This is a genomic window from Pseudomonas sp. AC016, assembly GCF_979253365.1.
Genome location: NZ_CEEDCC010000001.1, coordinates 4,927,710 through 4,984,612, shown reverse-complemented (window position 1 = coordinate 4,984,612; position 56,903 = coordinate 4,927,710). Strand labels below are relative to the sequence as shown.

Annotated in this window: 50 protein-coding genes, 2 tRNA genes and 3 pseudogenes (1 of these 55 only partly in view); 30 read left to right on the top strand and 25 right to left on the bottom strand. The window is 59.3% G+C overall.

Features of this window, described 5'->3' with window-relative positions; translation table 11 throughout:
- The 7 genes from AC0IXS_RS22570 to AC0IXS_RS22540 all read left to right on the top strand — a co-directional run.
- A protein-coding gene (locus AC0IXS_RS22570; protein WP_057407738.1) for an ABC transporter ATP-binding protein crosses the window boundary here: on the top strand, window positions 1-101 show its 3' portion. It extends 568 nt beyond the left edge of the window; 101 of the gene's 669 nt are visible here — the last part of the coding sequence; its start codon lies off the left edge, out of view; its stop codon occupies window positions 99-101.
- A gap of 1 nt (window position 102) precedes the next feature.
- Complete coding sequence (locus AC0IXS_RS22565; RefSeq protein WP_122667592.1) at window positions 103-2,571, top strand: ABC transporter permease; 2,469 nt, start codon at window positions 103-105, stop codon at window positions 2,569-2,571.
- The gene (locus AC0IXS_RS22560) at window positions 2,561-3,637 is read left to right on the top strand and encodes a lipocalin-like domain-containing protein (protein ID WP_122667593.1); all 1,077 of its coding nucleotides are present in this window, start codon (window positions 2,561-2,563) and stop codon (window positions 3,635-3,637) included. The genes AC0IXS_RS22565 and AC0IXS_RS22560 overlap by 11 nt, the downstream gene beginning before the upstream one ends.
- Window positions 3,638-3,804: 167 nt before the next feature.
- Window positions 3,805-5,577 carry an N-acetylglutaminylglutamine amidotransferase gene (locus AC0IXS_RS22555; RefSeq protein ID WP_004879425.1) on the top strand — a complete coding sequence of 591 codons (1,773 nt, stop codon included), beginning with the start codon at window positions 3,805-3,807 and terminating at the stop codon, window positions 5,575-5,577.
- A 4-nt stretch (window positions 5,578-5,581) separates the two neighbouring features.
- Entirely contained in the window at window positions 5,582-7,330 is a 1,749-nt protein-coding gene (gene ngg / locus AC0IXS_RS22550) for an N-acetylglutaminylglutamine synthetase (protein ID WP_057407744.1), read from the top strand.
- Between the two features lie 83 nt (window positions 7,331-7,413).
- Entirely contained in the window at window positions 7,414-8,607 is a 1,194-nt protein-coding gene (locus tag AC0IXS_RS22545; protein ID WP_057407747.1) for an osmoprotectant NAGGN system M42 family peptidase, read from the top strand.
- Between the two features lie 530 nt (window positions 8,608-9,137).
- Window positions 9,138-9,365, top strand: coding sequence for a YheU family protein (locus AC0IXS_RS22540; RefSeq protein WP_004879420.1), 228 nt, complete (start codon window positions 9,138-9,140; stop codon window positions 9,363-9,365).
- 3 nt (window positions 9,366-9,368) lie between these two features.
- Here AC0IXS_RS22540 and csrA read toward each other — a convergent pair whose 3' ends face one another.
- From csrA to AC0IXS_RS22525, 3 genes are all read right to left on the bottom strand, one after another.
- Window positions 9,369-9,566 (bottom strand): carbon storage regulator CsrA, encoded by a 198-nt coding sequence (gene csrA / locus AC0IXS_RS22535; RefSeq protein ID WP_004879419.1) that lies wholly within the window; start codon window positions 9,564-9,566, stop codon window positions 9,369-9,371.
- 173 nt (window positions 9,567-9,739) lie between these two features.
- Window positions 9,740-10,552 carry an SDR family oxidoreductase gene (locus AC0IXS_RS22530; protein WP_471825717.1) on the bottom strand — a complete coding sequence of 271 codons (813 nt, stop codon included), beginning with the start codon at window positions 10,550-10,552 and terminating at the stop codon, window positions 9,740-9,742.
- A 103-nt stretch (window positions 10,553-10,655) separates the two neighbouring features.
- The gene (locus AC0IXS_RS22525) at window positions 10,656-11,033 is read right to left on the bottom strand and encodes a DUF2784 domain-containing protein (RefSeq protein ID WP_057407752.1); all 378 of its coding nucleotides are present in this window, start codon (window positions 11,031-11,033) and stop codon (window positions 10,656-10,658) included.
- A gap of 290 nt (window positions 11,034-11,323) precedes the next feature.
- Between AC0IXS_RS22525 and AC0IXS_RS22520 the strand changes: the two genes are divergently transcribed.
- Window positions 11,324-11,482, top strand: a complete 159-nt coding sequence (locus tag AC0IXS_RS22520) for a DUF3309 family protein (RefSeq protein WP_004879412.1) — start codon at window positions 11,324-11,326, stop codon at window positions 11,480-11,482.
- A gap of 93 nt (window positions 11,483-11,575) precedes the next feature.
- Here the strand turns inward: AC0IXS_RS22520 and AC0IXS_RS22515 are convergent, their stop codons facing one another.
- The 3 genes from AC0IXS_RS22515 to AC0IXS_RS22505 form a co-directional block, all read right to left on the bottom strand.
- Complete coding sequence (locus tag AC0IXS_RS22515) at window positions 11,576-13,234, bottom strand: cation acetate symporter (RefSeq protein ID WP_057407754.1); 1,659 nt, start codon at window positions 13,232-13,234, stop codon at window positions 11,576-11,578.
- Complete coding sequence (locus tag AC0IXS_RS22510) at window positions 13,231-13,542, bottom strand: DUF485 domain-containing protein (protein WP_004879410.1); 312 nt, start codon at window positions 13,540-13,542, stop codon at window positions 13,231-13,233. Before AC0IXS_RS22510 ends, AC0IXS_RS22515 begins: the two co-directional genes overlap by 4 nt.
- 234 nt (window positions 13,543-13,776) lie before the next feature.
- Window positions 13,777-14,631 carry a glycine betaine ABC transporter substrate-binding protein gene (locus AC0IXS_RS22505; protein ID WP_025992967.1) on the bottom strand — a complete coding sequence of 285 codons (855 nt, stop codon included), beginning with the start codon at window positions 14,629-14,631 and terminating at the stop codon, window positions 13,777-13,779.
- A gap of 1,119 nt (window positions 14,632-15,750) precedes the next feature.
- Here AC0IXS_RS22505 and AC0IXS_RS22500 point away from each other — a divergent pair.
- From AC0IXS_RS22500 to AC0IXS_RS22490, 3 genes are all read left to right on the top strand, one after another.
- Window positions 15,751-17,049 carry a hypothetical protein gene (locus AC0IXS_RS22500; RefSeq protein ID WP_004879401.1) on the top strand — a complete coding sequence of 433 codons (1,299 nt, stop codon included), beginning with the start codon at window positions 15,751-15,753 and terminating at the stop codon, window positions 17,047-17,049.
- Window positions 17,042-17,854, top strand: coding sequence for an MlaA family lipoprotein (locus AC0IXS_RS22495; RefSeq protein WP_004879399.1), 813 nt, complete (start codon window positions 17,042-17,044; stop codon window positions 17,852-17,854). Before AC0IXS_RS22500 ends, AC0IXS_RS22495 begins: the two co-directional genes overlap by 8 nt.
- Before the next feature lie 197 nt (window positions 17,855-18,051).
- Window positions 18,052-18,906: a pirin family protein gene (locus AC0IXS_RS22490; RefSeq protein WP_122689706.1), complete on the top strand. Its 855-nt coding sequence runs from the start codon at window positions 18,052-18,054 to the stop codon at window positions 18,904-18,906.
- Window positions 18,907-18,919: 13 nt separating this feature from the next.
- Here AC0IXS_RS22490 and AC0IXS_RS22485 read toward each other — a convergent pair whose 3' ends face one another.
- A complete protein-coding gene (locus AC0IXS_RS22485; RefSeq protein WP_025995130.1) occupies window positions 18,920-20,104 on the bottom strand; it encodes a patatin-like phospholipase family protein in 1,185 nt (394 codons plus the stop codon).
- Between the two features lie 32 nt (window positions 20,105-20,136).
- A complete protein-coding gene (locus AC0IXS_RS22480) occupies window positions 20,137-21,069 on the bottom strand; it encodes a lipid A biosynthesis lauroyl acyltransferase (RefSeq protein WP_025995131.1) in 933 nt (310 codons plus the stop codon).
- A 120-nt stretch (window positions 21,070-21,189) separates the two neighbouring features.
- Between AC0IXS_RS22480 and minC the strand changes: the two genes are divergently transcribed.
- The 5 genes from minC (at window position 21,190) to AC0IXS_RS22455 (ending at window position 25,410) form a co-directional block, all read left to right on the top strand.
- Window positions 21,190-21,930 (top strand): septum site-determining protein MinC, encoded by a 741-nt coding sequence (minC, locus tag AC0IXS_RS22475; RefSeq protein ID WP_004879392.1) that lies wholly within the window; start codon window positions 21,190-21,192, stop codon window positions 21,928-21,930.
- 231 nt (window positions 21,931-22,161) lie between these two features.
- Window positions 22,162-22,974 carry a septum site-determining protein MinD gene (gene minD, locus AC0IXS_RS22470; RefSeq protein WP_004879391.1) on the top strand — a complete coding sequence of 271 codons (813 nt, stop codon included), beginning with the start codon at window positions 22,162-22,164 and terminating at the stop codon, window positions 22,972-22,974.
- Window positions 22,974-23,228, top strand: a complete 255-nt coding sequence (gene minE / locus AC0IXS_RS22465) for a cell division topological specificity factor MinE (RefSeq protein WP_004879390.1) — start codon at window positions 22,974-22,976, stop codon at window positions 23,226-23,228. Before minD ends, minE begins: the two co-directional genes overlap by 1 nt.
- Window positions 23,229-23,318: 90 nt before the next feature.
- Window positions 23,319-23,954, top strand: coding sequence for an RluA family pseudouridine synthase (locus tag AC0IXS_RS22460; RefSeq protein ID WP_122667595.1), 636 nt, complete (start codon window positions 23,319-23,321; stop codon window positions 23,952-23,954).
- 166 nt (window positions 23,955-24,120) lie between these two features.
- Window positions 24,121-25,410 (top strand): M18 family aminopeptidase, encoded by a 1,290-nt coding sequence (locus AC0IXS_RS22455; protein WP_025995133.1) that lies wholly within the window; start codon window positions 24,121-24,123, stop codon window positions 25,408-25,410.
- Between the two features lie 55 nt (window positions 25,411-25,465).
- Here AC0IXS_RS22455 and AC0IXS_RS22450 read toward each other — a convergent pair whose 3' ends face one another.
- The gene (locus AC0IXS_RS22450; RefSeq protein WP_122574789.1) at window positions 25,466-26,185 is read right to left on the bottom strand and encodes a UTRA domain-containing protein; all 720 of its coding nucleotides are present in this window, start codon (window positions 26,183-26,185) and stop codon (window positions 25,466-25,468) included.
- Between the two features lie 356 nt (window positions 26,186-26,541).
- Here AC0IXS_RS22450 and AC0IXS_RS22445 point away from each other — a divergent pair, with 356 nt between their 5' ends.
- From AC0IXS_RS22445 to AC0IXS_RS22420, 6 genes are all read left to right on the top strand, one after another.
- The gene (locus AC0IXS_RS22445; protein ID WP_057407760.1) at window positions 26,542-27,609 is read left to right on the top strand and encodes an ABC transporter substrate-binding protein; all 1,068 of its coding nucleotides are present in this window, start codon (window positions 26,542-26,544) and stop codon (window positions 27,607-27,609) included.
- 99 nt (window positions 27,610-27,708) lie between these two features.
- Window positions 27,709-28,515, top strand: coding sequence for an alkaline phosphatase family protein (locus AC0IXS_RS22440; RefSeq protein ID WP_122667596.1), 807 nt, complete (start codon window positions 27,709-27,711; stop codon window positions 28,513-28,515).
- Window positions 28,512-29,354 (top strand): ABC transporter permease, encoded by an 843-nt coding sequence (locus AC0IXS_RS22435; RefSeq protein WP_025995137.1) that lies wholly within the window; start codon window positions 28,512-28,514, stop codon window positions 29,352-29,354. Before AC0IXS_RS22440 ends, AC0IXS_RS22435 begins: the two co-directional genes overlap by 4 nt.
- Entirely contained in the window at window positions 29,341-30,138 is a 798-nt protein-coding gene (locus tag AC0IXS_RS22430; RefSeq protein WP_025995138.1) for an ABC transporter permease, read from the top strand. Before AC0IXS_RS22435 ends, AC0IXS_RS22430 begins: the two co-directional genes overlap by 14 nt.
- A 1-nt stretch (window position 30,139) precedes the next feature.
- Window positions 30,140-31,129 (top strand): ABC transporter ATP-binding protein, encoded by a 990-nt coding sequence (locus tag AC0IXS_RS22425; RefSeq protein WP_004879378.1) that lies wholly within the window; start codon window positions 30,140-30,142, stop codon window positions 31,127-31,129.
- A gap of 27 nt (window positions 31,130-31,156) precedes the next feature.
- Window positions 31,157-31,810, top strand: coding sequence for an HAD family hydrolase (locus AC0IXS_RS22420; RefSeq protein ID WP_004879375.1), 654 nt, complete (start codon window positions 31,157-31,159; stop codon window positions 31,808-31,810).
- Between the two features lie 366 nt (window positions 31,811-32,176).
- Here the strand turns inward: AC0IXS_RS22420 and AC0IXS_RS22415 are convergent, their stop codons facing one another.
- The gene (locus tag AC0IXS_RS22415) at window positions 32,177-33,139 is read right to left on the bottom strand and encodes an NAD(P)H-quinone oxidoreductase (protein ID WP_122667598.1); all 963 of its coding nucleotides are present in this window, start codon (window positions 33,137-33,139) and stop codon (window positions 32,177-32,179) included.
- A 137-nt stretch (window positions 33,140-33,276) separates the two neighbouring features.
- On the opposite strand from AC0IXS_RS22415, the gene AC0IXS_RS22410 reads away from it, so the two are divergent.
- Window positions 33,277-35,358: a carboxy terminal-processing peptidase gene (locus AC0IXS_RS22410; RefSeq protein WP_174518359.1), complete on the top strand. Its 2,082-nt coding sequence runs from the start codon at window positions 33,277-33,279 to the stop codon at window positions 35,356-35,358.
- Window positions 35,359-35,479: 121 nt separating this feature from the next.
- Complete coding sequence (locus AC0IXS_RS22405) at window positions 35,480-37,252, top strand: bifunctional diguanylate cyclase/phosphodiesterase (protein WP_057407768.1); 1,773 nt, start codon at window positions 35,480-35,482, stop codon at window positions 37,250-37,252.
- Between the two features lie 82 nt (window positions 37,253-37,334).
- On the opposite strand, the gene AC0IXS_RS22400 is transcribed toward AC0IXS_RS22405, so the two are convergent.
- The 4 genes from AC0IXS_RS22400 to AC0IXS_RS22385 form a co-directional block, all read right to left on the bottom strand.
- Window positions 37,335-37,718, bottom strand: coding sequence for a hypothetical protein (locus AC0IXS_RS22400; RefSeq protein ID WP_029241945.1), 384 nt, complete (start codon window positions 37,716-37,718; stop codon window positions 37,335-37,337).
- Window positions 37,715-38,050 (bottom strand): helix-turn-helix domain-containing protein, encoded by a 336-nt coding sequence (locus AC0IXS_RS22395; protein ID WP_057407770.1) that lies wholly within the window; start codon window positions 38,048-38,050, stop codon window positions 37,715-37,717. Before AC0IXS_RS22395 ends, AC0IXS_RS22400 begins: the two co-directional genes overlap by 4 nt.
- 94 nt (window positions 38,051-38,144) lie before the next feature.
- On the bottom strand, window positions 38,145-38,597 hold the full coding sequence (locus tag AC0IXS_RS22390) for a YkvA family protein (RefSeq protein WP_004879364.1): 453 nt from the start codon (window positions 38,595-38,597) through the stop codon (window positions 38,145-38,147).
- 365 nt (window positions 38,598-38,962) lie between these two features.
- Complete coding sequence (locus AC0IXS_RS22385) at window positions 38,963-39,730, bottom strand: FKBP-type peptidyl-prolyl cis-trans isomerase (protein ID WP_004879361.1); 768 nt, start codon at window positions 39,728-39,730, stop codon at window positions 38,963-38,965.
- Window positions 39,731-40,397: 667 nt separating this feature from the next.
- Between AC0IXS_RS22385 and AC0IXS_RS22380 the strand changes: the two are divergent.
- Window positions 40,398-40,934 (top strand): annotated as a pseudogene (locus AC0IXS_RS22380) (hypothetical protein).
- 66 nt (window positions 40,935-41,000) lie between these two features.
- On the opposite strand, the gene AC0IXS_RS22375 reads toward AC0IXS_RS22380, so the two are convergent.
- Both AC0IXS_RS22375 and AC0IXS_RS22370 read right to left on the bottom strand, forming a co-directional pair.
- Window positions 41,001-42,191 (bottom strand): CaiB/BaiF CoA transferase family protein, encoded by a 1,191-nt coding sequence (locus tag AC0IXS_RS22375; RefSeq protein ID WP_057407773.1) that lies wholly within the window; start codon window positions 42,189-42,191, stop codon window positions 41,001-41,003.
- Window positions 42,192-42,311: 120 nt separating this feature from the next.
- Window positions 42,312-42,668 carry a hypothetical protein gene (locus tag AC0IXS_RS22370; protein WP_413817170.1) on the bottom strand — a complete coding sequence of 119 codons (357 nt, stop codon included), beginning with the start codon at window positions 42,666-42,668 and terminating at the stop codon, window positions 42,312-42,314.
- A gap of 494 nt (window positions 42,669-43,162) precedes the next feature.
- Here AC0IXS_RS22370 and AC0IXS_RS22365 point away from each other — a divergent pair, with 494 nt between their 5' ends.
- Complete coding sequence (locus tag AC0IXS_RS22365) at window positions 43,163-43,978, top strand: DUF1868 domain-containing protein (RefSeq protein ID WP_122667602.1); 816 nt, start codon at window positions 43,163-43,165, stop codon at window positions 43,976-43,978.
- Window positions 43,979-44,167: 189 nt separating this feature from the next.
- Here AC0IXS_RS22365 and AC0IXS_RS22360 read toward each other — a convergent pair.
- Both AC0IXS_RS22360 and AC0IXS_RS22355 read right to left on the bottom strand, forming a co-directional pair.
- Window positions 44,168-44,244, bottom strand: a tRNA-Asp gene (locus AC0IXS_RS22360).
- 21 nt (window positions 44,245-44,265) lie between these two features.
- Window positions 44,266-44,341, bottom strand: a tRNA-Val gene (locus AC0IXS_RS22355).
- A 171-nt stretch (window positions 44,342-44,512) separates the two neighbouring features.
- Here AC0IXS_RS22355 and rdgC point away from each other — a divergent pair.
- Window positions 44,513-45,433, top strand: coding sequence for a recombination-associated protein RdgC (gene rdgC, locus AC0IXS_RS22350; RefSeq protein ID WP_004879325.1), 921 nt, complete (start codon window positions 44,513-44,515; stop codon window positions 45,431-45,433).
- Between the two features lie 84 nt (window positions 45,434-45,517).
- A complete protein-coding gene (locus AC0IXS_RS22345) occupies window positions 45,518-46,492 on the top strand; it encodes a bile acid:sodium symporter family protein (RefSeq protein ID WP_471825703.1) in 975 nt (324 codons plus the stop codon).
- Between the two features lie 181 nt (window positions 46,493-46,673).
- Here AC0IXS_RS22345 and AC0IXS_RS22340 read toward each other — a convergent pair whose 3' ends face one another.
- Complete coding sequence (locus tag AC0IXS_RS22340) at window positions 46,674-48,548, bottom strand: MFS transporter (RefSeq protein WP_471825701.1); 1,875 nt, start codon at window positions 48,546-48,548, stop codon at window positions 46,674-46,676.
- A gap of 222 nt (window positions 48,549-48,770) precedes the next feature.
- Here AC0IXS_RS22340 and AC0IXS_RS22335 point away from each other — a divergent pair, with 222 nt between their 5' ends.
- Entirely contained in the window at window positions 48,771-52,244 is a 3,474-nt protein-coding gene (locus tag AC0IXS_RS22335; protein WP_471825699.1) for a hybrid sensor histidine kinase/response regulator, read from the top strand.
- Between the two features lie 268 nt (window positions 52,245-52,512).
- Here the strand turns inward: AC0IXS_RS22335 and AC0IXS_RS22330 are convergent.
- From AC0IXS_RS22330 to cysK, 4 genes and pseudogenes are all read right to left on the bottom strand, one after another.
- A pseudogene (locus AC0IXS_RS22330) lies at window positions 52,513-52,655 on the bottom strand (isocitrate dehydrogenase kinase/phosphatase-domain containing protein); the annotation flags it as partial.
- Window positions 52,637-52,798: pseudogene (locus tag AC0IXS_RS22325) on the bottom strand (isocitrate dehydrogenase kinase/phosphatase AceK regulatory subunit); the annotation flags it as partial. The pseudogenes AC0IXS_RS22330 and AC0IXS_RS22325, both read right to left, overlap by 19 nt.
- A gap of 77 nt (window positions 52,799-52,875) precedes the next feature.
- Window positions 52,876-53,814 carry an aspartyl/asparaginyl beta-hydroxylase domain-containing protein gene (locus tag AC0IXS_RS22320; RefSeq protein ID WP_004879311.1) on the bottom strand — a complete coding sequence of 313 codons (939 nt, stop codon included), beginning with the start codon at window positions 53,812-53,814 and terminating at the stop codon, window positions 52,876-52,878.
- Window positions 53,815-53,980: 166 nt separating this feature from the next.
- Entirely contained in the window at window positions 53,981-54,955 is a 975-nt protein-coding gene (gene cysK, locus AC0IXS_RS22315; RefSeq protein ID WP_122667606.1) for a cysteine synthase A, read from the bottom strand.
- Between the two features lie 126 nt (window positions 54,956-55,081).
- Between cysK and AC0IXS_RS22310 the strand changes: the two genes are divergently transcribed.
- Window positions 55,082-56,152, top strand: coding sequence for an AsmA family protein (locus tag AC0IXS_RS22310; RefSeq protein WP_471825696.1), 1,071 nt, complete (start codon window positions 55,082-55,084; stop codon window positions 56,150-56,152).
- On the opposite strand, the gene AC0IXS_RS22305 is transcribed toward AC0IXS_RS22310, so the two are convergent.
- Together AC0IXS_RS22305 and AC0IXS_RS22300 are read right to left on the bottom strand one after the other, a co-directional pair.
- A complete protein-coding gene (locus AC0IXS_RS22305) occupies window positions 56,149-56,634 on the bottom strand; it encodes a DUF2442 domain-containing protein (RefSeq protein WP_471825694.1) in 486 nt (161 codons plus the stop codon). The genes AC0IXS_RS22310 and AC0IXS_RS22305 overlap by 4 nt on opposite strands.
- Window positions 56,631-56,861, bottom strand: a complete 231-nt coding sequence (locus AC0IXS_RS22300; protein ID WP_080665171.1) for a DUF4160 domain-containing protein — start codon at window positions 56,859-56,861, stop codon at window positions 56,631-56,633. The genes AC0IXS_RS22305 and AC0IXS_RS22300 overlap by 4 nt, the downstream gene beginning before the upstream one ends.
- Between the last annotated feature and the right edge of the window lie 42 nt (window positions 56,862-56,903).

Here is a 56,903-nt window from a genome sequence, read left to right as displayed (position 1 = left end):
CCACCCTCCTGATGGTCACTCACAGCCCGCGCATCGCAGCACGACTGGCGCGCACACAGGTGCTGCATCTGGGCCGCCTGGCGAACGAAGGCGAGCGCTGACATGCGGGTGTTTTACTGGACGTTGCGCGCCCTGCTCAGCCACTGGCGACGCCACCCCGTGCAGTTCTTCAGCGTGCTGACCGGGCTGTGGCTGGCGACGGCACTGTTGACCGGCGTCCAGGCATTGAACAGTCAGGCGCGGGAAAGCTATCAGCAGGCCAGCCAGTTGATTGGCGGCCAACCGCAGTCCTACATCGAAGCGGCCGACGGCAAGGTGTTCCCACAGGACCTGTTCATTCAATTGCGTCGTGCAGGCTGGCCGGTGTCGCCCATGGTGCAGGGCCGGATCACGCTCAAAGGGCACGAAGACCAACGGCTTCAACTGATGGGCATCGAGCCTGTGACCTTGCCCAAAGGATCCTCACTGGCGGGGCAAAAGCTTGATGCGCAACAGGTCGTGGACTTCCTTGCGCCGCCGGGGACGACCTGGATCTCGCCGCAGACCCTGCAGGCACTGAACCTCAAGGAAGGCCAGCAACCTGTGGCGGAAAACGGCGAATCGCTGCCGCCTCTGCGCGTGACGCCGGACATGGCCCCCGGCCTGCTGCTCACCGACATCGGTTTTGCCCAGCCGCTGCTCGGTGCCAACGGCCAACTGTCTCGGCTGCTATTGCCCGAGGGATTCTCAGCGCCCATGCCTGATCCGCTGGCAGGCAAACTGGTGATGAGGAAAGCGGGCGAAGAAAACAATCTTGAGCGCCTGACCGAAAGCTTTCACCTGAACCTGAATGCACTGGGTGTGCTTTCATTCATTGTCGGTTTGTTCATCGTACACGCGGCGATCGGTCTGGCGCTCGAGCAACGCCGCGGCCTGCTGCGCAACCTGAGAGCCTGCGGTGTTACCGCCCGAATGCTGATTGCAACGCTGGGCATGGAGCTCGGTGCTCTGGCGCTGCTCGGCGGGTTATTCGGGGTAATCAGCGGCTACCTGCTGGCAAGCCTGCTGCTGCCGGACGTCGCTGCCAGCCTGCGAGGGCTTTACGGCGCCGAAGTCGCCGGGCAACTGAATCTGAGCGCAGGGTGGTGGTTCAGCGGCATCGGCGTCAGCCTGCTCGGCGCGCTGCTGGCGGGTGCCAACAGCCTGCTGCGCGCCGCTCGCATGCCTTTGCTGGCACTGGCCGACGCACAGGCGTGGCAGCAGGCTCACGCTCGCTGGCTGCGGCGCCAGGGCTGGGTCGCAGTACTCTGCGCAGTCGTCGCACTGGCTGCCCTGTTGCTGGGCCATTCGTTGTTACTGGGATTCGTGCTGGTGAGTTCGATACTGCTCGGCGCTGCGCTCGGTCTGCCTGTACTGCTGGATGCAGTGCTCGGCACGCTGCTCAAACGCAGCCGTTCGGTCACAGGCCAATGGTTCCTGGCCGATTGCAGACAGCAGTTGCCTGCACTAAGCCTGGCGCTGATGGCACTGCTGCTGGCGATGGCCGCCAATATCGGCGCGGGCAGCATGACCTCGGGCTTTCGTGAAACCTTCAACAGTTGGCTGGAGCAGCGCCTGACCGCTGAACTGTACGTCAGCCCGCAGAACCCTGCTCAGGCCGAGCCGCTCCAGACCTGGCTGAACCAGCAACCGGAGATCAAGGCCGTGCTGCCGAACTGGCAGGTGCCGGTACAGATACAAGGCTGGCCCGCCGATCTGTTTGGCGTGATTGATCACACAACTTATCGCCAGCATTGGGAGTTGCTCGAAGCCTCGAACGACGCCTGGGACCAGTTGGCCAGTCAGGACACCATCATGCTCAGCGAGCAGATGGCACGTCGTCTCAAGCTGGGGCTGGGCGACACGTTGAACATTCCTTTGCCCACAGGCCAATGGTCGGCACGTATCGTGGGTATCTATGCCGATTACGGCAACCCCAAGGGCCACTTGCTGGTCAACGCCAGGCACCTGCTCGCTCACTGGCCGAACCTGACGCCCGTGCGCTTCAATCTGCGAATCGATCAGCCCGCCATCGCACCGTTGATCACTGCGCTAAGGGAGCAATTTGTGCTGGATGACAGCCACATCATCGACCAGAGCCAGCTGAAAAGCTGGTCCAGTCAGGTATTCGAGCGCACGTTCGCAGCCACCGCTGCACTCAATAGCCTGACCCTGGGCGTGGCCGGGATAGCGCTGTTCATCAGCCTGCTCACCCAAAGCCAGAGTCGCCTCGGTCAGCTCGCGCCACTGTGGGCGATGGGTGTGACACGACGCAAACTGATGCTGCTCAACCTTGGCCAGACGTGGATGCTGGCGGTACTGACTCTGCTGCTGGCTCTGCCATTGGGCATAGCGCTGGCCTGGTGCCTGAATGCGGTCATCAATGTGCAAGCATTCGGCTGGCGATTGCCGCTTCGGGTCTTCCCGCTGCAATTGCTGCAACTGATGTTGCTTGCGATGGTGGCGACGTTGCTGGCTTCGGCCTGGCCTTTGTTCAAGCTGTACAGAAGTCGTCCAAGCGATCTGTTGAGGACGTTTGCCCATGAACGCTAGATGGCTGCTCCTCATGCTGGCTCTGTTGCTGAGCGCCTGCGACGACAAGCCGATGCCGGACAACGGTTTCGCCGGGCTGGGCAACACCGCGGACGCGTACAGCCAGGTCACACCGGGCCGGGTGTTTTCGTTCCCGCAGGATCATGGACAGCACCCCGGTTTCCGCCTCGAATGGTGGTACATCACTGCCACCCTCAAGGACGACAAGGGCGAGCAGTTCGGCGTGCAGTGGACGCTGTTTCGCAACGCCATACGGCCAGGCACTCAGACCGGCAGCGGCTGGAACGACGGCACGGTCTGGCTGGGGCACGCTGCGGCCACATCGGCGACCCGGCATTACGTGGCAGAGCGCTACGCCCGTGGCGGTGTCGATCAGGCCAATGTCACCACAGCGCCGTTCTCTGCGTGGATCGACGACTGGTCGATGAGCAGCGACTCGCACACTGACGACCCGCTGGCAAGCGTCCAACTGAAGGCCAGCGGCAAGGATTTCCGCTATCACCTGAATCTCACGACGGCCCAGCCAGTGGTGCTGCAAGGCAAGGAAGGCTACAGCCGGAAATCCGATGCAGGACAGGCGTCGTATTACTACAGCCAACCGTTTTTCGATGCCAAGGGCAGCGTCGAGATCGAAGGCAAAACCTATCAGGTCACCGGCAACGCATGGCTGGACCGGGAATGGAGCAGCCAGCCGCTCACTGCCGATCAGACTGGCTGGGACTGGTTCTCCCTGCAGTTGGCAGATGGCGACCGGTTGATGCTCTACAGGATTCGCCATAACAACGCTACGCCCTATGTGACAGGCAACTGGATCGGCGTCGATGGCACCACCCGGTTACTGAGCGCTGACGAAATCAGCATTGAACCCCTCAAGACCACAACCATCGACGACCATCAGGTGCCCACAGTCTGGTCGGTCAAGGTCCCCGGCAAGCATCTGGACATCACCACCGAAGCGCTCAATCCCAAGGCCTGGATGGGCATGAGCATTCCCTACTGGGAGGGGCCTGTGAGGTTCCATGGCAGCCAGAGCGGTGTGGGCTATCTGGAGATGACGGGGCATTGATTCCGGTCACCGGCCAGTCCAACCCATACGCCTGATACCGGAACCACGTCCAGAGAGCCCTGATCTTTATAACTTTTTGTTCTAAAACTACCGCCTTTGCCTCGGGTCAGTTTCTGGGTGGCTGGACTTTCTCAGCCACCTCCCCAACGGAAACCCGGTAAGGACTTATGTGCGGATTAGCAGGTGAACTACGTTTCGACCATCAACCAGCGGACCTTGCCGCTGTTGAACGCATTACCCATGAGCTGGCGCCTCGCGGCCCGGATGCGTGGGGTTTTCACAGCCAGGGGCCGATTGCCCTTGGTCATCGCCGACTGAAAATCATGGACCTGTCCGATGGGTCGGCGCAGCCGATGATCGACAGCCACCTTGGCCTGTCCATGGCCTTCAACGGTGCGATCTACAACTTCCCGGAACTGCGTGCCGAGCTGGAAGCGCTGGGCTATCAGTTCCATTCCGGTGGCGATACCGAAGTGCTGCTCAAGGGCTATCACGCGTGGGGCGCAGACATGCTGCCCAAGCTCAACGGCATGTTCGCGTTCGCTATCTGGGAGCGTGACAGCAAGCGCCTGTTCATCGCCCGCGACCGTCTGGGCGTCAAGCCGCTGTACCTGTCGAAGACCGACAAGCGTCTGCGTTTCGCCTCGTCGCTGCCTGCGCTGCTCAAGGGCGGCGATATCAGCCCGATGCTCGATCCGGTCGCGCTCAACCATTACCTGAACTTCCACGCCGTGGTCCCTGCGCCACGCACGCTGTTGGCAGGTGTCGAGAAACTGCCACCGGCCAGCTGGATGCGCATCGACGCCAGCGGTCAGGTCGAGCAGAAAGTCTGGTGGACGCTGCCGTACGGTCCTCATGAGGACGAGAAAAACCTCACCCTGGAAGACTGGCGCGACCGCGTGCTCGACAGCACCCGCGAAGCCGTGGCGATTCGTCAACGGGCTGCGGTGGATGTCGGTGTGCTGCTGTCGGGCGGTGTCGATTCCAGCATGCTGGTCGGTCTGCTGCGCGAAGTGGGCGTCGAAGACCTGTCGACCTTCTCCATCGGTTTCCAGGATGCGGGTGGCGAGCGCGGCGACGAGTTCCAGTATTCGGACCTCATCGCCAAGCACTACGGCACCCGTCACCATCAGCTGCGCATCCAGGAAAGCGAGATCATCGAGCAACTGCCCGCCGCCTTCCGTGCGATGAGCGAGCCGATGGTCAGCCACGACTGCATCGCGTTCTACCTGCTGTCGCGTGAAGTGGCCAAGCATTGCAAGGTCGTTCAGAGCGGCCAGGGTGCTGACGAGCTGTTCGCCGGTTACCACTGGTATCCACAGGTTGACGGTGCGAGCGACCCGGTGGCCGCCTATCGCGACGCCTTTGTCGACCGCAGCTACGCAGAATATGCAGAAACCGTGCAGCCGAAGTGGCTGACCGCCAACGACGCAGCCGGTGATTTTGTCCGTGACCACTTTGCCCAGCCGGGCGCGAGCGCCGCTGTCGACAAGGCCCTGCGTCTGGACAGCACCGTGATGCTGGTGGATGACCCGGTCAAACGTGTCGACAACATGACCATGGCCTGGGGCCTGGAAGCGCGTACGCCGTTTCTGGACTACCGTCTGGTCGAACTGTCCGCCCGCATTCCTGGCAAGTTCAAGCTGCCGGACGGCGGCAAGCATGTGCTGAAAGAAGCGGCGCGCATGGTCATTCCATCCGAAGTGATCGATCGCAAGAAAGGCTATTTTCCGGTGCCCGGCCTCAAGCACTTGCAGGGCGATACCTTGAACTGGGTGCGCGAGTTGCTGACCGATTCCAGTCAGGACCGTGGTCTGTTCAATCCGGCCATGATCGACAAATTGCTGACCAACCCGGAAGGTCAACTCACCCCGCTGCGTGGCTCCAAGCTGTGGCAGTTGGCAGCGCTGAACCTGTGGCTCAGCGAACAAGGACTGTGATCCCATGAAACAGAATGCGACGACTTACAGCCAACGCCTGTTGCGCCGACAGTCGCCCTCGTACGAACGTCTGCAGGCACGGTTTGCCGAAGATGGCAGTCTGCTGGAGGCCGAGCCTCTGGCGCTGCACTGCGGCTGGGGCCGCCTGCTGATCGGCCACACCTACCCTGATCCGGCTGCGCTGGCTCAGGAGTTGCTGAACGAGAAACCGGGTGAGCGTGATATTGCGCTCTACGTGGCTGCGCCCCAACAGGTGCTGGCCCAGTCTCCGCAACAGCTGTTTCTTGATCCGTCGGACACGCTGCGTCTGTGGTTCAGTGACTACCGCCCGGCGCAACGTGTGTTTCGCGGCTATCGCATTCGTCGCGCGCAGAGCGAGTCGGACTGGCAGGCCATCAATAACCTGTATCTGGCACGCGGCATGTTGCCGATCGATCATTCGCTGCTGACGCCGCGTCATCAGGGCGGTCCTGTGTATTGGATCGCCGAGGATGAAAGCACCAACACCGTGATCGGCAGTGTGATGGGACTCAACCATCAGAAAGCCTTCAATGATCCGGAAAAAGGCAGCAGCTTGTGGTGCCTCGCGGTCGACCCTCAGTGCACGCGCCCGGGTGTGGGTGAGGTGCTGGTCCGACATCTGGTCGAGCACTTCATGAGCCGTGGCCTGAGCTACCTCGACCTGTCGGTCCTGCATGACAACGAACAGGCCAAGGCGCTGTACGCCAAACTGAATTTTCGCAACCTGCAAACCTTCGCAATCAAGCGCAAGAACGGCATCAACGAGTCGCTGTTCCTCGGTCCTGGCCCGCAGGCGGAGTTCAACCCTTACGCGCGAATCATTGTCGAAGAAGCTCATCGGCGCGGGATCGACGTTCAGGTCGATGATGCGGACGCGGGACTTTTCACCCTCAGCTACGGCGGGCGTCGCATTCGCTGCCGCGAGTCGCTGAGCGATCTGACCAGCGCCGTGAGCATGACCCTGTGCCAGGACAAAAGCCTGACGCACCGCGCTCTGAAGGCAGCCGGTCTGCGCCTCCCCGCTCAGCAACGCGCTGGGAGCGAAGAACAGAATCGCGCTTTTCTTGAAGAGCACGGTCAGATTGTGGTCAAGCCGCTGGACGGCGAGCAGGGCCAAGGCGTCGCAGTTGACCTGCGCACGCCGGAAGATGTACAGAACGCCATCGGGCAGGCGAAGCAGTTCGATAGCCGCGTGATTCTGGAAAGCTTTCACGAAGGTCTGGACCTGCGCATCGTGGTGATCGGTTTCGAAGTGGTTGCCGCAGCGATACGCCGCCCCGCCGAGATCATTGGCGATGGCCGCCATACCATCAAGCAGTTGATCGAAGCCCAGAGTCGTCGTCGCGAGGCTGCGACCGATGGCGAGAGCCGCATCCCCATGGATGGCGAGACCGAGCGCACTGTGCGTGAGGCCGGCCACGACTACTCCACAGTTCTGCCGATGGACGAGCGCCTGGCTGTGCGCCGCACCGCCAACCTGCACACCGGCGGCTGCCTGGAAGACGTCACGGCCATTCTGCATCCCGTACTGGTCGATGCCGCTGTACGGGCTGCCCGCGCACTGGACATCCCGGTGGTCGGCCTGGACCTGATGGTTCCGGCTGCCGACCAGCCGGAGTATGTGTTCATCGAAGCCAATGAACGCGTCGGACTCGCTAACCACGAGCCTCAACCGACCGCTGAACGCTTCGTCGACCTGCTGTTTCCGCACAGCCTGCCTGCGCACAACTAGACAGCTACAAGCGCTGGACCGAAGCGGCGACTGTATTGCCGCTTCGGCCCGCTGCTTTCCGATTGACCCAATAGGAGCCTTCCATGACCCCTGCAAATATCCCCGATCCGGATCTGAAGTACCTGCAGAAAGTGCTGTTGGAAATGCTCGCGATTCCAAGCCCGACCGGCTTCACCGATACCATCGTGCGCTACGTCGCCGAACGTCTCGAAGAAATAGGCATTCCGTTCGAACTGACGCGCCGCGGCACCATTCGCGCGACGCTCAAGGGCAAACAGAATTCACCCGACCGTGCCGTCTCCGCGCACCTGGACACCATCGGTGCCAGCGTCCGCGAGGTCAAGGACAACGGCCGTCTGGCTCTCGCCGCCGTCGGCTGCTGGTCGAGCCGCTTTGCCGAAGGCAGCCGGGTGAGTGTGTTCACCGACACCGGCATCATTCGTGGCAGCGTATTGCCCCTGATGGCTTCGGGACACGCATTCAATACCGCAGTCGATGAAATGCCGATCAGCTGGGACCACGTCGAACTGCGTCTGGACGCCTACTGCACCACCCGCGCCGACTGTGAGTCACTGGGGATCGGTATCGGCGACTTCGTGGCCTTCGATCCGTTGCCGGAGTTCACCGAAAGCGGCCACATCAGCGCCCGTCACCTTGACGACAAGGCCGGTGTTGCTGCCCTCTTGGCCGCGCTGAAATCCATAGTCGACAGTGGCGCGGAGCCGCTGATCGACTGTCACCCACTGTTCACTATCACCGAAGAAACCGGTACGGGTGCCGCAGGCGTGTTGCCGTGGGACGTGAGTGAATTCGTCGGCATCGACATCGCACCAGTCGCGCCGGGCCAGCACTCCAGCGAGCATGCGGTGAGCGTGGCGATGCAGGATTCGGGCGGCCCCTACGACTATCACCTGTCCCGCCACCTGCTGCGTCTGGGCGTGGACAATGAACTGCCGGTGCGCCGCGACCTGTTCCGTTATTACTACAGTGATGCGCACTCGGCCGTCACCTCGGGCCACGACATCCGCACTGCCCTGCTGGCATTCGGCTGCGACGCAACCCATGGCTATGAGCGTACGCACATCGACAGCCTTGCGGCCCTGAGCAAACTGCTGGGTGCCTACATGCTCAGCCCGCCGGTCTTTGCCAGCGATGCCAAACCGGCCCAGGCGTCGCTGGATCAGTTCAGCCATCAGATCGAGCACGACGCGCAGATGGAATCCGACACACGGGTGCCGCCAGTGGACAGCCTGATCGGGCAGAATCGCGAGGAATAAACGCCTTCAGATCGTAGCTATGGTTTTCGCTGCACACTGATAGCGGTACACACGTCATCTGGCTCTCCAGTGAGACAGCGGCACTGTCGTGCTTTTTTCGCGCGATAGTGCGGACACCGCCGATTGCGACGTGGGTGAAGGCTGAGTCCTGGCGCTGATTCGGGGGGCAATCGGCATGGATGCCGATTGAGCTGCACTGGGCCATGGATGGCCCATTTGCAGCGACCCTCGAATCAGTGTCAGGACGAAGGAACCCCGGCGAAGCCGGGGCCGGAACCGGAGCGAAGGACTTTGGCTACTTTGGTCCCTCAAAGTAGCGCGCCGTAAGGGCGCAAAGGTGACCTGAGCCATGCGCTCGGCTAACCGAATCCACAGTCTGTGCCATTTGTGACGCGGAGCGTCACGGGAGGCATGCCCACGCGGAGCGATGGGCACGATCAGTGTCGAGGCAGACCTTGCTGACAGCCATATGAATTGCGACACCTGCCATCACCGCACTATCATCGTCGGCTATCGACCCGAGAACCGCCATGCTCATCCCCTACGACCAGCTTGAACCCGATACCCTCACCCGCCTGATCGAAGACTTCGTCACCCGCGAAGGCACTGACAATGGCGACGAAACGCCATTGCAGACCCGTGTGCTGCGGGTGCGGCACGCGCTGACCAAGGGACAGGCAGTGATTTTCTTCGACCTGGAAAGCCAGCAGTGTCAGTTGATGCTCAAGCACGACGTGCCCAAGGAATTCTTCGACTGAGTATCAGGCAGCGGGCGATCCCGGCTGCTGCTCTGCCAGCTTGTTGGCAATGCGACGAAACACCTCGGCGCGGTGGATCTTGATGTCCTTGGGTGCGTCGATACCCAGGCGGACCTGATTGCCATTCACACCCAGGATCTGCACGGTGATGTCATCACCGATCGAAAAGGTCTCGCCAATTTCCCGCGTCAGTACCAGCATTTTTCGACTCTCGTGTTGTTACAAAAGAGTCAGGGTGCAGGGCAGAATCGAGGGCTTCAATACGATGATGGCAAATCAGTAACGTCCTTCACGTGCGCCGGAGCGCACTGAAGGAAACGTCCTACCTACGGGTCAAAAAAGCTGAAAAATTCACGCTGAACAGGCAGACACCGTCAATTTGTCTGCCGTGCCTTGGCGCGCATCTTGCCGCACATGATCGTCATTTCCTCATACATGGCCTCGGGGTGTTTGCGCTTGAGCTCCCACGCCATGCGCCCTTCTTCGTGAGGCAGGATCATGAACTCGCCTTTGCCGACCTGCTCGAAGATGTGGTTGGCGATGTCGCTGGCCGTGATCGGGGATTTTTCCAGCAGCCTGCCGATCTGCGCCTTCATCGACGGTGTAGGTCCGCGAAAGGAATCCAGCAGGTTGGTCTGGAAGAACGATGGGCAGACGACATGCACACCGACCTCCTGATCATGCAGTTCAACCAGCAGACTTTCCGACAGGGCAACCACGCCCGCCTTGGCCACGTTGTAGTTGCTCATGGCCGGCGCCTGCATCAGCGCAGCCATCGAGGCGATGTTGATGATCTTGCCCTTGCTTGCCTGCAGCATCGGCAGGAACGCCTTGCAGCCCTTGACCACGCCCATGAGATTGATCGCGATTTGCCATTCCCAGTCTTCCAGCGACAGCTCGTTGAAGAAACCGCCCGAGGCGACACCTGCATTGTTGACGATGATGTCGATACCACCGAAACGCTCTTCGCACGCCTGGGCGAAAGCGGTCAACTGGCTGTAGTCGCGCACATCGCAGCGCTGAACGAAACCGTCACCGCCTGCCTCGCGTACCAGGCTCAGGGTTTCCTGCAAACCGGCGTCATTGACGTCCGACAGCGCCAGACGCCAGCCTTCGCGCGCCCAGCGCAGTGCAATTTCACGGCCCAGACCCGAACCGGCGCCAGTAATCATGATGCGGTTTTGCATAGCGGAATGCCTTGTGATGTGCAGGAATAGACGGAGTGTAATCACTGCCGGAGCCGGACAACCCCAACATCAGAACGCTGAATACCCGGAGCAAACCTGTGTGTTATCCGCGCCTGAACCTGCGCACGCCACGAACGAGCAATGCCCCGTATACCGATGCATTGATCAGCAGAACGATACCGCCCAGCCAGAGCTGAATCTGTGGCGTCAGCCCTGCGGGATAGATCAGCGGGATCAGGTAATGCTCGATGAAACCGCCGTCGTAACCCTGCTCGCCCGCTCTGCTGCGCAAGGCATTTTCCAGCGGCGTCAACGGGCAGTACAAATGCAGGAGTTCGACTGCTGCTCCCCAGGCCATGGCGGGAAGGTGCAGCAACGCTGCCCACGGCCAACGCAGAACCAGCAAGCCGCCCAGCAGCACGAACAAAATGAACAGCAGGTGAAACGTGACAACTGCATCTGCAGCCAGGCGGAAGATCATCGGTACACCTTTGAAGTAGTGAATCGAGCGGGCGGATTTATAAACCGCACGTTAGTTCAATCTTTTAACGCCCTTTATTAATCTGTTTTGCACTATCAAATCCAAAAATAATCTACGCAACTCATTGTTTTTTATTATTTTTAAAAATTGTAAGATTTTATTCAACGACGATAGAACCTTTCATGAACGGCCAGAGTCGGATGTTTCAAGCAGCTAAAACTCAAGGCTTCAGAGCCAAGAGCTTTTAACTGCAGGAACTCTAACCGGAATTACAAGAAGGAACTCACGTCATGGGCATCGGCACTATTCTTATCATCGTTCTGATTCTGCTGCTGGTCGGCGGTCTGCCGGTCTTCCCGCACTCGCGCAGCTGGGGCTACGGTCCATCGGGCGTGATCGGTACGATCCTGGTCATTCTGCTGATTCTGGTATTGCTCGGCAGAATATAACGTTCCTGCCAAAGCCCCGCCCTCACCCGCGGGGCTTTTTATTGCACAAAAAAAAAGCAGCCCGAGGGCTGCTTTTTTCATGAAGCGTACTGCTTAGTGTGACACCGCACCGCTGGCACCCAAGCCAGTCTGCGAACGTACGAACTGCGGGAAGAACAAGGCGCGCTCGCCCTCTGCCGCTTTCGACTTGTCGGTGATGGAGAAGAACCAGATGCCCACGAATGCGATGGCGATGGAGAACAGCGCCGGGTATTCGTAAGGGAAGATGGCTTTCGGGTTGTGCAGGATCTGCACCCAGATGGTAGGACCCAGCACCATCAGCACGACCGCACTGATCAGACCCATCCAGCCGCCGATCATGGCGCCACGGGTGGTCAGGTTTTTCCAGTACATGGAAAGCAGCAGGATCGGGAAGTTGCAGCTTGCCGCTACCGAGAACGCCAGACCCACCATGAACGCGATGTTCTGGCTTTCGAAGGCGATACCCAACAGGATGGCCACGACCGCCAGCGCAATGGTGGTGATCTTAGAGATGCGAATCTCGTCCTTCTCGTTGGCCTTGCCAGCCTTGATCACACTGGCGTACAGGTCATGAGACACCGCCGATGCACCGGCAAGGGTCAGACCGGCAACCACGGCCAGGATGGTGGCGAACGCAACCGCCGAGATGAAGCCCAGGAACAGACTGCCGCCCACTGCGTCGGCCAGATGTACCGCCGCCATGTTGTTACCGCCCAACAGAGCACCTGCCGCGTCCTTGAACACCGGGTTGGTGCTGACCAGCAGGATCGCGCCGAAACCGATGATGAAGGTCAGGATGTAGAAGTAGCCGATGAAACCGGTGGCGTAGAGCACCGACTTGCGGGCTTCCTTGGCATCGCTCACGGTGAAGAAGCGCATCAGGATGTGAGGCAGACCCGCAGTACCGAACATCAGGGCCAGACCCAGCGAGAACGCCGAGACCGGATCCTTCACCAGACCGCCAGGGCTCATGATCGCTTCACCTTTGGGGTGAACCTTGATGGCCTCGGAGAACAGCATGTTGAAGTCGAAGTTGACGTGCTTCATCACCATCAGCGCCATGAACGAGGCACCGGATAGCAGCATCACCGCCTTGATGATCTGTACCCAGGTGGTGGCCAGCATGCCGCCAAACAGTACGTACAGGCACATCAGGATACCGACCAGCACCACGGCCACGGTGTAATCCAGACCGAACAGCAGTTGGATCAGCTTGCCGGCACCGACCATCTGGGCAATCAGGTAGAACGCAACCACGACCAGCGAACCGCAGGCCGACAGGGTACGAATCTCTTTCTGCTTGAGGCGGTAGGACGCAACGTCGGCGAAGGTGTATTTGCCCAGGTTACGCAGGCGCTCGGCGATCAGGAACAGAATGATCGGCCAGCCCACCAGGAAGCCGATCGAGTAGATCAGGCCGTCGTAGCCGGAGGTGTACACCAGTGCGGAAATACCCAGGAAGGACGCCGCCGACATGTAGTCGCCCGCGATGGCCAGACCGTTCTGAAAACCGGTGATCTTGCCGCCCGCCGAGTAGTAGTCCGACGCTGTCTTGTTTTTCTTCGAGGCCCAGTAGGTGATGTAGAGCGTAAAGCCCACGAATGCCAGGAACATCACGATCGCCGAGACGTTCAGGGGTTGTTTCTGTACCGCCCCGGTGAGGGCATCCGCCGCCATGAGGGCCGGCGCACAGATGGACAGGCCGATGGCCAGGGATAGACGACGGATCATTGCTGAGCCTCCTTGAGAATCGCATTGTTCAGGTCGTCGAATTCACCGTTGGCACGGCGCACGTAGATGGCCGTCAGGACGAATGCCGAGACAATCAGTCCAACCCCGATCGGCATTCCCCAGGTAATAGAAGAGGTCGCGCTCAGTTTGGCACCCAGGATATGTGGCCCGTACGCAATCATCAGGATGAATGCGGCATAGAGCCCAAGCATGATCGCCGAGAGAATCCAGGCGAAACGCTCTCTCTTGGAAACCAGCTCCTTGAATCGCGGGCTGTTTTGAATCGAGAGGTAAATGCTGTCGTTCATTGTTTTTGTCCTCGCAGCACAGATGAGATGTCACGTATTCCACTTTAGTCAGGTCCGGCGCGCACTCCAGACGACCTTAGTATTAGAACGACATTAGTCGTAGATTCGTGATGCTGCTCCCATTCCGCAGGCAAACACGCTCAAGGCGCTTGAAAACTTTATCGCGGGCAAACAAAAGGCCGTCTGACGAGAACGCCAGACGGCCTTGAAAGCATTGAAACAGAGGCTTTGAGGTTATTTACCTGTCCAGGCGGCAACACGATCCGGGTGTTTGGCGACCCAGTCCTTGGCAGCCGCTTCAGGCTTGGCGCCGTCCTGGATGGCCAGCATCACCTCGCCAATTTCGTCTTTCGACGCCCACTGGAATTTTTTCAGAAAGGCCACAGCATCCGGTGCCTTTTTCTCAAGGCCCAGGCTTGCGACGTTGTCGACGGTTTCAGCCGCACCGTAAACGCCCTTCGGGTCTTCCAGGAATCGCAGTTTCCATTTGGCGAACATCCAGTGCGGCACCCAGCCGGTCACGGCAATCGATTCCTTGCGCTCTTCGGCCCGGGTCAACGCGGAAATCATGCCCGCGCCGGAACTGGCCTGCAGCTTGTAACCGTCCAGCCCGTAGTCCTTGATGGCCTGATCGGTCTTGATCATCACGCCCGACCCTGCATCGATACCGGTAATCTTCTTCTTGAAGGACTCATCGGTCTTGAGGTCTTCAATGCTCTTGGCCTTCACGTATTCCGGCACGATCAGGCCGATCTTGGCGTCCTTGAAGTTGGGGCCGTAGTTAACGACCTGATCCTTGTACTTGGCGTAATACTCGCCATGGGTACTCGGCAGCCAGGCGGACAGGATCATGTCGAGCTTGTCGGTGGCCACCGCCTGCCACATGATCCCAGCCGCAACGGACTGCAGTTTGACGTCATAACCAAGCTTCTGCTTGAGCACTTCGGATGCCACGAAGGTGGTGGCTACGCTGTCGGACCAGCCTTCTACATAGCCAATGGTCAGCGTCTTGGTTTCAGCAATGGCCAGCGTGGAGCTGACAGCAAGTACCAGTGCGGCACCCGCCCCCAGGATTTTTCGCATCTTCATCGTCACTTCCCCGGAAGTCCTGCGCCGACGGCTGTCGGACAGGGTTAACGTTGTTTTTCATGACCGCATGCCCACCCGAATCCGGAGCGAGCTGCGACCTGCACGTCTTGATCGCTCCTGCGCGCAACGCACGCACCGTAACGCACACTGATCATCGGCCTGCGCCGCGATCCGGCATGCTCTGCCTGCGACACCGGGACAACGGGAAACGACATCACACAGCCATCAGCGACACCACGTTCCGAAAAACGTCTTGACGAGGTTCACACCGGCATAGAAACAGGATGTGTTACCGAAGACTCACTTCCGAAAGCCTTTTCGGGTAACACGGAAACATTACCGCAAAAAGACAGGGCTTCGATTTGCACCTATTTTCAGCAAGTCATTGTTTTTTAATGACTTTAAAAAGTTGGCATGGCAACTGCTATCTCTCAGGCACAACAAAAACAAGAAATGTGCAGCAAACCAATAAAAACAAGACGTAACGGCTCTGACATAACAAGAACAACACGGACAGAGACGCAGCTAACAGATTTTTTTGGAGTGGATCAGCTTTACAGGGACTTCGCCTCGCGAGGCCCCGCAATCGGACAGAGAACAATAAAACTACCCTCAGGTAGCTCCAGAACCGGTTGGACCCCGATGTTGTGCAGACAAAGGGTTGAAGCGAGTCAGCGCTCAAAAAAATACGTTTGCTCTTGACCCCGCATGGGGGTCGCACTGAAACGCGGTAAAGGTCAGGTCACCAAAAACAACAACAGACCGCCTATAACAATAAGAAGAGCACGTGAAACACATTAGAAGGAGAGCCCCGGCTCTCCTTTGTGCTGTCTGGCATTCGGGATTTATTTTCCAGATCGTCGAATCTTTGCCCGTAACGGCCCTCAAACCCCCTCTGACAGGTCAGTCTGCCTCCTGAAACAGGGTGTCGGCATGCCGGACGTGAACCAAATTCGACTTGTTCGAAAAAAAAGCACAGATCTGCATTGCAAAATCCACAGACCGTGTATTGTTCCGTCAGGTTTACAAGGTTCGCACTCGCAATGCGGCACTTTGGCATTACGCCAGTTGTCATAGCCTGCGTACCTCATCAGCACTTCTTTCCCAAGGGATTTAGTCATGCTCCGTTTTCTGCGCTTCGCTACCGTTATTGGTGGCCTGTGTTTAAGTGCGTCCGCTCTGGCGACGAATGTCGACCCCGCCACTTATGGCTACCCGCTGACTAATCCGTTCGAAGCGACCATTGCTACAACACCTCCCGACCTGCGTCCCGACCTGCCCGATGACGAAGACATCGATCAGGATGTGTACACGCTCAATCTGCACCCTGAGCGAGAATTCACCCTGCCCGATAACTTCTGGGCGGTAAAAAAGCTTCACTATCGACTGGCCAAACAGGACCACGCTGCACCGCTGATCTTCCTGATCGCCGGCACCGGCGCGCCTTACAACAGCACCATCAATGAATTCCTGAAGAAACTGTATTACGGTGCGGGCTATCACGTCGTTCAGTTGTCGTCGCCCACCAGCTACGACTTCATGAGTTCGGCTTCTCGTTTCGCAACGCCTGGCATCTCCAAGGATGACGCCGAAGACCTGTATCGCGTGATGCAGGCCATTCGTGCACAACAGGCGCAACTTCCAGTGACAGACTATTACCTGACCGGCTACAGCCTCGGGGCACTGAACGCCGCGTTCGTCAGCCAACTGGATGAAACCCGTCGCAGCTTCAACTTCAAGAAAGTGCTGTTGCTCAATCCGCCGGTCAACCTTTACACCTCGATCACCAACCTCGACAAAATGGTCCAGACCAACGTCAAGGGCATCAACAACACCACCACGTTCTACGAACTGGTACTGGCCAAGTTGACGCGTTACTTCCGCCAGAAGGGTTACATCGACCTGAACGACGCCCTGCTGTTCGACTTCCAGCAGTCCAAGCAGCACCTGACCAACGAACAGATGGCGATGCTGATCGGTACCTCGTTCCGCTTCTCCTCGGCTGACATCGCGTTCACGTCCGACCTGATCAACCGTCGCGGTCTGATCACCCCGCCGAAATTCCCGATCACCGAAGGCACCAGCCTGACGCCGTTTCTCAAGCGTGCCCTGCAATGCGACTTCGACTGCTACCTGACCGAACAGGTCATCCCGATGTGGCGTGCCCGCACCGACGGCGGCAGCCTGCTGCAACTGGTCGATCAGGTCAGCCTGTATGCACTGAAGGATTACCTGCACAACAGCAGCAAGATTTCGGTCATGCACAACGCAGACGACGTGATTCTGGGTTCGGGTGATCTGGGCTTCCTGCGCAAGACTTTCGGCGATCGCCTGACCGTTTATCCTTACGGCGGCCATTGCGGCAACATCAATTACCGCGTCAACAGCGACGCCATGCTGGAGTTCTTCCGTGGCTAAACGTCTTTTACTCCTTGCCGCCCTGCTCTGTGCCGGTACGGTTCACGCCGCTGACGCGGTCACCAGCAACAAGGCCGAGCACCCGGCGACCGTCCTGCGCCAGGTAGATGCGGATGGTTTCACCCAGCCGCTCAAGTCCCTGCAGTTCAACCCGGGCCTCGACCAGCGCGAGTTCGAGCGCGCCTCCATCAACGCCCTGGAAGTCTATGATCCGCTGGAGTCCTGGAACCGCCGGGTCTATCACTTCAACTACCGTTTCGACGAGTGGGTATTCCTGCCGGTCGTGAACGGCTATCGCTACATTACGCCTGGCTTTGTGCGCAGCGGTGTGAGCAACTTCTTCAGCAACCTGGGCGACGTACCCAACCTGCTGAACAGCCTGTTCCAGTTCAAGGGCCAGCGCTCGCTGGAAACCACCGGACGCCTGCTGCTCAACACCACTATCGGTGTCGCCGGCCTGTGGGACCCGGCCACCATGATGGGCCTGCCACGTCAGAGCGAAGACTTCGGTCAGACGCTGGGCTTCTACGGCGTGCCGGCAGGCCCGTATCTGGTGCTACCACTGTTTGGTCCGTCCAACCTGCGTGATACCGGCGGGCTGGTGTTCGACTTCGCCGCCGAAATGCAGATCAACTTCCTCAACGTGGCCGACGTCAGCAATGACCATCCGGAAATCACGCTGTTGCGAGCTATCGACAGGCGTTATGTGACCAGCTTCCGTTACGGCCAGCTGAACTCGCCGTTTGAATACGAGAAGGTGCGCTACGTCTACACCGAGTCGCGCAAGTTGCAGATTGCCGAATAAGCGAAACCTGTAGAAAAACGGCCAGCCCGAATGATCGGGCTGGCCGTTTTTGTTTAAGACGTGTCTCGCATAGACCTGCACCCGGAGCACTCGAAACATCGATAAATTCGATTGATACACCCCACTATTCAAATCCATCCATCGAGTGAACAGGCATACCATGCCGTCATTGTTACCTTACAAGAGTGCCTTTTTTCATGACTCAGTTTCGTAAAGTACTGGCGATCCAGGCAGGCCAGCCGACGTCGGATGGTGCCGGTGTGCGCCTGACCCGGGTATTTGGTGGTCAGGGTGTGGAGCAGTTCGATCCTTTTCTGATGCTCGACGAGTTTGGTTCGGACAAGCCCGATGACTACATCGCAGGCTTCCCGCCACATCCGCATCGCGGCTTTGAAACCGTGACCTATATGCTCGAAGGCCGCATGCGCCACGAAGACCACATGGGTAACGTTGGGCTTCTGCAAGGCGGTGGCGTGCAGTGGATGACCGCAGCACGCGGGATCATTCACAGCGAGATGCCAGAGCAGGAAGAAGGCGTGATGCGCGGTTTCCAGCTATGGCTGAACCTTCCTGGCAAGAACAAACTGGCCGATGCCAGCTATCAGGACATTCAGCCGGAAAACATTCCGCGACTGACCACGCAGGAAGGCGTCGAGGTGGTGCTGATCGCCGGTCAGTTCGATGACGGCCGCGTTCAAAAAGCCGGTGCCGTAAAGCGTCCTGATACCGAGCCGTTGTATTTCGATTTCCACATGCCGACGGACAGCCACATCAGCCCGCGGATCCCGCAAGGCCATCGTGCGCTGCTGTATGTGTACGAAGGCAGCATCGAGGTCGAAGGCTGCGCACAATCCATCGGCGCCAGCCGCATGGTGCGGCTGGGCGATGAAGGTGAGCTGCGTATCAAGAGCGCCGACGGCGCACGGGTTCTGCTGATTGCCGGCAAACCCCTGCGTGAGCCGATCGTGCAGTACGGGCCGTTCGTGATGAACACCCGTGAGGAAATCGAACAGGCACTGCGCGACTTCCGGGATGACCGTCTGACGGCGTGAGTTACATGCGGTTTCACGGCAATCGCAGAAACCGCTTCAACTCCGCCCCTTGGGCAATCGCATCATGCCGTCCCAGTTCGATCAGTTCGCTGCAATAACCCGATTCGAACAGCAGATAGCTCAAGACGCTGGCACCACTGGTCTTGGTTGCACCCGGTCCGCGCAGGAACGTGCGCAAGGCAGGTGGCAATTCGCGTCGGTGACGGGCTGCGATTTCATCCAGCGGCCGGCTCGGGGAAATCACCAGTACCTCGACCGGGGCGAGTCCTGGCTGACTCCGGGCCTCCTCGTCCTTGATCAGTGAACTGGCCATGTTCAACCGTTCGAGCAGTTCGATATCGCTTTCCAGGTTGTCGATGAAGGTGCTGTTGAGCATGTGGCCGCTGATCTGCGCCATGCTGGGTTGCGCGCCACTGGTGGGGCGCGGAGCCAGCTTTTTAGCGTGCACGCCATGTGGGTTGCCACTGACACCGACCACCAGCACGCGATTGGCACCCAAGTGCAGTGCTGGGCTGATGGGTGCCGACTGACGCACGGCACCATCACCGAAATATTCATCCTCAAGCTTGATCGGCGCGAACAGCAGTGGAATGGCCGAGCTGGCCAGCAGGTGTTCGATCGTCAACTGAGTGGGCTTGCCAACCCGCCGGTGACGCAGCCAGGGCTCGATAGTGCCGCGCCCCTGATAGAACGTGACCGCCTGACCGGACTCGTAACCAAATGCAGTGACCGCTACCGCACGCAGATGATGCGCTTCAATGGCAGCCTCGATTCCGCCAAGGTCCAGCCGTTCGGTCAACAAATCACGCAAAGGTGAGCTGTTGAGCAGCGCGACGGGAATGTTGCGGCCGAGCCCGGTCATGCTGCGCCCGAAGAATCGCCCGGCCTGACGAATCACCCCCGGCCAGTCGCTGCGCAACACCTGATGGCTGCGAAACGACTGCCAGAACTCGGTTAGCTGATGGATGGCGATACGAAAGTGCAATGCGCCGCTTGCCAGCTTTACGGCATTGATCGCGCCGGCCGACGTGCCGACGATGACGGGAAAGGGATTGGGTGAACCGGGAGGCAGCAGGTCGGCAATGCCCGCCAGTACCCCCACCTGATACGCGGCACGTGCGCCGCCGCCTGAAAGAATGAGCCCGGTGACAGGCTCGACATCGTGTGCAGCAGGTGTCGCTACGGCGGATTCTGGCATCTACAACTGACCTCGGTGATCAACGACGCTTTTTATTTATGCTTCCTGTATAGCTTCGGTTCACCGGCTGGTCGACTCTTGAAACGTCGATGGGCCCAAAGATATTGCGATGGGCATTCAGTGATAGCACTTTCTACCCATTGATTGATGCGCAGGCAATCGGCTTCGTCGCTCTCGCCGGGAAAATCCTGCATCGGCGGATGGATCACCAGCCGATAGCCACTGCCGTCCGCCAGACGCTGCTGAGTGAACGGTACGACCTTGGCGCGACCCAGCTTGGCGAACTTGCTCGTCGCCGTCACAGTCGCGGCCTGGATGCCGAACAGCGGCACGAATACGCTCTGCTTGGCGCCGTAATCCTGATCCGGTGCGTACCAGATCGCCCGGCCCGCGCGCAGCAGCTTGAGCATGCCGCGCACGTCTTCACGCTCGACCGCCAGCGAATCCAGATTGTGGCGCTCACGCCCGCGACGCTGGACGAAGTCGAACAACGGGTTGCGGTGCTCGCGGTACATGCCGTCGATGGTGTGTTGCTGACCGAGCAGCGCCGCGCCGATTTCCAGCGTCGTGAAATGCAGGGCCATCAGAATCACGCCCTCGCCCTTCTGTTGCGCGTTCTGCAGGTGCTCCAGCCCTTCGACATGGGCCAGTCTGGCCAGTCGCTGTTTCGACCACCACCAGCTCATGGCCATTTCGAAGAAGGCGATGCCGGTGGAGGCAAAGTTTTCCTTGAGCAGGCGCTTGCGTTCGGCGGCGGACATCTGAGGAAAACACAGCTCAAGATTACGCGAGGCAATATATTTTCGATCAGTGGCGACCCGGTACATGACCGCCCCAAGCAGCCGACCGATGACCAGCAGCACGCGAAACGGCAACTGCACGATCAGCCACAGAAGCCCCAGCCCCAGCCATAGCGGCCAGAAACGAGGGTGAAGGAAACGGGCGTTAAAGCGCGGGCGATCCATTTGGGCTTCCGTCAGAACAAAGGCCGCGCATTCTACATCGGTTCGACCGGCTTGCGGCCTGCGGGCGTTCTCGTTATAAGTCTCGGCACTTTTAGCGACAAGCTGTTGTGTAAGCCGACCATGAGCCAGATTGAATCGCAAAACCCGGAACCTGTATTTCAGCTCAAGGGCAGCATGCTTGCCATCACGGTGATGGAGCTGGCCCGAACCAATCTTGAAGCGCTTGACCGGCAACTGGCGGCCAAGGTCGCGCAGGCGCCCAACTTCTTCAGCAACACGCCGCTGATCCTGGCTCTGGACAAACTTGCGCCCAACGAGGGCTCGGTGGACCTGCCGGGGCTGGTGCGCATCTGTCGCCAGCATGGCTTGCGTACCCTGGCGATCCGCGCCAACCGCATCGAAGACATCGCCGCCGCCATCGCAGTCGATCTGCCGGTGCTGCCGCCGTCCGGCGCCCGTGAGCGCGTGCTGGACCCTGTCGAAGCCGAAGCGCCAAAAAAGATTCCGGAAAAACCGCCTGAACCGACCATCAAGCCAACCCGCGTAATCACGGCGCCGGTACGTGGTGGCCAGCAGATTTATGCCCAGGGTGGCGATCTGGTAGTGGTTGCTCCGGTCAGTCCCGGTGCGGAACTTCTGGCCGATGGAAACATCCATGTGTACGGCCCAATGCGCGGTAGAGCGCTGGCAGGTATCAAGGGCGATACCAAGGCACGGATTTTCTGCCAGCAGTTGAGCGCTGAACTCATTTCAATCGCCGGGCAGTACAAGGTGTCTGAAGATCTGCGCAGGGACCCGCTTTGGGGCTCGCCGGTCCAGGTCAGCCTGTCCGGTGATGTGTTGAACATCATTCGGCTTTAACGGATACTGCCGCAATTTTCAAAGTATCCCTGATTCGTCGCGAAAACGTAGTAAAGGTTGTAGGAAATCCTGGGGAGCACTGCTCTTCAGCCGGTAAATGAGTCGAAAGTTGCAGCGTCCAGCTCTCTTTCCAGGACCAGGCCATACGATTTCCTTGATTCTTCGACTGACGCCGCGGCAAGGGATGCTCTTCAGGGACCAAAAGTCCTTTTCCTCTAGGGGTGATTCACCTTGGCCAAGATTCTCGTTGTTACATCCGGCAAGGGTGGTGTGGGCAAGACCACCACCAGCGCCGCTATCGGTACAGGCCTCGCCATGCGCGGCCACAAGACTGTCATCGTCGACTTCGACGTCGGCCTGCGTAACCTCGACCTGATCATGGGTTGCGAACGTCGTGTCGTTTACGACTTCGTCAATGTGGTCAACGGCGAGGCCAATCTGCAGCAGGCGCTGATCAAGGACAAGAAGATCGAAGGTCTGTTCGTACTTGCAGCCAGCCAGACCCGTGACAAGGAAGCACTGACCAAGGAAGGCGTCGAAAGAGTCCTGATGGAACTCAAGGAGTCGTTCGAATACATCGTCTGCGATTCTCCGGCAGGTATCGAAACCGGCGCTCACCTGGCGATGTACTTCGCCGACGAAGCGATCGTCGTGACCAACCCTGAAGTGTCGTCGGTCCGTGACTCCGATCGCATGCTGGGCCTGCTGGCCAGCAAATCCCGCCGCGCCGAGAACGGCGAAGACCCGATCAAGGAACACCTGCTGTTGACTCGCTACAACCCTGAGCGCGTCAGCAAAGGCGAGATGCTCGGTGTTGAAGACGTCAAGGAAATCCTTGCTGTCACGCTGCTGGGCGTCATTCCCGAGTCGCAAGCGGTACTCAAGGCCTCCAACCAGGGCGTGCCCGTTATCCTCGACGACCAGAGCGACGCAGGTCAGGCGTACAGTGACGCCGTTGACCGCCTGCTGGGCAAGACGGTGGACCACCGGTTCCTGGATATGAAGAAGAAAGGATTGTTTGAACGCCTGTTCGGGAGCAATTAATGAACATTTTTGACTTCTTTCGTGACCGCAAAAAAGAAAGCACGGCCTCGGTAGCGAAAGAGCGTCTGCAGATCATCGTTGCCCACGAACGTGGCCAGCGCAGCACACCGGACTACCTTCCTGCACTGCAGAAGGAACTGGTGGAAGTGATCCGCAAATACGTCAATATCGAGTCCGATCAGGTACAGGTCGCTCTGGAAAACCAGGGCAGTTGTTCGATTCTGGAACTCAATATCACTCTGCCCGATCGCTGATCAGGCAGTCGTCTTCAGCGGTATCGGTGCCCTCCTCAAGAGGTAGCACCTTTACCGCCGTTGGCGTTTCTCGCGTTTCGAGGCCGTTGCATGCCGTTGTCGAACATCCGCATCATTCACCAGGACGCCGCCGTTCTGGTGATCGATAAGCCTACCCTGCTGCTGTCCGTTCCCGGTCGTGCCGACGACAACAAGGACTGCCTGATTACCCGCCTGCAGGAAAACGGCTACCCCGAAGCCCGCATCGTCCATCGTCTGGACTGGGAAACCTCGGGCATCATTCTGCTGGCCCGCGATGCCGAGACCCATCGCGAGCTGTCGCGTCAGTTTCATGACCGTGAAACCGAAAAGGCCTACACCGCGCTGTGCTGGGGTCAGCCTGCGCTGGACAGCGGCAGTATCGACCTGCCATTGCGCTACGATCCGCCGACCAAACCGCGTCACGTGGTGGACCACGAGGCGGGCAAGCACGCGCTGACGTTCTGGAAGATCATTGAGCGCTACGATACGCACTGCCGCGTCGAGCTGACCCCGATCACCGGTCGTTCGCACCAGTTGCGGGTGCACATGCTGTCCATCGGGCACCCGCTGCTCGGTGACGGCCTGTATGCACATCCCGAGGCGCTGGCGGCATACCCGCGTCTGTGCCTGCATGCCAGCATGCTGAGTTTCACGCATCCAGTGACCCGCGAGCGTTTGACCTTTGAGTGCCCTGCTCCGTTTTGACGTCGGCATTCGCAAGGCAAGCGTTCGCGTATCAGGCATTTAGGCGTTGTTTGATAAGAGGCGGCTTGCCAAAATCTCGTATGGCTGCGAGAGATAGCGGCGTTTCCCACGTACAGAGTTCGCGGCCAATGCGGTAAACTCGCGCCATTGCTGTCTGGAGCTAGTTATGCGCGAAGAGTTGAATAAAGGCCTGATCGATTTCCTCAAGGCCTCTCCTACACCGTTCCATGCCACCGCCACCCTCGTACAACACCTTGAAGCTGCCGGTTTTCAGCGTCTGGACGAGCGCGACACCTGGTCCATCGAGACCGGCGGGCGTTACTACGTCACGCGCAATGACTCCTCCATCGTCGCCGTCCGCATGGGCCGTCAGTCGCCACTGACCGGCGGTATCCGCATGGTCGGCGCGCACACCGACAGCCCGTGCCTGCGGGTCAAGCCGCAACCCGAGCTGCAACGTCAGGGTTTCTGGCAACTGGGCGTGGAAGTCTACGGCGGCGCACTGCTGGCCCCGTGGTTCGACCGCGACCTGTCGCTGGCCGGCCGTGTCACTTTCCGTCGTGACGGCAAGGTCGAAAGCCAGCTGATCGACTTCAAGTTGCCGATCGCGATCATCCCCAATCTGGCGATCCACCTGAACCGGACCGCAAACGAAGGCTGGCCGATCAATCCGCAGAACGAACTGCCACCGATCCTGGCCCAGGTGGCCGGTGACGAACGTGCCGACTTCCGCGCCCTGCTGACCGATCAACTGGCGCGCGAACATGGCCTGAACGCCGACGTGGTGCTGGATTACGAGTTGAGCTTCTACGACACCCAAAGCGCTGCAGTGGTCGGCCTGAACGGCGACTTCCTGGCCGGTGCACGCCTGGACAACCTGCTGTCCTGTTTCGCCGGGCTGCAGGCGCTGCTCAACAGCGACAGCGATGAAACCGCCCTGCTGGTGTGCACCGACCATGAAGAAGTCGGCTCGTCGTCAGCCTGCGGTGCGGACAGCGCGATGCTGGAACAGATCGTTCAGCGCCTGCTGCCGAGCAGCGAAGACTACGTGCGTACCATCCAGAGATCGCTGCTGATCTCGGCTGACAACGCCCACGGCATTCACCCCAACTATGCCGACAAGCACGACGCCAACCACGGGCCGAAGCTCAACGCCGGGCCGGTGATCAAGGTCAACAGCAACCAGCGTTACGCCACCAACAGCGAAACCGCCGGTTTCTTCCGTCATCTGTGCATGGCCGAAGAAGTGCCGGTACAGAGTTTTGTGGTGCGCAGCGACATGGCGTGCGGCTCGACCATCGGGCCGATCACCGCCAGCCATCTGGGTATCCGCACCGTCGACATCGGTCTGCCGACCTTCGCCATGCATTCGATTCGCGAGCTGGCCGGCAGCCATGACCTGGCGCATCTGGTCAAGGTACTCACCGCCTTCTACGCCAGCCACGAGCTGCCGTAACCCCGCGCATGATGTTCGCGGGCCTCGGCGGCCCGCGGACAACAGGCTTCATCCCTCAGATATCCCGCACCATCGCGCTCACATGGATGGCATCGTGGCGCCAGTACTCCAGATCGCAATCGATCAGACGGCCCCGCTGGTCATAGTTGATACGCGCAATGCGCAAACCCGGACTGCCGACAGACACTTTCAGAGCCGCTGCGGCTTCGGCGTGCAACGCGGTGGGCACCATCTCGAAACGGACCTGCCCGTAACGCAGGTCGTACTGGCGGGCATACAGTTCGGTCAGTGACTGCTCCATGTCGAAATCCAGAATCCCCGGAAAGAACTCCGGCTTCAGGTAGTGCTCGACGTACAGCACCAACCGCTGATCAATGCGACGTGCGCGGCAGATCTGAATGACGCTGGACAACGCAGGCAACTCCAGCATGGCGCAGATCATTGCTGAGGCTGGCTGCAGACGTGCCGACAGGACCTGAGTGTGTGCCACTCGCCCCTGCGCCGAGACCATCGCGTGAAAGTGACTGCGACGAATCAGGTCATAGGCCAGTCGCGGAGGCGAGATGAACCAGCCACGACGTTCCTCGCGATACACCAGCCCCATGGCCTCCAGTTGAACAAGCGCCTCACGCAAGGTAATACGCGTGGTGTCGAATACCTCGCTGAGCTTGCGCTCGGCCGGCAGTTTGCTGCCAGGCGGCAACAGGCCGTGCTCGATCTGCTCTTGCAGGGCGTGGCAAATGGTTGTTACCGCTCGTGGCACATCTTCGCGCATTCAGCTACCTGTCTGGACTAGACCAGCCCTGTCGTGGGGCACGCTTTTACCCCTGCCGTTGTCGTCAGCCGTGTTGCAGCAAGCCTAGGCCGGGTCTATGACCGTCCTGTGACACGCTGCTACATGATCCATGCCAATCCCCGCCCAGACAGCCCTCAAGCCCTTGAACAGCAAGCACTTGAGTCTGGTCTACGCTTAGCGCCAGGCAGTGCCCGAATGCAGGCAATGTGAAATCAACCACGCGGCCCGACACGAAAATGTCATGCAACAGGCCTAACTTGGCTCAGGTATTGCTGATCTAGACCAAACCATCCGCAACGAACACTTCCGGTAAAGAAGTGCACTAGGAGCTTCGAATGAAACATCTTTTGTTGGCATCACTCCTCGGCTCGGCCATCGCCATGAGCGCGTCAGTCATGGCTGCGGACACAGACCTCAAGACCCTGGAAGCCGCAGCCAAGGCTGAAGGCGCCATCAACAGCCTCGGCATGCCGGATGACTGGGCGAACTGGGGCGGCATCTGGACCGATCTGGAAGCCAAATACGGTCTCAAGCACACCGACACCGACATGAGTTCGGCGCAGGAAGTGGCCAAGTTCGATGCGGAAAAAGACAACGCGAGCGGCGATATCGGTGACGTGGGCGCAGCCTTCGGCCCCATCGCTGTCGCCAAGGGCGTTACCCAGCCTTACAAGCCAAGCACCTGGAACCAGATTCCAGACTGGGCCAAGGACAAGGAAGGCCACTGGGCATTGGCCTACACCGGCACCATTGCGTTCATTGTGAACAAGAACCTGCTGCACGGATCCGAAATCCCGAAAACCTGGGCCGACCTGAAAACCGGCAAATACAAAGTCTCCATCGGTGACGTGAGTTCTGCCGCCCAGGCGTCCAACGGTGTGCTGGCCGCCGCCTTCGCCATGAAAGGCGACGAGACCAACATCGAACCAGGCCTGCAACTGTTCACCGAACTGGCCAAACAGAAGCGCCTGTCGCTGGCCAACCCGACCATCCAGACCATCGAAAAGGGTGAAGTCGAAGTGGGCGTGGTCTGGGACTTCAACGGCCTGAACTATCGCGCCAAGATGACCAAGCCTGATGATTACGTGGTGCTGATCCCGTCGGACGGCTCGGTGATCTCCGGCTACACCACCATCATCAACAAGTACGCCAAACACCCGAACGCCGCCAAGCTGGCGCGTGAGTACGTGTTCAGCGACGCGGGCCAGATCCAGCTGGCCAAAGGCAACGCACGTCCGATTCGTGCCGAGCACGTCACCCTGCCTGAAGACGTGAAAGCCAAGCTGCTGCCAAACGAGCAGTACAAGAACGTCACGCCGATCAAGGACGCAGAAGCCTGGGAAAAGACCTCCAAGGCGCTGCCTCAGAAGTGGAACGAGCAAGTCATCATCGAGATGAACTGATGCTCTGCGCGACTCAAGGATGATGTCGCATCTCATGCACGGGCGAGCCCTCCTCGCCCGTGCCGGGTCATGCCATATCCGCACCCAAGCGAGTTGCCCATGAAACACAATGTCATCCTCATCGTGCTCGACGGCCTCAATTACGAAGTGGCACGGCATGCGATGGGCCATCTTCAGGCCTGGCACGCCGCGGGACGCGCAGCGCTGTACAAGCTGGAATGCGAACTGCCCGCGCTGTCACGTCCGCTCTACGAATGCATCCTGACCGGTGTCGCACCCATCGAAAGCGGCATCGTGCACAACAACGTGTCGCGCCTGTCCCGTGAACGCAGCGTGTTTCATTATGCCCGCGACGCGGGGCTGAGCACGGCGGCTGCGGCCTATCACTGGTTCAGCGAGCTGTACAACCGCACGCCTTTCGAGGCGGCACGCGACCGAAACACCGATGCACCGCAGCTGCCGATTCAGCACGGGCTGTTCTACTGGGCAGACCATTATCCGGATTCACATCTGTTCGCCGACGCAGAAAGCGTGCGCCTGAAACACGCGCCGAATTTTCTGTTGATTCACCCCATGAACATCGACGACGCCGGGCACAAGCACGGCCTCGACACCCCGCAGTACCGCAACAGCGCGCGCAGCGCCGACATCATTATGGCCGACTACCTGCAGGGCTGGCTGGACGCGGGCTATCAGGTCCTGATCACCGCAGACCACGGCATGAACAACGACCGCTCGCACAACGGTCTGCTGCCCGAGGAGCGCGAAGTGCCGCTGTTCGTGCTAGGCGAGGCATTCAGCCTGGACCCAGACGCCAAACCGCGCCAGACCGATCTGTGCGGCACGATCTGCGAACTGCTCGGTGTGCCCCACGACAAACCCGTCTGCCGGGAGATCCTCAATTGACCACCTTTACCCGAGGCAAATGGCTGGCGCTGTTGTGCCTGGTGCCGTTTGCACTGTTCTTCATCGTGTTTCAGATCGCCCCGCTGTTCTGGGTGGCAATCCACAGCGTGCAGAGCGACAGCGGCTGGGGCCTGGAGAACTTCAGCAAGGCGTTCAACTCGCGCTTCTATCGCCAGGCCATGCAGTTCAGCCTGGAGATCAGTTTCTGGTCGAGCCTGTTCGGCATTCTGATTTCGATCCTCGGCGCCTATTCGTTGCGCAAGGTCGATTCGCGACTGCGGGACTTCGTCAATTCCTTCGCCAACATGACCAGCAACTTCGCCGGTGTCCCGCTGGCATTCGCCTTCATCATCCTGCTGGGCTTCAACGGCGCGCTGACGTTGATCCTCAAGGACGCCGGAATCATCGATGACTTCAACCTGTACTCCAAGACCGGGCTGATCATCCTCTACACCTACTTCCAGATTCCGCTCGGCGTCCTGCTGCTGTACCCGGCGTTCGATGCCGTGCGCGAGGACTGGAACGAGTCGGCCGCCCTGCTGGGGGCCAGCAGCTTCCAGTTCTGGCGCTACATCGGTCTGCCTGTGCTGACACCTGCCCTGCTAGGCACCTTCGTCATCCTCCTGGCCAATGCGCTGGGCGCCTACGCCACGGTCTACGCACTGACCACCGGCAACTTCAACGTACTGCCGATCCGCATCGCCGCCATGGTGGCGGGCGACATCACGCTCGACCCGAACATGGCCAGTGCGCTGGCCATGATTCTGGTAGGACTCATGACCCTGGTGACGGTGATCCATCAGTGGCTGTTGAAAAGGAGCTACCATGTCGCGCGTTGAAAAAGGGCCTGCTGGCGTCTACCACAAGACCGTGGTGTGCCTGCTGTTCCTCACTCTGCTGCTGCCCCTGGCGGGCACCTTTCTGTATTCGATATCGACCAGTTGGTCGGCAACCATTCTGCCCAGCGGACTGACCTTCAAGTGGTACGTGGCGCTGTGGAGCGATCCACGATTTCTGGCTGCATTCAGCCAGTCACTGCTGGTCTGCGTCGGCGCGCTGATGCTGTCGGTGGTGCTGATTCTGCCGCTGCTGTTCGTGGTGCATTACCACTTTCCGCGCCTCGACGGGCTGATGAACATCCTGATCCTGCTGCCTTTCGCCGTGCCGCCCGTGGTGTCGTCGGTGGGCCTGCTGCAGTTGTATGGTTCAGGCCCGATGGCGATGGTCGGTACGCCGTGGATTCTGATCGGCTGCTATTTCACCGTCGCCCTGCCCTTCATGTACCGCGCCATCACCAACAACCTGCAGGCGATCAACCTGACCGACCTGATGGACAGCGCGCAGCTGCTGGGTGCCAGCACCTGGCAGGCGGCCTTCATCGTGGTGCTGCCGAACCTGCGCAAGGGCCTGATGATCGCGTTGCTGCTGTCGTTCTCCTTCCTGTTCGGCGAGTTCGTGTTCGCCAACCTGCTGGTCGGCACGCGTTACGAAACCCTGCAGGTCTACCTCAACAACATGCGCAACAGCAGTGGCCACTTCAACAGCGCACTGGTGATTTCCTATTTCCTCTTCGTGCTGGTGCTGACCTGGGCCGCCAATCGACTGAACAAGGACAAAGACTGAGATGAGTTTTGTCAGCATTGAAAACCTGCAGAAGAGCTACGCCAGCACGGCGGTGTTCAGCGACATCAACTGCGCCATCGAAAAGGGCGAGTTTGTCACCCTGCTCGGCCCGTCCGGCTGCGGCAAGTCCACCCTGCTGCGCTGCATCGCGGGCCTCACGTCAGTGAACAGCGGAAGCATCCTGCTTGACGGTCAGAACCTGGTACCGCTGGCCCCGCAGAAGCGCAACATCGGCATGGTGTTCCAGAGTTACGCGCTGTTTCCCAACATGACTGTCGAGCAGAACGTCGCCTTCGGCCTGCGCATGCAGAAGGTCAGCCCTGACGACAGCCGCAAACGGGTCGCAGAGATTCTCAAGCTGGTCGAACTGCAGGACTACGCCAAGCGCTATCCGCACCAGATGTCCGGCGGTCAGTGCCAGCGCGTGGCGCTGGCCCGCTCGCTGGTGACACGTCCGCGCCTGCTGCTGCTGGATGAACCGCTGTCGGCACTGGATGCACGGATCCGCAAGCACCTGCGTGAGCAGATCCGGGCGATCCAGCGCGAACTGGGCCTGACGACCATTTTCGTAACTCACGATCAGGAAGAGGCGCTGACCATGTCGGACCGCATCTTCCTGATGAACCAGGGCCGCATCGTGCAGAGCGGCGATGCGGAAACCCTCTACACCGCGCCGGTGGACGTGTTCGCGGCAGGCTTCATCGGCAACTACAACCTGCTGGAAGCCGACGACGCCAGCCGCCTGATGCAGCGCCCGATCAACAGCCGCATCGCGATTCGGCCTGAATCCATTCAACTGAGCCTCACCGGCGAACTGGAAGGCGAAGTGCGCAGTCACAGCCTGCTGGGCAACGTCATTCGCTACCGCGTGCAGGCACGCGGCGTGGAATTGGTGGTCGACGTACTCAACCGCAGCGCGGATGATCTGCACCCTGACGGCCGCCGGGTGACGTTGAATATCGAGCCCTCGGCGCTGTGCCCGGTGGCTTGACCGACAAATGATTTAAGGATGTACGCAATGGCTTTAGCAATTTTCGACCTGGACGAAACCCTGATCGGCGGTGACTGCGCCACCCTGTGGAGCGAGCAGATGGGCCGCCTCGGCTGGGTCGATCCGGTTTCGTTCATGCAGCGCAACGACGAGCTGATGGCCGCTTACAGCGCCGGTGAGCTGGCGATGGAAGACTACATGGCGTTCAGCCTTGAGCCGATGGCAGGTCGCACGCCGGAAGAAATCGATCACCTCGTAGGCCCGTGGGTGGAAGACGTGATCGAGCCGATCATCTACAGCGACGCCTGCAAATGCATTGCCCAGCATCGCGCCAGGGGTGACCGAATTCTGGTGATCTCTGCCTCGGGCGTGCATCTGGTCAAGCCGATTGCCGAACGCCTGGGCATCGACGAAGTGCTGGGTATCGACCTGGACGTGCAACACGGCGTTTACAGCGGTGGCACGGTCGGTGTGATGACCTATCGCGAAGGCAAGATCACCCGCCTGATGGACTGGCTGGATGCCGAAGGGGAAAACCTGGAGGGAGCGAGTTTCTATTCGGATTCGCGCAACGATTTGCCGTTGCTGCTCAAGGTTGACCATCCGAACGTAGTCAATCCGGATCCGGTGCTGCTGGAGCATGCGCAGAAGGCCGGATGGCCAGTGCACAGCTGGACCTGAAGCATTTCAGCCAGGACTCAGCCCGCTGAAGAAACACTGTCCATTGTGAGAGGCACCACCACGTCTTCGACGTAGCGCTGTCGCGCAGCAAACTCAGTGGGAGCGGACTTGTCCGCGAAAAGGCCAGTACATCCGACGAATATTCATCGCCTGAAATACAGTATTCGCGGACAAACGGAACGCCGCCCGGTCCGCTCCCACAAAATCCAGTTTCTTCAGTGGTTTACAGGTTGTTTGATAAGAGGCGGCTTGCCGGCGATGAACGATGACGCGATTTTCCTGACACACCGCGTCGAATGCATCGCCGGCAAGCCGCCTCCCACAGTCAGACGGTTACCAACTCGCGGCCCGTAAAGGCCACGCTCATCACTTCAGACTTTCGTCGATCACCACCACGATCTTGCCGGAGACCTGATTGGTCGCCAGCTCTTCGAACGCGGCTTCTGCGTCGTTGATCGAAAAGGTTTTGGCCAGTTGCGGTTTCAGGCGACCTTCTGTGAACAGCGGCCAGACGAACTGACCCAGATCACGCAGCAGATCGGCCTTGAACGTTTCATCACGGCTGCGCAGGGTCGAACCCATCAAATGAATACGCTTGCCCAGCATATGCGCCAGATCCACCTGTGCTTCGCGCCCGCCCATCGTGCCGATCAGCACCCAGCGGCTGTCCAGCCCCAGCAGCTTGACGTTCAGCTCAGCGTAGTTGCCGCCGACCGGATCGAGGATGACGTCGAACGGTGCAAAATCGTTCAAAGCCTCCAGACTTTCGCTGCGCACCACGCCGCCCTGCGCACCCAATTCGACGCAGTACGCCAGCCGCTCAGCCGATCCGACACTGACCCAGACCGGGCTGCCGAACGCCTTGCAAAGCTGAATACCGGCTGAACCAACGCCACTTGCGCCCGCGTGCAGCAGCACCTTTTCGCCAGGCTTGAGACCCGCGAGCTGAAACAGGTTCAGCCAGGCTGTGGCGTAAACCTCGGGGATCGCGGCGGCTTCGTGCAGCGACAGGCCTTCCGGCACCGGCAACACATGACGCGCATCCACCACCACTTCTTCGGCCATCGCCCCGCCCGCCAACAGCGCGCAGACGCGGTCTCCGACCAGCCAGGACGTACCCGGACCGACTTCGGCAATGACGCCGGAGCACTCCAGCCCCAGCACGGTGGTAACACCCGGCGGCGGCGGATATTTGCCCGCGCGCTGCAGCAGATCGGCCCGATTCAAACCCGCCGCAGCGACTTTGATGCGAACCTGCCCCACATCGAGAGCCGGACTTGGCTCTTCGACCCATTCCACATGTCCTTCCACGCCTTGCAATGCCTTCACAGTGCCTCCATAGTGAGTCCAGACTGAGCCCGTGGCTGTTTGCCCGGGCTTTTGCATTATGCGGCCGGGTTCAAAGGAACCGGCGACCTCAAAGACGGCCTAATATGCGTTATCAATTGTCCTCGCGTCGAATCAGCATGAAGCAACTATTCCCTAGCACCGCCCTCGCCCTGTTTGTCGGCCTCAGCGTTCTGCCGATGTCAGCCAGCACTTTCGCCGCCAACAGCTGGGATAATCTTCAGCCGGACCGCGACGAAGTGGTCGCCAGCCTGAACGTGGTCGAGCTGCTCAAGCGGCACCACTACAGCAAGCCACCACTGGACGACAAACGTTCAGCGATCATCTACCAGAGCTACATCAAGCAACTGGATCCGTCGCGCAGCTATTTCATGGCCAGCGATATTGCCGAATTCGACAAATGGCAGTTCCAGTTCGACGACTTCCTTAAGAGTGGCGACCTGAACCCGGGGTTCACTATTTACAAACGCTATCTGGACCGCATCAAGGCGCGTCTGGACTTTGCGCTTGCAGAACTGGCCAAGGGTGTCGACAAGATCGACCTCACCACCAAGGAAACCCTGCTGGTGGACCGCAAGGACGCCGCATGGCCCAAGGACACCGCCGAACTCGACGATCTGTGGCGCAAACGCGTCAAGGATGAGGTTCTGCGTCTGAAGATTGCAGGCAAGGACCCGGCGAAAATCCAGGAAACCCTGACCAAGCGTTACAAGAATCAGCTGGCACGTCTGGGCCAGACCCGCGCCGAAGATGTGTTCCAGGCGTACATCAACACCTTCGCCATGTCCTACGATCCGCACACCAACTACCTGTCGCCCGACAGCGCGGAAAACTTCGACATCAACATGAGCCTGTCGCTGGAAGGCATCGGTGCCGTGTTGCAGAGCGACAACGACAACGTGAAGATCGTGCGTCTGGTACCGGCAGGCCCTGCGGCCAAGACCAAGCAGGTCGCTCCGGCCGACAAGATCGTTTCGGTCGCTCAGGGCGACAAGGAAATGGTCGACGTCATCGGCTGGCGTCTGGATGAAGTGGTCAAGCTGATCCGTGGTCCGAAAGGCTCCGTGGTCCGCCTGGAAATCATTCCGGCCAGCAATGCGCCGAACGACCAGACCACCAAGATCGTAGCCATCACCCGTGAAGCGGTGAAGCTTGAAGAGCAGGCGGCGAAGAAGTCGATCCTGCACATCAAGCAGGATGGCAAGGATTACAAACTGGGCGTTATCGACATTCCAGCCTTCTACCTGGACTTCAAGGCCTACCGTGCCGGTGATCCGGAGTACAAGAGCACCACCCGTGACGTGAAGAAACTGCTGACCGAGCTGCAGGCCGAGAAGGTCGATGGCGTGGTGCTGGATCTGCGCAATAACGGCGGTGGTTCGCTGCAGGAAGCCACCGAGCTGACCAGCCTGTTCATCGACCGCGGCCCGACCGTGCTGGTGCGCAACGCGGACGGCAAGGTCGATGTGCTGGAAGACGAAGCCAAGGGCGCGTTCTACAAAGGTCCGATGGCGCTGCTGGTCAACCGCCTGTCTGCGTCGGCGTCGGAAATTTTCGCGGGCGCCATGCAGGACTACCATCGCGCACTGGTGATTGGTGGACAGACCTTCGGCAAGGGCACCGTGCAGACCATTCAGCCGCTGAACCATGGCGAGCTGAAACTGACCCTGGCCAAGTTCTACCGGGTTTCCGGACAGAGCACACAGCATCAGGGCGTCGTGCCGGACATCACCTATCCGTCGCTGATCGACACCAAGGAAATCGGCGAGAGCGCACTGCCTGAAGCCATGCCTTGGGACAGCATCAAACCGGCGATCAAGCCTGCCATCGACCCCTTCAAGCCGTTCCTGGCGCAACTTCAGGCACGTCATGAATCGCGCTCCGCCAAGGATGCCGAGTTCGTGTTCATCGAGGATCGTCTGGCCCTGGCCAAGAAACTCATGAGCGAGAAGACCGTCAGCCTCAACGAAGCCGACCGCCGTGCCGAGCATGCTTCCATCGAGAGCAAGCAGCTTGCGCTGGAAAACACTCGCCGCAAGGCCAAGGGTGAAGAGCCGCTCAAGGAACTGAAGAAAGAAGACGAAGACGCGCTGCCGGTGGAAGACGAGAAGACCAAGCCGGAAGACGATGCTTACCTGTCTGAAACCGGTCGCATTCTGATCGATTACCTCGGTCTGAGCGCTTCGGTTGCCAAGAAGTAAGCCGCAGATGACGGTTGATGGCCAATTAGCAGCAACGGTCATCAAACAGTCATGAATCTGTCGTGAAATGACGGGCTGAACGCTAGGGCGTTCAGCCCTTTTTATTGCCATCGAGACCATCATGACTGTAACTGAACAGCTGGGCGCACTGAGTTCCATTCTGGCTCGTGGCGACTTGCACAGCCTGTTTCAGCCAATTGTCTCGCTCTCGGAGCGCAGCATTCTGGGTTACGAGGCGTTGACCCGAGGCCCGTCCAACAGCCCGCTGCATTCGCCTCTGAATCTCTTCGCGGTTGCCCGCCAGGCCGGTCGTCTGAGTGAGCTGGAACTGACCTGCCGCGAAAGCGCCTGTCGTCGGTTCAGCCAGCAGCAGTTGCCCGGCAAGCTGTTCCTCAACGTGTCGCCAGAATCGCTGCTTGAAGCCTCGCACCCGCCGGGCCGCACGCTTGAAATGCTGCGTCGCTACAACATCGCACCCAAGAACGTGGTGATCGAATTGACCGAGCAGATGCCGACCGACGATTTCGATCTGCTCTACAACGCACTGCATCATTATCGGGACATGGGGTTTTCCATCGCACTGGACGATCTGGGCGCGGGCTATTCCAGTCTGCGGCTGTGGTCAGAGCTGCGCCCGGATTACGTGAAGATCGACCGGCACTTCATCGACGGCATTCACCAGGACGCCGTGAAGCGCGAGTTTGTCGGCTCCATGCTGCAAATGGCCAGAGCGTCCAGAGCCATCGTGATCGCCGAAGGCATCGAGCTGCCCGAAGAACTCGCGGCCCTGACCGACATGGGCGTGGATCTGGTGCAGGGCTACCTGCTGGCACGTCCTCAGGAACGCCCGTCACGCGACACCCGCGCCATGCTGCCCAAGGCAGAAGCACCGCCACCGGCACTGAACGAGGACGCGGCCGACCTCTCTGCCCTGCTCAGTCCACAGCCTTCAGTGAGTCAGTCGACCCCGACGGCTGATGTACTGGAAGCCTTTCGCAAGCAGGCCAACCTCAACTCACTGGCTGTGCTGGACGACGATGCAAGACCTTGCGGTATCGTCCATCGCCATTCGCTCTCAGAAGCCCTGCTGAAGCCGTTTGGCACCGAGCTGTTCGCCCGAAAGCCGATCAGCCGTTTGATGAGCGATGATTTTCTGGCCGTGGAAGTCAGCCAGTCGCTGCAGCAGGTCAGCCGCCTGCTTACCAGTCGGGCGCGGCAGCGCATCGAAGAGGATTTCATCATCACCCTCAACGGCGCTTATCTGGGGCTGGGCCGGGTAATCGACGTGCTCAAGTTGATCACCGAGATGAAGATCCAGCAGGCGCGCTACGCCAACCCACTGACCCTGCTGCCGGGCAACGTGCCGATTCAGCAGTGCCTGACACGCCTGTTGCAGCAAGGTCGCGAGTCGATGATCTGTTACGTGGACATCGACAGCTTCAAGCCCTTCAACGACATCTATGGCTATGCACGCGGTGATGAAGTGCTGCTGTGTCTGGCGCAATGCCTCAATGACCGGGTGGATCCGAGCAGGGACTTCGTCGGCCATATCGGCGGAGATGATTTTCTGATGGTGCTGGGTTTCGAGGACTGGGAAAGGCGCCTGAACAACCTACTTGAGGATTTCCAGAACCAGTGCCGCCGCTTCTACCGGGCCGAACACCTGGAAGCCGGCTGCTTCGTCGCACTCAACCGGCAGGGACAGCGTCAGGAGTTTGCGCTGCTGTCACTGTCGATTGGAGTGGTGCATCTGCGGGAAGAGAGCTGCGCTCAGATCAACGCCAGCCAACTGGCCGACCTGGCCTCGCAGGCCAAGCACTTCGCCAAGGACGTGGCGGGCGCCAGCATTCATGTCATCGACTCGTCGCGACTGGATCTGCTGGTGGATGCGTGAGGTATTAAGAGGCGCGCGGAGAGCGTCGTCACATTTGGCACAGGCTAGAAGTCCGATAAGCCCTGCGCTTGAAAGCTGCCAATCAAACGCTTCCCGCCTGCACTTCCACTTCCGGATAGCTGTACTCGAATACCCGTACTACTTCGGCGGCGTGCCATGACGCGGCAGCCACGCCGTCGGACGGGCCGGAGAAGCGGCCCAGTCGTTCGACACATTCGAAGAAGCCGGGACGTGGCAGGCGGCTTGCGCCCTGGCTGATCACCAGTGAACTGCGCAGTGGCTGTTCGGCACGGGCATCCATGGCGGCCAGATGCTCGAGCGCTGCGGTCAGTGTCTGCATGGCCGGACTCGGGAACTGCAAACGCTCCAGCAAGGCACGGTAGGTCACCAGATGCCGCTGACGGCGAGCATGGTTCAGCTCGTTCAGCAATCCGTCCCAATGCTGACGACTGATGCGCACGCTCATGACTCACCCCGCCAGCCCGGCACGCCCAGCTCCCATGCAAGGCTGCGCTTGATGGCCGCGTCGGGTTCACGCGTGCCGTTTTCGATCAATTCCAGGTATGAAGGGCTGATACCGACCGCGCGTGCCAGCGTGGCGACTTCCAGGCCCTTGGCAGTGCGCAACGCACCCAACTGGTCGAACGCAGGATGTTCAGCAACTTCAGGTGCTGGCTGAGCAGTCTCGGGGCGGGGCTTTTCGGCAAAGCCAGCGGCTTTGAGCAGCGCCTGATATTGAGCCCAGGGGAGGACTGCGTACTCCGGCTCACCATCACGAGATATCACTTGAAGATCCATAGACTCCCCTTGCAGGAAAACACCACATGTTGGAAAGACCTGCTTCCATAGAGTGGCATCTTAACAGCGGAACGCTACGGCCGGCTCAAACGCTTCACTCGATGCGTTTCTCTTTCTCCAGCAATGCCTGGGTTTCGGGCAGCCGCTCGACCACCACCAGTTTTTCAGGTGGCTGCTGATCACGCCAGGCGCGGAACGCGTCGAGTTCGTCGGTCAGGTGCTTCATCACCCAGGCCAGCACGGCGATGTCGTCGAACATCCCCAGCCCCGGAATCCAGTCGGGTATCGCATCCAGTGGACTGAGGAAGTACATCAGGCCCGCCACGATGGACAGAATGGCCTTGGGGCTGATGTCACGGTACTCACCGCGCCAGTAAGCCAGGCACAGGCTCTGGAGAAGGCGCAGGTCATCCTTGAGCTTGCCCAGACGACTGCCTTCACTGTTGCCCTTGCGCGCCACGGCGAACAGCAGCCCCGGCAATCGCCCGGCCGCGAGAAGCCGGCGCGCTCCTGGCAGGTAACGGATCAGGTTCCACGGTGCTTTCATGTTCACTCCCGCTCAGAAAAGGTGACGGTGCACATCGGTTCGATAACCTGCCGGTGGGGATGCCACAAGGTTATCCACATTTGTTGTGGATAACCTTGTGAACAGCCGCCCTTTTTCACCTTGAAGTCCCCGTTTTCAGGGGCTTTGGGTTAGATCGGGCGTTTTTTACTCACATAAAAAAACCCACGAATTCGTTGACTTGGGAACACTGTTGAGGCTAGCCCATCAGGCAAAACGGACTGTCAGACAATATTCCTCTCACGATCATGATAGTGGGACTGTAAGCGCCGCCAAGCGTTCGGCAAATAACCCACACACAAAAACGCCCTGTCGAGACAGGGCGTTTTCAGTAGCCAGGTGTTGCGTTACTTCTTGGCGGGAGCAGCCGGTTTGGCCGGAGCCGCCTCTTCTTCATCTGCATCAGGCGCCTGAGCAGCTGCCGGATCCTTGATGCCCAGCAGTTCCAGGTCGAAGACCAGAACCGAGTTGGCAGGGATCAGCGGGCTCGGGCTCTGCGCACCGTAAGCCAGGTCGCTAGGGATGAAGAGTTTGATCTTCTCGCCTACGTGCATCAGTTGCAGGCCTTCAACCCAACCCGGGATCACACCGCCAACCGGCAGATCGATCGGGCTGCCGCGCTCGACGGAGCTGTCGAACACCTTGCCGTCAGTCAGCTTGCCTTCGTAATGAACGGTCACGACATCAGTCGGCTTGGGCTGAGCGCCATCACCCTTCTTGATGATCTGATACTGCAGACCCGAAGCGGTGGTGACGACACCTTCTTTCTTGCCGTTTTCTTCGAGGAATTTCTTGCCGGCCGCTGCCGACTCTTCACTCATCTTGGCCATACGCTCTTCGGCACGCTTCTGCAGCGCGGCGAAAGCTTCAACCAGTTCTTCGTCTTTCAGTTTCTGATCTTTCTTGCCGACAGCGTCTTCGATACCCAGGGCCACAGCCTTGGAATCCAGATCATCCATGCCTTCCTGAGCCAGGCTTTTGCCCATGTTCAGACCTATGCCATAAGACGCTTTTTGTGCCGGAGTTTTCAGCTCGACAGTGCTGGCTTGCTTGTCACAACCTGCGAGTACCAGACCGACCAGGGCAATCGCCGCTGCCAACCGATGCTGTTTCATGCTAATTCCTTGTTCATGCGCCAAAAGGGCAAACGAGTAAAGCCGCGAGCTTATCAGGCCGCCGCGATCAATGGCTACCGGCATCAGAGAGACAAAAGGCCGATAAGTTCAGGTATCCAAAGGTTTTACCGGTTTGACACCTGAGCGTTCAGTTGCAGTTCAGCTCTGGAATCTTGTGCATACCCGCTCATCGTTATACACAAGTCAGCCTCAACACTGATCGTGCCCATCGCTCCGCGTGGGCATGCCGCCCGTGACGCTCCGCGTCACACATGGCACAGATTGAGGATTCAGTGAGCCGAGCGCATGAAGTGGATAACGCTCAAGCTTGGGCGCGCATCAGCGCCACATTCAAGAGCGGACGCGGAGCGTCCTGAGAGGCATTCCCACGCAGAGCGATGAGTGCATACCCGCCGGGGTCGATGCAGATCGCGACGGGCTCGATGCGCGGTGCTGGAACGCCGGGTTCATCAACGGGGCTCGCAGTCGCTTCCAATCGGCATCCCGACAACCGCTTGATATGAAAAGCGACATGAAATTAAAGATAATTTTTAACTTTACTGCGATGTGGTTCGATTCTCTGCGCGGGGCATCACTGCCCTGAACTGCCACGGCCATCGATCGACGCCCGAGGCTTCATGCAGTTTTCAGCTATCAGGTAGGCCCTATGCAACATCAGCAATGCTCGACTTCCAAGGCCCCGGCTCGCTTATCTCGCAAACCCACATGCCAGTGGGCCGTTCTCGCTGCAGCGATCCTGCTGCCTATGAGTAGCGGAGCATTTGCCACCGCATCACCTGCACCGCCAGCGCAAGGCATCAAGGCCTTCAGGTTATGCACAGGTCCCGACAACCTGTCGCACGTTATCCAGGGAACGCTGGATCAGAGCGCAGTGGCGGATGTGAGCGCACTCAACTTCAAGGAAACACCGGCGCATGCAACCTATGACTGGCATCCAGCGCCACAGGAGCAGTACGTGATCACGCTGTCGGGCACGCTGGAGTTTTCCACCACTGGTGGTGAAAACTTCGTACTGCACCCCGGCGAAGTCTTGCTCGCACAGGACACCACGGGACTTGGCCATCGCTGGAAGCTCATTGACGATCAGCCATGACGCCGCGCTTATATCCTTACAAAATCGAATGCCGCGAAAGCGTTCATTGCAAAACCAGGCAGCTATGACAAGGGAGGGTGTCAGGCCTGAGTTGATCGTTGCGCGGCCGGCATGGGCTCGGACATCTCGATCAGGTTCAGATCGGTGATGAAACCGTCAGATGATCCCGAGCTTGCGCCACTGCGCCCGGGTATCGGCGTCAATGCCGTGCGCTTCCAGTACCGTATCCGTGTGTTCGCCAAGGGTCGGAGCCGCCGAGCGAACCTGGCCCGGCGTGTCCTGCAGTTTGGGCAGAATGCCCGGCAGCGTTACAGGTGTGCCGTCGTCCAGGGTGCTTTGCAACAGCATGTCCCGCGCCAGATAGTGGGGGTCGCTGGCGATGTCGGCGGCGTCGTAGATCTTGCCTGCCGGGATCCGCGCCTCATTCAAGGCATTGAGCACTTCGTCCAGCGAACGCTCGGCGGTCCATGTCGAGATCGCTGCATCGATCCGCGCCACATGCCGCACCCGACCATCGTTATGGGCAAGGTCGGGGTCATTGGCGAGGTCCATGCGGCCAATCTTTTCCATCAGCCTTCTATAGATGCTGTCGCCGTTGCCTGCCACGAGCGCGTATTTGCCGTCATTGCAGCGATAGGCATTGGTGGGGGCGATGCCCGGCATGCTGCTGCCAGCAGGCTCGCGAACGACGTTGAACACTGAATATTCGGGAATCAGGCTTTCCATCATGTTGAACACCGACTCGTACAGCGCAACGTCGATCTGCTGCCCTGCCCCGCCATTCTGATCGCGGTGACGTAGCGCGAGCAGAATACCGATCACCCCGTGCAGCGCCGACAGAGAATCGCCGATCGACACACCGACCCGAACCGGCGTACGCCCTGCTTCGCCCGATAGATGCCGCAGGCCGCCCATGGCTTCGCCTATCACCCCGAATCCCGGTCGGTCACGGTAGGGTCCGGTCTGCCCGTAACCGGAAACCCTTAGCATGATCAGTCGTGGATTGAGCGTGTGCAGTTCTTCCCAGCTCAGCCCCCAGCTTTCCAGCGTGCCAGGCCGGAAGTTTTCGATGAGTACGTCGGCATCGCGAATCAGACGGCGAACCGCTTCCTGCGCCTGCGGCTGACGCAGATCGAGGGTGACCGACTTCTTGTTACGTGACTGCACCGCCCACCACACTGACGTGCCGTTGTGCAGCAAACGCCATTTACGCAGCGGGTCGCCTGTCAGCGGCGGCTCGACCTTGATAACCTCCGCGCCGAACTCGCCGAGGATTTTCGCAGCAAACGGCCCGGCGATCAGTTGCCCCAGTTCTACGACCTTGATGCCCTGAAGAGGTAAGTTCATGACGCTTCCACTCTGGTTCGAGAACACCGGATGATCCGCGCAAATGCAAGGAATGAAAAGTCACTGATCAACAGCAGGCAAAAAGCCCCGCGATGGCGGGGCTCCTGTTACGCGCTTGACTTACTGAGTGCAGGCCAGTTGAAAACTCATGGCCGAATCACCGGCAGGTTCATTCTTGCCCACCATAAGGCCCAGTACATTGACCTTTTCAGTTGTCGCCGCGCCGCCCAACTTGGCGTGACCGTATAACAGACGATCATAGTCGGAGGTATCAATCGAAGACACCGAGCAGAAACCAGGTGCCTGTTTGAACAGCCCTTCCGCGAACAGAACTTCATAAGTTGCGAAGTAATCTTTCTGATTGGTCAGCTTCACCGCCTTGATCCATGCAGAAGATTGCGCTACGACGCGACCTTGTTGATCAATGGTCGCCGTATGCAGCGCTGGAGAGGCCATGACACCGGCAGAAACCGCCATGGCGCACGAGACCAGTAGTCCTTTGATACAGTTATTCATATAAATCCCTTTATAGTTTCCAACGACATAAAATGTATTTTTTACGAACCGATTATTTCCTATAAGACAATCGATCCATACTCAGTGCCAGCCCTTGAAAGCGCCAGCCAACGCAATGCAGCTAATACCAGAGAAATGCGAAAATCAAGCTTAATACAGGCGCTTTAACTTATAACCAACCAATTACAAAACACCCGGACAATTCGTACAACACTCAGAATCGATAACTGACAGGATCGATAAACTTTAACCTGCATAAGAAAACCGTATTGATGAGGTCATTGATATCAGGAATTTCATCAAGACATGTCTATCTGCCATCGACAAACCTGCTATCTTCGCGGCGCGAATAACGGTTCCCGTCATGTCCTCGTCATTAACCGCCGGTAGGGTCTGCGCAAAATTGGAACCTTCCCATTCCAGCCTTTACCGAACGCACTGATGGAAACTCCTACGTGACAAACGTAAAACTGCTGCGCCGCGCGTTCCTGCTTCAAGCCTGTGCCATGACCACCGGTGTCGCACTTGCCGCTTCGCCTGCGTCGCCCCTGCTTACAATGCCGCAGCACAAGGGCACCAGGCCCTCTGACGTCAATCGCAAATTCTTCGAGAACGGCAAGGCGCGGCCGTTCGCCGGGAACACGATCATCAGTCAGATTCCGTTGCGAACACCACTGAGCGACGCGCTCACCACTGTCAGGAATACACTGGCCGCTCAAGAGTTCAGTCAGTGCCTGAGCCTGCTGCCGCCCTCCAGCTACCACATGACGGTCTTCGAAGGCGTGATCGACGAACAGCGCAAACCGCCGTTCTGGCCCGTTGAGGTCGCCAAAGACGCCAGTGTTCAAGCCTGCACGGATTACTTCACCGAACGCTTGATTGACTTCGATCTCGACGATGAATTCGAGCTGCGGATGCAGGTAGACGACTTCAATGTTCACAAGGACAGCGGCGCCACGATTCGGCTTGTTCCGGCCAGCGTGCAGGAAAACAAGAAGCTCCGGGACCTGCGTGATCGCCTGGCTCAGCGCCTGGGTATCCGCGCACCGGATCATGATCAGTACGGGTTTCACATCTCATTGGGCTATCTGGTGAAGTGGATGACCGACGCACAAACCCTTGAGTATGCAGCCGTTCAGCAGAAATGCCTGACGTTCCTGCGCGAGACCCTCGAGGTGTTCGCGCTGGATGCACCCAGATTCTGCACCTTCAACGACATGCTGACGTTCGATGACAAGTTCGCCATTGGCAAGCAGCCTGAAACGATTTGACCACGCTGATTCGAACAGACACCGCATCGCTTTCAGCAAATTCCGTGATCCGCCGCAGCACAGCGCGTTGATTCATCGCAGTTCTGGAGACTTGAAGGAGGGAGATAGTAGAAAGACAGAAAGCAGAAAGCCCGCACAAGGCGGGCTTTCTTTTTGCTTCAAGGAGTTCAAGGGCCTTGAAGCTGAATATGGCGCAGCGGACGGGACTCGAACCCGCGACCCCCGGCGTGACAGGCCGGTATTCTAACCGACTGAACTACCGCTGCGCGTAACACTAAGAGAGAGTTTGGTGGGTGATGACGGGATCGAACCGCCGACCCGCTGCTTGTAAGGCAGCTGCTCTCCCAGCTGAGCTAATCACCCTTCACTCTCGGTGTGGCGCGCATTCTACGGAGCGACCTTTACTCTGGCAAGTAATTTTTTAAATAATTTTTATAATCCTTCCAAAGGCTTACAAAGGCTCCGTGCAGGCTTGGCCCCGGAGGCAGAGCAGCGAATAATGCCCCCCTTTGTATGGAAGGAGAGATTCACCTCATGTGGTTCAAAAACCTGCTTGTCTATCGCCTGACCCAGGATCTGCCTTTTGACGCCGAGGCGCTGGAGACTGCACTGGCGACCAAACCGGCTCGCGCCTGTGCCAGCCAGGAGTTGACCACTTACGGTTTCGTCGCGCCATTCGGCAAGGGCGAAGAGGCTCCATTGGTACACGTCAGCCAGGACTTCCTGCTGATCGCCGCACGCAAGGAAGAACGCATTCTGCCGGGCAGCGTCGTACGTGACGCGCTCAAGGAAAAGGTCGAAGAGATCGAAGCCGAGCAGATGCGCAAGGTCTACAAGAAGGAACGTGATCAGCTCAAGGATGAAATCATCCAGGCTTTCCTGCCGCGCGCCTTTATTCGTCGCTCGGCCACCTTCGCCGCCATCGCGCCCAAGCAAGGCCTGATTCTGGTCAACGCTTCCAGCCCGAAACGCGCCGAAGACCTGCTGTCGACATTGCGCGAAGTCATCGGCTCGCTGCCGGTTCGCCCATTGACCGTCAAGGTATCGCCAAGCGCGACCATGACCGACTGGGTCAAGACCCAGAAAGCGGCCGACAACTTCTTCGTGCTGGACGAGTGCGAATTGCGCGACACCCACGAAGACGGCGGCATCGTGCGCTGCAAGCGTCAGGACCTGACTGGCGATGAAATCCAGCTGCACCTGAGCACTGGCAAGGTCGTCACTCAACTGTCGCTGGCCTGGCAGGACAAACTGTCGTTCGTGCTGGACGACAAAATGGTCGTCAAGCGTCTGAAGTTCGAAGATCTGTTGCAGGATCAGGCTGAACAGGACGGCGGCGACGAGGCACTGGGACAACTGGATGCCAGCTTCACCCTGATGATGCTGACCTTTGGTGAGTTCCTGCCAGAGCTGTTCGAAGCGCTGGGCGGCGAAGAAATACCTCAGGGTATCTGACACCTCCCGCGAATGAACCGAAGCACGGCGCCGTCTTGATAGACGGCGCATTCATTTGGCACTCATAAAAAGAAGGAGCAGACCATGCGCGCCCTCGCCGCCTTGAGTCGTTTTGTCGGTAACACCTTTGCGTACTGGGTGCTGCTGTTCGCCATTCTGGCGTTTGTGTTTCCTCAGGTATTCATAGGCCTCAAAGGCTGGATCGTTCCGTTGCTGGGTCTGGTGATGTTCGGCATGGGCCTGACCCTGAAGCTCGAGGATTTCTCCGAAGTGGCGCGTAACCCGTGGCGCGTGGCGCTGGGTGTGGTCGCGCACTTTGTCATCATGCCCGGCGTGGCATGGCTGTTGTGCAAAGTGTTCCAGCTGCCGCCCGAAATCGCAGTCGGTGTGATTCTGGTGGGTTGCTGCCCGAGCGGCACATCGTCCAACGTCATGGCGTGGCTGGCCAAGGGTGATCTGGCGCTGGCGGTGGCCATTGCCGCTGTCACCACCCTGCTCGCTCCGCTGCTGACCCCGACCCTGATCTGGTTCCTGGCGTCGGCCTGGTTGCCGGTGTCCTTCATGGATATGTTCTGGTCGATTCTGCAACTGGTGATGCTGCCGATCGTGCTGGGTGTTCTGGCGCAGCGCCTGCTGGGCGCGCGGGTCAGCTACGCGGTGGACGTGCTGCCGCTGGTGTCGGTGGTGAGCATCGTGATGATCGTCTGCGCGGTGGTCGCCGCCAGTCAGGCGAAGATCGCCGAATCCGGTCTGCTTATCATGGCTGTGGTGATTCTGCACAATACGTTCGGCTTTGTGCTGGGCTACTTCACCGGCAAGGTGTTCAAGCTGCCGTTGCCACAGCGCAAGTCGCTGGCGCTGGAAGTCGGCATGCAGAACTCAGGGCTCGGCGCCGCACTGGCCAGCGCCCACTTCTCGCCACTGGCGGCAGTGCCGAGCGCGCTGTTCAGCGTCTGGCACAACATTTCCGGTGCGTTGCTCTCAACGTATTTCAGGAAGATGCCGGAGGAAGAAGGCGAGGTGGTAGCGCGCAAATCGGGACCAAACGAAAGTGTCTGACTGAATACATCCCCCCGTGGGAGGCGGCTTGCCGGCGATGCAGTCGACGCGGTGTATCAGGAAAATCGCGTCATCGTTCATCGCCGGCAAGCCGCCTCCCACGGTCCGGTGTTTGCTGCGCGACAGCGCTACGTCGAAGACGTGGTTGCGCCTCCCACAGTCCGTTAACGGACTGCAAACCCTACCGCCCCGCTCCTCTCAACGCCTTCACCTGCTCCCGCACATCCACCGGCGCGGCGGCATCTGCAGCGATAGGCGCACCGGCCACCAGCACGACGCGTGACCACAGACGGCGAAACAACCCCTTCTCCGGGTCACGACTGAAGAAGCTGCCCCACAAGCCCTGCAGGGCCATGGGGATCACCGGCACCGACGTTTCCTGAAGAATGCGCGTCATGCCGCTCTTGAAGCCGCTGATCTCGCCATCGGTGGTGAGCTTGCCTTCCGGGAAGATGCATACCAGCTCGCCCTCAGCCAGATATTGCGCAATGCGCTTGAAGGACTGCTCGTAGATTTCCATGTCTTCGTTACGACCGGCAATCGGAATGGTGCCGGCCGTGCGGAAGATGAAGTTGAGCACCGGCAATTGATAGATTTTGTAGTACATGACGAAACGGATCGGCCGTCTGACCGAACCCGCGATCAACAGTGCATCGACAAATGAAACGTGGTTGCAGACCAGCAGCGCCGCGCCTTCATCGGGAATCAGGTTCAGGTTGCGGTGCTCGACCCGATACATCGAATGACCCAGCAGCCAGATCAGAAAGCGCATGGTGAACTCAGGCACGATCCTGAAGATGTAGACGTTGACCGCCACGTTCAGCAACGACACCACCAGAAACAGGTGTGGAATCGTCAGCTTGGCGAAGCTGAGCAACAGGATGGAGACAATCGCCGACACCACCATGAACAGCGCGTTGAGAATATTGTTGGCCGCAATGACCCGTGAACGCTCTTTTTCCGGAGTGCGCGACTGAATCAGGGCATACAGCGGCACGATATAGAAACCGCCAAAAACGCCGATGCCGAGGATGTCGAACAACACCCACCAGCCTTGCCCGTCACTCAGGATAGCCAGCCAGTCGTTGGCCTGTACGTTTTGCGGGAAGCCGCCCGAATGCCACCACAGCAGCAGACCGAAAATCGTGATCCCCATGGAGCCGAACGGCACCAGACCGATCTCGACCTTGTGCCCGGACAGGCGCTCGCAGAGCAACGAACCCAGTGCGATGCCGACCGAGAAAACCGTCAGGATCAGCGTCACCACGGTTTCATCGCCGTACATCCATTCCTGGGCGTACGCCGGGATTTGCGTCAGATAGATCGCTCCGACGAACCAGAACCATGAGTTGCCGACAATCGAGCGCGACACCGCAGGCGTCTGGCCCAACCCCATGCGCAGCGTGGCCCAGGACTGGGTGAAGATATTCCAGTTGAGCTTCATTTCAGGCGAGGCAGCCGCTGCCTTCGGGATACCGAAACTGGCCAGAAAGCCCAGGCAGGCGATCAGTACGATGGCCGCCGAGACGATCCAGGCGTAGTGCGTGGAAGACATCATCACCCCGGCACTGATGGTGCCTGCGAGAATCGCCAGAAAGGTACCCATCTCGACCAGCGCGTTGCCGCCGACCAGCTCGGTCTCGCGCAGGTGCTGCGGCAGGATCGAATACTTCACCGGGCCGAACAGCGCGGAATGCGTGCCCATCGCGAACAATGCCGCCAGCAGCATCCACAGGTGGTTGAACAGAAAGCCTGCGGCTCCCACCGCCATGATCACGATTTCACCGAACTTGATAATCCTGATCAGCGCGTCCTTCGGGTATTTTTCGCCGAACTGCCCGGCCAGCGCCGAGAACAGAAAGAACGGCAGAATGAACAGCAAGGCGCACAGGTTGACGTAGATCGAACGATCTCCATCGATGGCCAGCTTATAAAGAATGGCGAGGATCAATGACTGCTTGAACACATTGTCATTGAACGCCCCGAGGGACTGCGTAACGAAAAACGGCAGGAAGCGCCGCTTCCCTAGAAGGCTGAATTGTGACTGCTGGCTCATCGTCCGTGGTCCTGAGAGGCTTGGGCACACTGGCGTCGCCGCCAATCCGAGGCACATTGAAGACGCAACGCCTGAGAATGTCGATAGGATATTTCCTGCTTTGAAGCGCGCCGAGGCGATTGCCTCGGCTGCGACACCCCGCCACGCTCGACCTTGGTCGAGAAAGACGAAGTGCAGCCGTCGTGCGAGACTGCGTGTTGTCGATACATTCTGGAATCCGATATGTCGCTGTCCAGCGGGCTGATCGCCGCCGTTGCCCTGTCCTATATGGCAATCATGTTTGCCATTGCCTTCTATGGCGACCGCTACAGCGCATCGCTGCGCCCGACCATGCGTGCCTGGGTCTACAGCCTGTCGCTGGCGGTTTACTGCACCAGCTGGACGTTTTTTGGTGCCGTGGGTCAGGCGGCCGAACAACTGTGGTCGTTCCTGCCGATTTATCTGGGTCCGATCGTGCTGATGGTGCTGGCGCCCTGGGTGCTGCAGAAGATGGTGCTGATCAGCAAACAGGAAAACATCACGTCGATTGCCGACTTCATTGCGGCGCGCTACGGCAAGTCCCAGTCGCTGGCAGTCATGGTCGCGCTGATCTGCCTGATAGGCATGCTGCCGTACATTGCGCTGCAGCTGAAAGGCATCGTGCTGGGGGTCAACATTCTGATCGGTGCCGTCGCCGACTCCACCGGCACGCGCGCTCAGGACACGGCACTGGTGGTTTCTCTGATTCTGGCGCTGTTCACCATCGTGTTCGGTGCACGCAATCTGGACGTGACCGAGCACCATCGCGGCATGGTGCTGGCGATTGCCTTCGAGGCGCTGGTGAAACTGTTCGCGTTCATGGCTGTGGGGGTGTTCGTGACCTTCGGGCTGTACGACGGCTTCGATGACTTGTTCAACCAGGCCAAGCTGGCGCCGCGCCTTGAAGAATACTGGCAGGACACGATCAACTGGCCGTCGATGTTCGTGCAGACTGGCGTCGCGATGATGGCGATTGTCTGTCTGCCCCGGCAGTTTCACGTCACTGTAGTGGAGAACATCGAGCCGCAGGATCTGAATCTGGCCAAGTGGGTGTTTCCGGCCTATCTGGCGCTGGCCGCGCTGTTCGTGGTGCCTATCGCGCTGGCCGGGCAGATGCTGCTGCCTGACTCGATGCTGCCCGACTCCTTCGTGATCAGCCTGCCGCTGGCCCATGCACACCCTTCGCTGGCACTGCTGGCATTCATCGGCGGCGCGTCGGCTGCAACCGGCATGGTGATCGTGGCCTGCGTCGCCCTCTCGACCATGATTTCCAACGACATGCTGTTGCCATGGCTGCTGCGCCGCAAGAACACCGAGCGACCGTTCGAAGCGTTCCGACACTGGATGCTCTCGGTGCGCCGTATCAGCATCGTGATGATTCTGCTGCTCGCCTACGTCAGTTATCGAATGCTCGGTTCCACCGCCAGCCTGGCGACCATCGGCCAGATCGCCTTCGCGGCCATCACCCAGCTCGCACCCGCGATGTTCGGCGCGCTGTACTGGAAGCAGGCCAACCGCCGCGGAGTTTTCGCGGGTCTGGCTGCCGGGATTTTCATCTGGTTCTACACGCTTGTCCTGCCGGTCGCTGCCCACGGCATGGGCTGGTCGCTGCACGCTTTTCCGTTGCTGGCCTGGCTGCACAGCAACCCGCTGGATTTGCCGATCACGCCAATGACCCAGGGCGTACTGCTGTCGATGGCTGGCAACTGCACGCTGTTCGCCTGGGTGTCGATGCTGTCGCGCACACGGGTGACCGAGCACTGGCAGGCAGGTCGCTTCATCGGTCAGGAAACCCAGGGGCGCGCCTACATGCGGCCATTGCTGGCGGTGCAGATCGAGGACCTGCTCAGCCTGTCAGCACGCTTTGTCGGCGAAGAACGCGCCCGACAGAGCTTTACCCGTTTTGCCTACCGTCAGGGCAAGAGTTTCAACCCCAACCAGAACGCCACGGGCGACTGGATCGCCCACACCGAACGCCTGCTGGCCGGTGTGCTCGGCACCTCGTCGACCCGTGCGGTGGTCAAGGCGGCCATCGAAGGCCGGGACATGCAACTCGAAGACGTGGTGCGCATCGCCGACGAAGCCTCCGAGGTACTGCAGTTCAACCGTGCCCTGCTGCAAGGCGCCATCGAGAACATTACCCAGGGCATCAGCGTGGTCGATCAGTCGCTGCGACTGGTGGCCTGGAATCATCGCTATCTGGAGCTGTTCAATTACCCGGAAGGCCTGATTGGCGTGGGCCGACCGATTGCCGACATCATCCGCTACAACGCCGAACGCGGATTGTGCGGACCCGGTGAGGCCGAAGTGCACGTCGCGCGGCGTCTGCACTGGATGCGGCAGGGTCGGGCGCACACGTCAGAGCGATTGTTCCCCAACGGGCAGGTGATCGAGCTGATCGGCAATCCGATGCCGGGTGGCGGTTTTGTCATGAGTTTTACCGACATTACCGCGTTCCGCGCGGCCGAACAGGCGCTCAAGGGCGTCAATGAAAGCCTTGAGCAGCGAGTGACCGAACGTACTCAGGAACTCTCGCAACTGAACCAGGCACTGACCGAAGCCAAAGGCACGGCCGAAGCGGCCAACGAATCGAAGACCCGTTTTCTGGCAGCGGTCAGCCATGACCTGATGCAGCCGTTGAACGCCGCCCGCCTGTTCTCCGCCGCGCTCTCGCATCAGGAAGACGGCATTTCCAGCGACGCCCAGCAGTTGATCCAGCATCTGGACAGCTCGTTGCGTTCAGCCGAAGACCTGATCAGCGACCTGCTGGACATCTCGCGCATCGAGAACGGCAAGATAGCCCCGGACCGCCAGCCTTTCCCGCTCAACGCGCTGTTCGACACGCTCGGCGCGGAATTCAAGGCGCTGGCGCAGGAGCAAGGCCTGAAGTTTCGGGTCAGGGGCAGTGCGTTGCGGGTGGACAGCGATATCAAGCTGCTGCGCCGCGTGCTGCAAAACTTCCTGACCAATGCATTTCGTTATGCCAGCGGGCCGATCCTGCTGGGTGTGAGGCGTCAGGGTGAACACCTGAGCCTGGAGGTCTGGGATCGCGGACCGGGTATTCCCGAAGACAAGCGCCAGGTGATTTTCGAAGAGTTCAAGCGTCTGGACAGCCATCAGACTCACGCCGCCAAAGGTCTTGGGCTGGGTCTGGCGATTGCTGATGGCCTGTGTCGCATTCTCGAGCATCCGTTGCAGGTTCGTTCCTGGACCGGGAAAGGTAGCGTGTTCAGCGTGCAGGTGCCGCTCGCGTCGGCACAGACGCCGATACCTGCCAAACTGGTGGAGATAAATCGTCCGGCCTTGAATGGCACACAGGTGCTCTGCGTCGATAACGAAGACAGCATCCTGATCGGCATGGACAGCCTGCTGTCACGCTGGGGCTGTCAGGTATGGACTGCGCGCAATCGTCAGGAATGTGAGGTCTTGCTGAACAATGGTGTCCATCCGCAGATCGCGCTGGTGGACTACCACCTGGACGACGGAGAAACCGGCACCGAGCTGATGGCCTGGCTGAGAACCCGCCTCGGCCAGCCGGTACCGGGCGTGTTGATCAGCGCCGACGGACGCCCTGAACTCATCGCCCAAGTGCACGCCGCCGGGCTCGACTACCTGCCCAAGCCGGTCAAGCCTGCGGCATTGCGCGCGTTGTTGAGTCGGCATGTGAGCTTGAGTTGAGATCGAAAAGATGAATTGAGCCATGTGTTCGGCTCACTCATTACGGCATCTGTGCCATTTGTGACGCGGAGCGTCACGGGCGGCATACCCACGCGGAGCGATGGGCACGATCAGTGTAGAGGCGGACTGATCACAACCATCAACTGCCGCTGCGCCGCATCAATCTGATCGTTCCCACGCTCTGCGTGGGAATGCCTCCCAGGACGCTCCGCGTCCGCTCTCGAATGTGGCGCAGGGTCATGTCGGCAAACAGAAACGGTGAAAACTATACGGGAAACACGTCCAGCGGACCGACGGAATACCAGGGCTCGGAAGCCATTTCATCCTCCGGGGCGCGGGTTCCGGAATGAGCCGGAAGTGGACGTCGATCAGTGGGCAGATTTCGTCGTCATCGTAGAGATCCGTCCCACCAGATACGCACCCTTGTTGCGGTAGAACACCGACGAGAACAGCTCGACAGTCAGCGCCGGGTCCTTGCACACCCAGTCCGCCAGGCTGGCATGCATTTGAGCATCGAGGCGCGGCAGATCGTTCGCGAGATCGGCATGGGTCTGAGGCTGCGACATGGAAGGACCTCCACATGAGCATCAATCTGTAACCCGCGCCAACCTCTATCTGGACAGGCGTTGCTTCAACCGAACAGCCAGTACCCCAACAAGGTCAGGACCAGCACCGCCAGCACAGGGCGCAGCACGCGGTAGGCCTTGGGGTTGCTGCGTTTGAACTGCTTGACCTTGCCACTGAAGGTATCGCTGAAACGCTTGCTGAACGCGTACGCCTGATTGATGCCACCGACGCGCTCGTCGTCCAGGTTCTGCGGTGCGGTGGCACGGCCCAGAAAGGCGCTGACGCTGCGGTTCAGGCGGGTCATCAGACGGTTGGTCAGCGGACGCTCGATGTCGCAGAACAGAATCACGCGGGTCTGGGTCGTTTCATTCTTGACCCAGTGCACGTAAGTCTCGTCGAACATGACGTCTTCGCCGTCACGCCACGAGTATTCCTTGCCATCAACGAAGATCCGGCAATCATCGGAGTTGGGCGTGGAAAGGCCCAGGTGATAGCGCAGGGAACCGGCAAACGGGTCGCGGTGTGGATTGAGGTGGCTGTCACCCGGCAACAGGGCAAACATCGCACCCTTGACGTTGGGAATGCTGTTGACCAGCGCAACGGTCTTCGGACACAGCGCTTCGGCCGAAGGCAGCGCCTTGTCGTACCATTTCAGGTAGAAACGCTTCCAGCCTTTCTTGAAGAACGAACCGAAACCGGCATCGTTGTTCTTCTCGGCGGCGCGGATATAGCCTTCGTCGAACAGGTGCATCGCTTCATCACGGATGGTTTCCCAGTTGTCCTTGAGCACATCGAGTTCGGGAAACTTGCTGCGATCCAGGTATGGCTTGGACGGCACGCGGGAAAACAGGTACATCAGCGCGTTATAGGGCGCAAACAGCGCCGAATGGTTCACGAACTGACGCAGCAACGGCAACCGGGCCTGCCCGCGCAGATGCACGTACAGCGTGCTGCCCAGGAAAAGCATCAGGATCAATGCCTTGGCAGCAAATGAAAGGGTCATGAAACTCTCCTTGGAGCGGGCAGACAACGCTGAACGTAACGCCGACAGTCGGTCAATGTGAAGGACCAGAAACGCCAGATGACCTGTAACGATCATCTGGCGCTGAAAAGGTGGCCATCATAAACCCTTGAACCGTCCGCATGAAGCACGCACTGCCCAAGATGTGTTACTGCGACAGCTCCTGGTCAGTGAACAGGTCGCTGAACAACATGCTCGACAGGTAGCGTTCGCCGGAATCCGGCAGGATCACCACGATGGTCTTGCCCTGCATTTCCGGTTTCTCTGCCAGACGTACGGCAGCGGCCATCGCCGCACCACAGGAAATACCGCACAGGATGCCCTCCTCCTGCATCAGGCGACGTGCCATGGCTTTGGACTCGTCATCGGTCACCCGTTCAACCCGGTCGACCAGTGACAGGTCGAGGTTTTTCGGGATGAAACCTGCACCGATGCCCTGAATCTTGTGCGGACTGGGCTTAATCTCCTCACCGGCCATGGCCTGGGTGATGATCGGTGAGCCGTCCGGTTCGACCGCCACCGACAAAATCGGCTTGCGTGCGGTGTGCTTGATGTAGCGCGACACGCCGGTGATCGTACCGCCCGTGCCCACACCCGCCACCAGCACGTCGATTGCGCCGTCGGTGTCGTTCCAGATTTCAGGGCCGGTGGTCTTCTCGTGAATCGCCGGGTTGGCCGGGTTCTCGAACTGACCGGGCATGAAGTACTGCTCAGGGTTGCCAGCGAGCAATTCCTCAGCCTTGGCGATGGCACCTTTCATGCCTTTGGCGGGCTCGGTCAGGACCAGTTCGGCACCCAGTGCCTTGAGCACCTTGCGACGCTCTATGCTCATGGAGGCAGGCATGGTCAGTATCAGCTTGTAGCCTCGCGCCGCCGCGACGAACGCCAGACCAATACCGGTATTGCCAGAGGTTGGCTCGACGATGGTCATGCCCGGCTTGAGTTTGCCGCTGCTTTCAGCGTCCCAGATCATGTTGGCGCCGATGCGGCACTTTACCGAGTAGCCCGGATTACGCCCTTCGATCTTGGCCAGAATCGTGACACCGCGCGGTGCGATGCGGTTGATCTGCACCAGCGGCGTGTTGCCGATGGAATGGGCGTTATCAGCGTAAATACGGCTCATGAAGATGTCCTTGTGCACATCGGTTAAATAAATAAAGCCTATGCCGCCAGCGGTTGGGCGTCCAGTATCACCGAACCGATGCTGCCGAACGCAGTCAACCCTTCACTGCAACCGGAGACTCGTGTCATGAAACGTCGCTACAGTTGGCCGCTATGGACGCTGGCCGCTCTGGTCATTCTGCTGATCGGCATCAACATCGCCCTGCCCTATCTGGTGCGTGACTACCTGAATGACAAACTCGCCGACATGGGTGATTACCGCGGTCAGGTCACTGACGTGGATCTGGCCCTTTGGCGGGGTGCGTACCGGATCAAAGGGCTGAACATCGTCAAGGTCGACGGCAAAGTGCCCGTGCCGTTCGTGAAAGCGCCGATCATCGAGCTGGCGGTCAGCTGGCATTCACTCTGGTACGACCACGCCGTCGTCGCCGAGGTTTTATTTATCGACCCGGAAATCAACTTTGTCGATGGCGGCAACAACAAACAGGCCTCCCAGACTGGTCAGGGCACGGACTGGCGCACCCAGTTGAACAAGCTTCTGCCAGTCACCCTCAACAAAGTGCGCATCGGCAACGGACGGATCACCTTCAACAACTTCAACTCCACGCCCAAGGTGAAAATCGAGGCCGACCAAGTCAATGCCAGCTTCTACAACCTGACCAATGTGGTGGATGTCGAAGGCAATCGTGACGCCAGCTTCGAGGGCAAGGCGCGCCTGCTGGGGCACGCCAAGCTGGAGAGCACTGCCCGCTTCGACCCGTTCAACAACTTTCAGGATTTCGACTTTCGCCTCAGAGCGACCGGCATTCAGCTGAAAAGGCTCAATGACTTCTCATCGGCCTACGGCAAGTTCGACTTCAATGCGGGCAACGGTGACCTCGTGATCGAGGCTCAGGCCGACAAAGGCCAGTTGAGCGGTTACATCAAACCGCTGCTGCGCAACGTCGACGTGTTCAACTGGCACCAGGACGTCGAAGACAAGGACAAGGGCGTGTTTCGCTCGATCTGGGAAGCACTGGTCGGTACCAGCGAAACGGTACTGAAAAACCAGCGCCAGAACCAGTTCGCCACCCGTGTCGACCTGAGCGGCAGCGTCAACCAGCAGAACATCAGCGGCCTTCAGGCGTTCTGGCAGATTCTGCGTAACGCATTCGTACAGGCGTTCAATGCGCGTTATGAGAGCAGCAAGGATTCCTAGTCTTTCTTGTCCGTACGATAAACGCCTGTATTTTCGGCAGCCTTCGAGGGCCGCTGGAGCGCGTCCCATCCAAGGCATGCGAGCGCCAGTGTACGAGGTGTCGCTTCGCGCGCATTGCTGTAACGAGTGATGCTGCGCGTGCTGACACCCAGCGCTTGCGCGGCCTGCGACAAGGGCAAACCGGTACGCGCACGCCAGCCTATGAAAATTCGTGTGTTCTCATCAGTTGCAGCCTGCGCCTGAGCGTCAAGATACAACGTGTCCGCACCTATCTGGATATCGGGCTCCGGCCACTCGACCGTCCAGCCATCATCGCCCACCTGCGCGCTGGCGAATGCATCGGGATCCTGCAAGGGATGAAGCCCTGGCCAGGCATGCAGGTCCTGACTCATATCGAGTATCAACTGCTGATCATTGATAAATGTCAGGGCAAGACGGTAATCGGACAAGGCCTGAACATGTTTGAGACGGGGTCGTTTCATGGATGCCATCGTCTCCAGTCCTCCATCAGTGCTTCACGGTGAATACGTATCCATTCGAGCGCTTCCTTCAAAACAGCAGCCGGGGCGTGACCTTTCAGGACTTCTATTCTTTCCAGACCGATCAGTACATCCAGCCCACCTCCAGTCAAATGGACGTGCGGTGGCAAATGATCTTTCTCCCTGAGCTGAATTCTGTATTTATCCCTGAATCTGTGCTTCGTAGACATGCCGCGTATGGTATCGCCAAATTAGCGATACCTGAAGCCCGC

Excerpts from the sequence above, each read along its gene's own strand:
- AC0IXS_RS22565 (WP_122667592.1), top strand. The coding sequence starts at position 103 with ATGCGGGTGTTTTACTGGACGTTGCGCGCCCTGCTCAGCCACTGGCGA.
- AC0IXS_RS22560 (WP_122667593.1), top strand. The coding sequence starts at position 2,561 with ATGAACGCTAGATGGCTGCTCCTCATGCTGGCTCTGTTGCTGAGCGCC.
- AC0IXS_RS22555 (WP_004879425.1), top strand. The coding sequence starts at position 3,805 with ATGTGCGGATTAGCAGGTGAACTACGTTTCGACCATCAACCAGCGGAC.
- ngg (WP_057407744.1), top strand. The coding sequence starts at position 5,582 with ATGAAACAGAATGCGACGACTTACAGCCAACGCCTGTTGCGCCGACAG.
- AC0IXS_RS22545 (WP_057407747.1), top strand. The coding sequence starts at position 7,414 with ATGACCCCTGCAAATATCCCCGATCCGGATCTGAAGTACCTGCAGAAA.
- AC0IXS_RS22540 (WP_004879420.1), top strand. The coding sequence starts at position 9,138 with ATGCTCATCCCCTACGACCAGCTTGAACCCGATACCCTCACCCGCCTG.
- csrA (WP_004879419.1), bottom strand. The coding sequence starts at position 9,566 with ATGCTGGTACTGACGCGGGAAATTGGCGAGACCTTTTCGATCGGTGAT.
- AC0IXS_RS22530 (WP_471825717.1), bottom strand. The coding sequence starts at position 10,552 with ATGCAAAACCGCATCATGATTACTGGCGCCGGTTCGGGTCTGGGCCGT.
- AC0IXS_RS22525 (WP_057407752.1), bottom strand. The coding sequence starts at position 11,033 with ATGATCTTCCGCCTGGCTGCAGATGCAGTTGTCACGTTTCACCTGCTG.
- AC0IXS_RS22520 (WP_004879412.1), top strand. The coding sequence starts at position 11,324 with ATGGGCATCGGCACTATTCTTATCATCGTTCTGATTCTGCTGCTGGTC.
- AC0IXS_RS22515 (WP_057407754.1), bottom strand. The coding sequence starts at position 13,234 with ATGATCCGTCGTCTATCCCTGGCCATCGGCCTGTCCATCTGTGCGCCG.
- AC0IXS_RS22510 (WP_004879410.1), bottom strand. The coding sequence starts at position 13,542 with ATGAACGACAGCATTTACCTCTCGATTCAAAACAGCCCGCGATTCAAG.
- AC0IXS_RS22505 (WP_025992967.1), bottom strand. The coding sequence starts at position 14,631 with ATGAAGATGCGAAAAATCCTGGGGGCGGGTGCCGCACTGGTACTTGCT.
- AC0IXS_RS22500 (WP_004879401.1), top strand. The coding sequence starts at position 15,751 with ATGCTCCGTTTTCTGCGCTTCGCTACCGTTATTGGTGGCCTGTGTTTA.
- AC0IXS_RS22490 (WP_122689706.1), top strand. The coding sequence starts at position 18,052 with ATGACTCAGTTTCGTAAAGTACTGGCGATCCAGGCAGGCCAGCCGACG.
- AC0IXS_RS22485 (WP_025995130.1), bottom strand. The coding sequence starts at position 20,104 with ATGCCAGAATCCGCCGTAGCGACACCTGCTGCACACGATGTCGAGCCT.
- AC0IXS_RS22480 (WP_025995131.1), bottom strand. The coding sequence starts at position 21,069 with ATGGATCGCCCGCGCTTTAACGCCCGTTTCCTTCACCCTCGTTTCTGG.
- minC (WP_004879392.1), top strand. The coding sequence starts at position 21,190 with ATGAGCCAGATTGAATCGCAAAACCCGGAACCTGTATTTCAGCTCAAG.
- minE (WP_004879390.1), top strand. The coding sequence starts at position 22,974 with ATGAACATTTTTGACTTCTTTCGTGACCGCAAAAAAGAAAGCACGGCC.
- AC0IXS_RS22460 (WP_122667595.1), top strand. The coding sequence starts at position 23,319 with ATGCCGTTGTCGAACATCCGCATCATTCACCAGGACGCCGCCGTTCTG.
- AC0IXS_RS22455 (WP_025995133.1), top strand. The coding sequence starts at position 24,121 with ATGCGCGAAGAGTTGAATAAAGGCCTGATCGATTTCCTCAAGGCCTCT.
- AC0IXS_RS22450 (WP_122574789.1), bottom strand. The coding sequence starts at position 26,185 with ATGCGCGAAGATGTGCCACGAGCGGTAACAACCATTTGCCACGCCCTG.
- AC0IXS_RS22445 (WP_057407760.1), top strand. The coding sequence starts at position 26,542 with ATGAAACATCTTTTGTTGGCATCACTCCTCGGCTCGGCCATCGCCATG.
- AC0IXS_RS22440 (WP_122667596.1), top strand. The coding sequence starts at position 27,709 with ATGAAACACAATGTCATCCTCATCGTGCTCGACGGCCTCAATTACGAA.
- AC0IXS_RS22430 (WP_025995138.1), top strand. The coding sequence starts at position 29,341 with ATGTCGCGCGTTGAAAAAGGGCCTGCTGGCGTCTACCACAAGACCGTG.
- AC0IXS_RS22425 (WP_004879378.1), top strand. The coding sequence starts at position 30,140 with ATGAGTTTTGTCAGCATTGAAAACCTGCAGAAGAGCTACGCCAGCACG.
- AC0IXS_RS22420 (WP_004879375.1), top strand. The coding sequence starts at position 31,157 with ATGGCTTTAGCAATTTTCGACCTGGACGAAACCCTGATCGGCGGTGAC.
- AC0IXS_RS22410 (WP_174518359.1), top strand. The coding sequence starts at position 33,277 with ATGAAGCAACTATTCCCTAGCACCGCCCTCGCCCTGTTTGTCGGCCTC.
- AC0IXS_RS22405 (WP_057407768.1), top strand. The coding sequence starts at position 35,480 with ATGACTGTAACTGAACAGCTGGGCGCACTGAGTTCCATTCTGGCTCGT.
- AC0IXS_RS22400 (WP_029241945.1), bottom strand. The coding sequence starts at position 37,718 with ATGAGCGTGCGCATCAGTCGTCAGCATTGGGACGGATTGCTGAACGAG.
- AC0IXS_RS22395 (WP_057407770.1), bottom strand. The coding sequence starts at position 38,050 with ATGGATCTTCAAGTGATATCTCGTGATGGTGAGCCGGAGTACGCAGTC.
- AC0IXS_RS22390 (WP_004879364.1), bottom strand. The coding sequence starts at position 38,597 with ATGAAAGCACCGTGGAACCTGATCCGTTACCTGCCAGGAGCGCGCCGG.
- AC0IXS_RS22385 (WP_004879361.1), bottom strand. The coding sequence starts at position 39,730 with ATGAAACAGCATCGGTTGGCAGCGGCGATTGCCCTGGTCGGTCTGGTA.
- AC0IXS_RS22375 (WP_057407773.1), bottom strand. The coding sequence starts at position 42,191 with ATGAACTTACCTCTTCAGGGCATCAAGGTCGTAGAACTGGGGCAACTG.
- AC0IXS_RS22370 (WP_413817170.1), bottom strand. The coding sequence starts at position 42,668 with ATGGCGGTTTCTGCCGGTGTCATGGCCTCTCCAGCGCTGCATACGGCG.
- rdgC (WP_004879325.1), top strand. The coding sequence starts at position 44,513 with ATGTGGTTCAAAAACCTGCTTGTCTATCGCCTGACCCAGGATCTGCCT.
- AC0IXS_RS22345 (WP_471825703.1), top strand. The coding sequence starts at position 45,518 with ATGCGCGCCCTCGCCGCCTTGAGTCGTTTTGTCGGTAACACCTTTGCG.
- AC0IXS_RS22340 (WP_471825701.1), bottom strand. The coding sequence starts at position 48,548 with ATGAGCCAGCAGTCACAATTCAGCCTTCTAGGGAAGCGGCGCTTCCTG.
- AC0IXS_RS22335 (WP_471825699.1), top strand. The coding sequence starts at position 48,771 with ATGTCGCTGTCCAGCGGGCTGATCGCCGCCGTTGCCCTGTCCTATATG.
- AC0IXS_RS22320 (WP_004879311.1), bottom strand. The coding sequence starts at position 53,814 with ATGACCCTTTCATTTGCTGCCAAGGCATTGATCCTGATGCTTTTCCTG.
- cysK (WP_122667606.1), bottom strand. The coding sequence starts at position 54,955 with ATGAGCCGTATTTACGCTGATAACGCCCATTCCATCGGCAACACGCCG.
- AC0IXS_RS22310 (WP_471825696.1), top strand. The coding sequence starts at position 55,082 with ATGAAACGTCGCTACAGTTGGCCGCTATGGACGCTGGCCGCTCTGGTC.
- AC0IXS_RS22305 (WP_471825694.1), bottom strand. The coding sequence starts at position 56,634 with ATGAAACGACCCCGTCTCAAACATGTTCAGGCCTTGTCCGATTACCGT.
- AC0IXS_RS22300 (WP_080665171.1), bottom strand. The coding sequence starts at position 56,861 with ATGTCTACGAAGCACAGATTCAGGGATAAATACAGAATTCAGCTCAGG.